Raw genomic sequence first — 57671 nt, forward strand, 5'->3', positions numbered from 1 at the left:
TTTGGGATAGGAAGTTCTTTGGCGCATGGCAATCCTGAAGATAAGGGCGATGGTGTCCACGTATTTTTAAGTGGAGAACATCGCCCTTATCGCAGGGATCGGGTAGGTGACTTCGCCAGACGCTTACGGTAGCTCTCCCCGCTAGAGCCCTCATCCCTCGGCCGACAGAGATGCCCCAGCCCTGACGCTGCCGGGTACGACTTGGCTCCTTGGGGATACTAGATTACCTTCGTGCAGGCTGCCCGTTACGCAGACACTTGAGAAATCCGCCTGATGGGCCAGAAATGGTGTGCACCTAAATTAGGTGGACAACACCATGCCCTTCGGCGGTTGAGTCGGGAAGGTGTATTGGCCGGACGGATACGTTGATGAGGCATCTACGCCCGCTCCTAACGTCTGACCTCAACCTTGTAGAACAGATTTTCTATCATCAAACGACGTCGATCGGACATCACCGCTCCCTGAATTTGACTCGACAATCGCACATAAAATTTGCACTCTCGCTGATTGGCCAAGTCGGAAATTGGGCGTGCTGCCTGAAGAAAATCCTCGTATGTCCGAGTGGTATTTGCCATCAGTGCAGCGAAATTTGGAAGCGCTTCGGCATCAGCCTTACGAGTCGGGGGCCAGGCTGGCTCAAAACTCACTGAGTCCTCCTTCAGATATACCGTGAGGAACATCTCTGCCTTGCCTGCCTCATTTGCCCAGCACGGCGGTAGATCACCCCCTTTGCCCTTGTTGAGCCTGTTCTGCAGAAACTGAACCTGCCCTTTCAAATCACTGTTGGTTTTTTGCAGTGTTGCCGGATTAGTACCTTGCTTCTCGGCTTGTGCATAGGCTTCAGCATTCTTGACGATTTCCGATATCTGTTCAGATGTGGGAATACCGTCTTGCCCTAACGCGGTTTTTAGCGCCTGCTCGGTTGCTTGGAGAGCGCCGATTCGCCTGATAACGTCCGTTGGTTGAGCATCCTTTGCCTGGTCGGGATCGACCACCAGCTTTTTGAGCTGGTCATAGGACATCATCGTTTCCAAGATCAGTCGCTTAGCGTCCTCCCCCTTATTTTTACTACCAGCCTCCTGCAAAGCCTTATCGATAGCGGCTAGCGCCGTGAGTTGTTCATCTTTCTGAGTCAGAAGCACCTTGAGTCGTCCGGTTTCCTCTTTCGCTTTAGAGGCGTCGACGAGCTTCGAAATGATTTCGTCCGGATTTTTCACACCAAGGGAAGCCATGCGGGTTTTGAGTTCATCACTCGCAGACTTGATAGCTTGCTCGCGCTCATCGAAATTTTGGAAAGTAGCAATCCTATCCGCCATCTCCTTATTTTTATGCGTGAGCTCCCAAACCTTGTAACCCATCAGGAGCAGCAGAATGAAGCATAAGATGATCCAGATTTCCGTAAGCGACAGCTGAAACACCTGATCATTTTTGGAACTCATCAGGCAGTTCTCACATCAGCTACTTCATCGAGTGCTGGCGCCGCATCGGGTAAAGGTTCGGTTTCTGGCAGTACGATGGCTTCGTTAACGGCAGATGGAAGCACATTGAGATTGTTTATGTGTTCGATCTTGTCTATCAGCTGGTCTAGCTGCGAGTGGGCAATCTCGATGGTTCGGTCGCTCTGATCCACACGTGCCACGAGAGATTTGTGCGTGTCATTGTTGGCCACGACCGCTTCGACTAGAGGCGTCAGCGTCGAACGGATACTTTCAGCAAGGGCCTCATTATTTTTAATACCTGCATCGTTGATGGCATTCAGCGCGCGGCCCACCTCATGAGTGATACGGTCATTAGAGCTGTCGTCTCTCACGATCGTACTCAACTCTTCTAGTTTCTCGACGATCTTGGCGATTACCTGGTGGTTAGCTTTCATGTCTTCCATGAAGTCTTCCCGCTGATCATCTAGAGACTCTAGGAACTCTTTCTGAGTACGTTCCACGCCTTCCATCGCGTCTTTGGTCTGCGACTTCATCGCGCCTACAAGTTGCTCTTGGCTCTCCACTATGGAGCCCACCGCAGCAACGGCTTCCCCTATTGACTCAGTTTTGGTGTTTAAGCCACGAATCGCGGTACCCACCATGCGAGCAGCTGTCTTAACATCGGTAGCCAGTGTCGAGACGCCTTCATTGAGGCTGTCTGTGGTACCAGATAGCGTTTCAATTGCCGGCTTGAGTTTTTGTGCAAAAAGGTCATCCGGGAACAAGGTCTGCTCCAGCCGCTCCTGCGCTTTTTTGCCGAAGTCGAGGGCATGATTTTCCATAAGATCGAGCGTTTGCTTACTCTTATCAGAAAGCCCATTGATGGTAGTGAGTAAGTCCGCGCTTGCGTCGCTGGCTTCCTTAAGGATGCGCTCGAAAGCTAGATTGCTTTGAGTAGTTGCGTTGGCAAAAAAAGCATCCATCGCATTGGTACTGTGCTTTGAGATGGCAGTTATCTGCTCATGTACGCTTTGCACCGCTTCCTTGGAAGCAGCCATGACTTGATCTCGGAAAACCTCAAGCTGTTGGCTGGCGGCATCGAAAGACATAGCAAGGTTTTCGGCAGACTGAATCGCGCGCTCCTCGACACTCTTGACTGCATCATTGGTGTCTACTCTGAAACCAGTGTGCAGCACCCTGGCCAGCATGCCTATTGCGGTACTCACCATCGCGGCCCCGAACCGTATGGCCATACCATTAAGACTGTCGCCAATAGAGTTAATGTCGAGCAGGCAGATGATGATGCTGGCAACAGTGAACAAAAAGCCTAGGTAGTACACCGAGTCCGCAAACTTGGCGAGGGTAAGCTGTATATTCCATTTGTCTCGGACGCGAAAACCGATAGCCCAGTAAGTAAGCATTACCAGTAATGGCAGCACAAAGCCAAGCAAGAAAGGATCGGCCGCTTTCAGGCTCGCCGCCGCGAGCACGATCTTCAGAGCTACCGCGATTATGAAGTAAGTCTTAACCTTCTTGAATAACGACTGCAGATCCACTTAGAGCCCCTCCATAGGTTCGATAGCTTCGAGCGAAGCTCCATTGGCTTCGAAATACTCGGCCCAGAACTGGGTAAGCTTAGGGTAGGGAACCGTTTTCTGGTCGGCTGCCAACAGGTTGATCGTTACACTTGCGCCTTCAAGGCCAGGAGCGACGGAAAGGTGGCCATAGGGTGTTTTTCGGAATTCGGCATAGGTCGGCAACGCACCTTTGTACATGCTGAATTGGGGCATGTTGGCCATCATGTCGGAATAGACAATCAACTTTTTGTCGCCTTGGACGTTGCCGTGTTGGAATCCGTGAATGCCCGCTAACTGAAGGATTTCGAAGACTGGCGAGTTCTTACTCCGCTCCTCCAGTGAGATCTGGTGCACGACCGCATCGAGCGGTTTGGCGAACTTTTCATTGAAATCACGAGTAACGAAATTTTTGGATGACGTGTACTGGTTCTTGTCGCCCCACTGACCAGGATTACATTTCTCGAAAATTGGGCTTTCGTTGTTTTTGTAGTCCTCATCAAGTAAGAAGACGGTCAGCAGATAGCCTTCCGGTATTTCGTTCAGCACCATATTTTTTAGTCGCTGCCCCATGGCGGCTTTCTGCGTGAAGGGAAACGGCGAAGTGTTGTCGATCAACACAACATACTGCCCCCGAGGGCCCTTACTCGGGCACAGAGTGGCCTTATCGAAGGTCTCTTTGGTAAAGGCGGCATAGCCGAACCACGCTGCCGCACCTGCAGCCAGGATGATAAGGAGAATTGCCAACAGGCGCTTCCCGGTGCTCCGTTCTTCTTCGTAAATCGACATGACGATCCTTACATCGAGCTTTGCAGAGGTTGCAGCTGATCAAATTTCGAATTGAATGACGACTGAACTCGCGCGCGAATGGGCTCGAGGTTTTCAACCATGTCGCTCAAAAGCCTTTCCTGCACAATCAAGCGGGCCTCGTCGCGATCAATGGCGAAGTCAGGCATTTCCAAGCCTGGAAACTCGATAGGCTGGTCGAAGTAGTCCGGTCTAGGGGCGCTCTGGGGACGCTTCAACCGGTTCTCGTATCGGTAATATTGGGTAAGTGCCTTCAAAGTTTCGTCCGCCATCACCAATGTCTCAGTCACCTTCTTCTTGATGATCGACTTCTGCCCCATGTTGTATTTGAAGACCTTAACGTCACCTTCAGCTTTTTTGACGTTCTCATCTATGAGCTGCAGGGTTCGAGTCTTCTGATCTTCGAGGCTTTTACGAAGGTTTGCGACCAAAGCCACATATTTGCGGTGCGAATTGGCATAAGCGGAATAGACTTTGGCATAGCCAGGGTAAAGGTCGGTGAAGATATAACCCTCGAATATCGCGAATACGCCGCAAATGATAGTCACCGCAAACAGAGCGCAAGATTCGAAATCCTGAAACGGGATAACGTGTGTCTGGATGCTATGCACTATGAGCGCGATAGGACTCTGAGCTTCGTCCTCCATCAAAGGCAGAGCGTACCGGCAGTAGGCCACGAAGACACCTAGCCCGAAGGTAAAGCAAAGTCCGACCAACCCCGAAAGGTAACCGCGCAGAACACGACCACCTTTCACGTGATTCTTGTTTGTGTAAAGACGGCCAGCAAGAAAGCACACTGCGATGTTGGCAAATGACAGCGTGAAGGCTAAAAGGAATCCGTCTACGAGACCTCCCGCCATCCCGGAGGCAAAAAAATTGGCATTGACGAATCCTTCCGCCACACAACAAGCAGCCAATACAGCGATCTTCAGAAGCTTCCCATCTGAATTGATCCTTTCGGCTGGTATATCTGGCAGTCCATTCTCAATACGGAACGCGTCAAGAAGGTCTTTTTTCGACTTGGCTTCTCGTTCAGCCTCTTTTCGGCGCCCATCATGTGCCGAGAGAATCTGGTCAGCGGTGCGCTCAAACTCATCGCCCTGCTGAATAGTGCGATTTATTTCACGAGTGATGTCAATCGAATCCATCCGATGCTGAATTTGCCGGATAACCTGCTGGCCATACTTAACCGTGGCTTCACGTTTCTTTCCTAGGGTGCCTCTAATCTGGTGTTCCACATCCGTCAATTGAGTGTCGTTGGAGGCAGGAATGCCTGCGGCGCCATGGGCTTGAGCGATCTCTAAAATCTTGAGCTCTTTTTTAAGCTTTTCAGGATCAATTTTCGGCAGCAGTGGTTCACTGTGCTCAGATTCCTGGCTGGAGAATAGTGCCTTGATACCCGCAATGATGCTCTTCAGGAACGACATCAAAATATCCATAACTTTTGTTTTTAAGGGGTTCCTGACATTCCGCGAGCATACCGAGGGTGCCGGCTCATCAATCCACTTCGCAGACTAGATGAGTCCGGTTCAAGGTGGGCTTTGTCAGTAAAGCGTGGCTGAAATCAAATGGCCAAAAATGGTGGCAAAATGATGACTTTATCGCCCCCTAGAAGCAAGTGGCTATCAGTGTCACTCATCGTTTAATACTCATCTGTCCTCCATCGCACCGAAGCGTAGAGCGAAGGGCAAATGAAGAGAGCTTGAATGAGTTGGCCAAAGTAGCCCTGAATAGTCCAACACTGCGTATGCCAAGCCTTGGGTGCTGACCTTCAACCGCAAGCGTTTGAGGTATGAGCACTAGACGGGTTTCCATAAATAGACGTGGAGCCCATGCGTATAATGCATGCCCCAAAACTGCTAATGTTTTCCAATGAAAAAGCTGTTTACCGTAGTAGCGCTCGCCCTCTCAGTAATTTCCCCCGCCTTCTCGAGCCCTCCATCGACCTTTTCCGAAGCCAAGGTCATAGCAAAGCAGAAAATCTACTTTGACCAGGCTAACAGTGCCTTTGGTGAATTGTATTGCGGTTGCAAATGGACATGGGTTGGTAAATCGGGTGGCCGGATCGATGCTGAATCTTGCGGCTATCAAACCAGGAAACAGCAGAACCGTGCTGAACGGACTGAGTGGGAACACATTGTCCCTGCCTGGACATTCGGCAATCAACGCCAATGCTGGAAGAACGGTGGTCGGGAGAACTGCGTGGACGACGACCCCGTTTTTCGAGCTATGGAAGCAGACCTGTTCAACCTCTACCCATCTGTTGGGGAGGTGAACGGCGACCGTAGTAATTTCAACTACGGCATGGCCACCGGGGTAGCGCCGCAGTATGGGCAATGCAAGACGCGGGTTGATTTCGATCAACGTGCTGCCGAACCACGTGATGAGGTCAAAGGGTTAGTAGCTAGGACAACCTTCTACATGTTCGACAGATACAATCTGAGCATGTCCCGTCAGCAACAACAGCTACTGATGGCCTGGGACAAGCAGTACCCGGTTTCGGCGTGGGAGAAAGAACGGGATAGTCGCATTGCGGCAATCATGGGGCACTCCAATCCATTCGTAACTGGGGAGCGTCGATGGTCTCAAGGATACAAGGCAGTTGGTGACGGGGTAGTTAGTGCCCTTCCTGATAGGCCTACGCGAGTAGCAGCCCAAACCACTCTAGCAAGTGCGGCCGGTGTAGGGACGATCATAGGCAATAGGAAAAGCCAAGTGTATCACCTCGCCTTGGGATGCCCTGGCTATGGTCAGGTGTCTGAAAAAAATCAGGTCTCCTTCACGTCAGAATCTGAGGCCCAGGCGGCAGGATATCGAAAGGCAGGCAACTGCAAGTAGTTGCTGCTTCTTGAAAGCCGGCCTCGCGAAGCCGAGGCCAATGCCCAACATTAGGCTGAGACAAGCGTCCTGTATTTGCTATTTTCATAATTGATAACGTCATTCACCACAGGCGGTTGCTGCTAAGGCTTGGTAGGCTCACCATGCTTGTTTGGCTGTAAACCCATTATTGCAATTCAACAATTTGTATCGATGATCCGTCTCTCACCCTCCAGCCAATGAGCCAATCGAACACTCAGTTCCTGACTGCCAACTAGGAGTATCAAATTGCTTAACCGTCCCGACAAAGACGCGCTACGTGCGATGCTGGAATCACAAGTTCAAAAAAAACTACAGAACGACCCAGACGCGGTAACGACTTATGCAGCCAAGCCTGAACCAGAGCGCAAACCGTACACGAGCAAGCCCACGGTTCAGGACAAGGCATTTCACAGAGAGCTCGAGCAGATGCGTGCAGATGCTGAAGCTGGAGTGGTACATACGCCCAAGCGCGAGCCGGAGGACGCGGGTACCCCCAGTCTTAAGCTTGATGATTATCCGGATTTGTAAACGTGCCACTGAAAAGTTAGGGGCGTTTAACGGCTTGCACAATCAACAAATTCAGCGTCGAGAACGCGCGAACGTCTTTCATTCTCGACTATTCGTACGATAGATGAGAGTCCAACAATGATGAGCGAAAGCAAGCGCTGGACATCCCTATGTCAAGATCCAAGAGATGGAAGTGGAGACCTCATCGTCGATTTGCCTCCCAAGCTACTTGAGGAAATGGGTCTTGCAGCTGGAGACGAGCTGGATATCGAGGTAGTGGATGGCCTGATAATTCTGTCTCCCAAAAAATCCCCATCGTCTGGATGCGACGGAGGTAACACTTGAGGACATCCATGTCATGAGCATCGAAGCAAAACTCCTTCATCTCCAAGCAATCCAAAACCTCCTCGCGCCATACCGCTACCTCTATTGCGTAGATCTCGAGGCAACCTGTGATGAGGTTGGTGAGTCGGAATCATCAAGGCCGCTTGCAGTCGTCCCAGCTCAGATGGAAACGATCGAAATTGGCTTGGTGGTGATCGATCTGGAAACGCTTGAGATCGTCGATGAGTTCCAGCGTTTCGTTCGACCGCAGATCAATCCTATCCTCACCGACTTCTGCAAAAAGCTCACATCCATTCAACAAGCAGATGTGGACAGTGCAGGAACCTATGTGGAGGTCGGCCAGGAGCTAGGAGCGTTCATAACTCATTATCCAAACGCGACTTGGGCGTCGTGGGGTGACTATGATGCAAGGTAGCTTGAGCGAGACGCAGAGCTTGCTACGTGCCCTTCCCTACTCGAAGGCTTGCCTCATTTCAACGCCAGGAAATGGCATGCAGGGTTATATGACAATCGACCGAAAGGACTTAAGCAAACGGTAGAGTCGTTGGGCTTGGTTTGGCTGGGTACCTATCATCGAGGGATCGACGATGCCAAGAATGTCGCGTCCTTCATTCAGGAGATTCTCGGCTGATTACGTGAGCCGGGCCCATTGGCCCGAAGGAGCGACCTCCCCACCAGCAGCAACGCTTAGAGCCAATAGGCTTGGTTTGGCGAGGGTACCCATAACCGAGGGATAGGCGCTAGAAGTGTTGCGTGCGTCGTTTATCGAAATCGGCTGAACTCTAGGCGCAATGGCATTGTGGCTTACCTAGCGTATAGGCCTAGAGTTACCTACTCAGGGAAGCTGTGTCCAGCCTGCCGCAACCCAATCCAAATTCTCAGGTATTAGGTAGCGATTACTGGCATCTGCAAGTCTCTGGTTAGCCATTTCCGCTGCTACCCCGAACAGCAATTTAGAGGCATCTTCACCTGTACTCTGGGCACTGTGCTCAGCTGGTGTCAGCAGCCATTGAGTCGCTTTTGTAGGGTTCATTGTGGCTTTGCCATCGTTTACCTGAATGGCTACAAACTCCTGCCGCATGCGTTTGCCCTGTGGGCCTTGCCACAGCAACATTGCGCCGATTAGTGCCCCCTCGCCCAGCTCAGGAGCTTTGAGCATTGCGGCCAAGCCACCAAAGTCATACTCACAGGCTTTACCCAGCAGGTACTGCATTAGCTTGGAGTTGAGGTCGAGCATGTGGGTGCCGGGACGGTTGGCGGCCAACATGCGATCTAAGGTGACATCCATGCGTTGTGGGGCTTTGCGCGAAAGGCCCATTTCCCGCATCACCTGATCAGAAAGGCGAATACGCAGTAGCCGCTCTTTATGGCTCCGCTCTGCGATTTCGATGCCGAGCTGATCGAACATTCCCAAGACAAAGCTATAGAGGTGATCAGTGGTGATTTCTAGCTCGTCACGCAGTTCACTTGGGTCACTGGTAGCGGCGTGGGCAAACAACTCCCGCTGTTTGGCGGCAGCGGTACGTGCCTGATTTAAGGCTTCGTCGATACGCTCTCGGGTTCGGTCGATGCCGAGCTTTGTGGCTTCTTGGAGGATGCTTTCAACATCAATAAGCTCCGCGAGCTGACCAAGAATCTCGTCTTTCAGACCGTCATTGAACTCATGCTTTTGAACTCCGGCTAAGTCGGTCACCACACTGTCGATACGCTCGTACATCAAATCGACGATGCTCTGATCCAAGCTATCGGATTGCTGAATGTTGAACACAACAACCTTCTTTTTTTGCCCATAGCGGTACAAGCGACCGATGCGTTGTACCAAGCGCATGGGGTTCCAAGGTAGGTCATAGTTGACCATGACGTGGCACTTGCTTTGAAGGTTGATGCCTTCCCCACCTGCCTCAGTCGAGATCAGGAAACGCCCTTGCTCCTCAAAACGCTTGATGGCTTCACGCCTGTCCGCATGCTGCATAGAGCCGTTGATAAGATCGACCCGGTCGCTACCATAGTGGTCAGCCAAGGCGTCCCTGAGATAGCTTTGGGTCGTGCGGTATTCGGTAAATATCAGTACCTTCTCGTCAGAATTGGCAGCGTTGATTTTGCCGATAATATCTTCGATGAACAACTTCAGTTTTAGGTCGTTGGCCTTCAGTGCTGCGGCCTCAGCAATAAGATCCTTGAGCAGTTGCATCTCGCCGGCAAAGAACTCGCGAGCATCACTGGTGAATTGCTCCTCCCACTCACCTAGATAGCGCTCATCGCTTGCCTCATCTTCAGCAGTAATGTTTTCTTGATCGTCTAGGAGACGCTGAAGTCGATTACAGAGCGCCCGGTGAATGGCTGCCGCGCTGGACGCCGCCAGTTTGCGATATACCGTCATTACGAACCCGATGGCGTTGCCCGTACGGCCGAGCGACTCGCCGGCGTCATATCCTTTGCGCAGATAAGCCTGAAGCGTTTTATCGAAGTCTATCGATTCACGACTGCTTGGTACCTGCAACGCGCTAGTGATCTTGCCTTGAAAAATAAAGTTTCCTTCCGCATCGGTCACATCCGCCTTGTGGTTGCGGAATACCATGTCGTGCAGGATTTCAGGCTTCAGATTGAGCGCCAGGAGCTCGGTACGCCGCTCTGGTCGCAGGAGCTCAAGCAGCGCCACAAATTTGTCCTGCATACCCTGGTGCGGGGTGGCGCTAAGCAACAGCATGTGTTTGGTGTGGTTGCGCAGGTTTTTCGCCAAATCATACCGTTCAGAGCTGTCCAGCTTTAGCCCATATTGGCGGCGACTAAGTCGATGACCTTCGTCAAATATCACCAAATCCCAAGGTTCGGCCTGAAGCAGGATTTCCAAGTGATCTGCTTGCTTGAGCCGATCCATCGACCCGATGACGCAATCGTGCATCTTCCATTGGCGGGACTCATTGATGAAAAAGTCCTCGCCATAAATCTCGAAGTCTTCGATCTTGAACTTGTGATACAGCTCTTCTTGCCACTGCTTGGTCAGGCCAGCGGGTGTGATCAGCAGGATGCGTTTAGCAAGGTCTCGTTGCCGCAGTGCATGCAGTAGCATTCCGGTCTCGATAGTTTTACCCAACCCAACATCGTCGGCTATCAACCAGTTGAAGTTGCCGGAAGCTAAAATGTGGTGCACCAAGTGAATCTGGTGGGGCAGCGGCTCAATCTCAAGGTGGGAAAGGGCCCCGGTATTTTCATTCCACACCTTGATGGCGTAGGCCAACATCCGCAGACGCATGCGTTCTGCATCGCGCGCGTCGCCTTTCTGGGCGGTGCAAAAGCGATGCTTAACGCCCTTCACTTGCCTCAAATATTGATAGGGCAGCCAATGGCGCTCACCACGTTCAGGGAAATCAACCAACACTTGCTCGCTGCCTGCGAGGATGCGCTGTTGCATGACAACGCCCTGCCCCAGTGAGCGAACTCCGCTGGATGGGTTTTGATCGACCACGTCCATGCCGTTCCTAAATCCCGAGCGCACAGCTGATGCATCTACATAGGCCAGCTTCCTCTCGGGGCTAAACCAGTGAACCTGAAGCTGGTCACCAGACTCCTTAGTAATGGCCATTTTGACGATGCCCCGGCGTTCGCTCTCGCCACCGGGTAAGGTTTGGCTGACCCAGCAGCCTGGAACGTGGGTAAGTCTAAGGGGCTTCATGCGCGGATCCTTTTCCTAACAGTTCAATGCCTGGGGTGGATTGGTCGATAGTCAGTGCGTAGACAGACGCTGTCGCTAGTGAAGCGCTTAAGGATTCAGGTGCAGTGCAATCATCATCTTCGTCAGTGATCTCATCCTCAGACTCAATCTCTTCAGGGTATTCAGTTCCATCAAGCTTCTGTTTCTTTTTGCTCTTCTTGGCATTGAGCGGTGGCGCCTCTACCACGAGGGGCGGCTTGTCACTGAAATAGCAACTCGGCTCTTGCGGGTGCTTGGTTACAAACACGCCGTAGCTGCGCAGAATTTCGGTCTTCTCGATTTCGAGTACATCGCACAGCCCCAAGTCGCTGTACTCTTCAGCAGGCAGACTTCGAGGGTCGCAGAAGTCAAAATGCTGGTTGGCGGGTAAACAGCCGTGCAAATTGGAGAACCTGAACCACAGGTATCTTGCGAATGCCCTAAATGCCCGGCGCAAGATGTTGTTCTCGTACCAGGCAGCGAAAAGACCTTCCAAGAAAACCTCAAGCTCTTCCACCTGTGGCAACAATTCGAATGAGCGTACGATCAGTAAGGCCGTAGGCCACGAAAGCACTTGGTGAGACAGGCGGCTACTGCCTGTTTTGTCAAAAGCGATCCAGTAAATATCGTTCTCGGCCCAGATAACCTTGATATGTGATGCGAGGATCAACTCCTGGGGGGCGAGTCCTCGGTAGATCTCTCTCTCCAGCGCAAGACGAGTTGCACCCCAGCCGCTCATAACAAATATCTGCTGAACTAATGGAAGAGTGCTGAGCGGCCAATTGGCGTTCCCGATCAACTCGGCAGCTTTTTGGAGCGCCCGGTCTTCGCGTGAGAGCCGCTCAGCGAAGCCATCCTTATCTTCGTAATCTACTTCGTCTTCGTCGTCAAAAACTTCATCCGGGTCAAATGCATAAGCTGCATAGTCATCGTCAACGTCACGAAAATCATCGACGACACTCAGATTTTCTGGTTCGTACTCCGTCTCAAGCTCGATGATCGACAGGCCGTGCAAACCATGATCAATGTCATAGTCATCCTCCGGCTCCCCTAGCTCGAAGGTCACCGGGGCGATCGAAGTGACCAGATCTAGGCCAGACGATTCGTGGCAATCGTCTTCGTCCTCGTCTTCCTCAAGGTAGTCTGGGATCTGAAACGTCGGAGGGCTAACGCTGGGCGCTATCGTATGAGTTGATTCTAATGATGATGCGTCCGCTGGTTCTGAGGGCGTCGATTCCGGTGGTTGGATAACGCGTCCTGAACGTGCAGATCTGTTAACCATCTTGACGGTCGTGAGTCCACTACTCGGCTCCGCAGTGTTCCTGGGACGGGCGAGTTTGAGAACGTTTTTGGGAGTGGCGGGAGTAGTTGCCTCGTCCTTTTCCACTACATCTCCGGGTACCCCTTCGGCAGCATCTGAGGAGGTGTTCGTCCCATCACCGGGAATACTGTTATCGACGCACCCCGCGTGCTCGGAGAATGTTGATTGAGACGGTTTTTCCCATGAAGGGTGGTCAGTAAATGGCAAATACTGAGAGGACGGCGGCTCAATGAGGTTAAGCGAATCTTTGACTGCCCCCGTCAATGTGTTTCCGGGAGAAGCTGTCGACCCGTCCAATGCGGCCAGAAGACTGGCGGAGCCATCGAGAAACGCCAGGTCACTCGGGGTAGGAAGGTCGTCGTTTATCGATTCCGCAGAGATTGTTTCAACGAACGCCTGTTTTTGGCGCTTCAGCATCAGGCCCCGCTGCTCGGCCTTGGCGCTTTCTGTGGCGCGCCCTTGGAGCCTATAAACGCGGCTGAGTAGAACTAGATCGTCAGGCTCCTCAAACCTATTGATTGATTCCTGAAGAAGTGACTCGGCCGCGTTCAGCTCGCCAGAGGCAACCAAGCTGTTAACGTCTTTAAGCAAGACCTCATTACTTCCCTGCTTGCCCTTGCTCGATAGCCGGTCTGTTACCAGATGTGCTTGAGAATCCAGAATCCTTTCAAGCCTACGCTGGATATCGTCTGCGGCTTGATGGTTTCGCAGGAATTCGCTGAGGAGTCGCCTGGCCGCTTCTTTCTGCCCTTGGGTCACCAAAAGAGAAATAGCTTCGAGCAGGCCTTCCGAAGAGTGGCCTTCCAGGCAGGAACGGATCTTTGTGCTCAGAACCTGTGGATCCGAGGAGGCATAACCCCAAAGATGGTCTAAGAGCGACTCCCATTCCATTTTCATTGAAACTCCGTGATGACACTGCCTCAGCCTCTGAAAATCTGAAACACAGGGGCCACGTCGTGACTTTTATCGTCTTTATGCCGTTCACAGTATCCAGATCGAACCGCTGGGTAAAGGCAAACAGCCATCATTCCGTCGGCTTTTTTATGTGTCGTACAACGGTGGCTGGTTGTGGCCGTGGCCAAGGCCCAGGCAGCGCATGCATCTCAGCAGCCGTACAGTGAGATGACCGCGCTCAAGCTTAAGCACCTCTAAAGCATCCATTGCGAGCCCACTGTGAGCCAAGGTGACCCAGGCGACTTGCAGAGCAACATCCAGACCGTGGTCATGGCCCTGCTGAGGGTCAATAGTTGCTTGGGTCATAGCATCGCGGGTTAGCGATCGCAGAGCCTTACTGCGCAGTTGAGCATCGTGAACGCCGTCATCCCACTCCTCAGCAAAATCAATCGAACGTTGCGCGGCTATCTCTTCGATAGATTGAAAGGCCCCCTTTGTGCATTTCGCCAGATCATTGCAGGTCGTACGCCAACAATGGATCGCTGCAGTGGATCCTGACCGACCATCGATCCCATCAGACAACAAATGGACTGGCCGGCCAGAGACCAATCGAGCTCTTTGATACCCCTGAAATTCTTTACGGCTAAACGCTCGATTCGCATCCTGCACCTAGTTAATGGCCCGATGCGATCGAGGGTAGTCTTTCTATCCAGTGTTGCAAATCATGCCCTCGAATATCGGTAACCTGACGAGACAGAGGACGTTACCATTGCCGACTCAGAAGCAATGGAGCCCACACGTGAGAAAGCCACCTATGCAAATCATCATCGAAGAATGGGATGGTGACGGTGCGATTCGGAATCCTGACGAGGCGTTGCAGGAATTGGAGCTGGATGTCGGCGACGCCGTGTATCTGATTGAAGCATTTGTCGGCAACACGCGATGCCTAGTCCTATCAAAAACACCTCAAATCGCGGATCGAATAGACGAACTCACTGAAGCATGGAATGGCGAACAGCATGGTAACGCCGAGGACAAATGAGGAATTTCCTCCACATCAAACCGAGGGCCCGCGATGAAACTCGTAAGGTTGATCCGCCATGCTGAGAGTGCCGCAAATGCGGGTCTCGCCACGACAGCACCGGACTCAATACCGCTGACTGAAAAAGGCCAGCTTCAAGCTCGAGCGATTGCTGACTCCATCACGTCCGCGCCCGACCTGATCATCTCGTCCCCCTTTGAACGCGCCATCGCAACCGCACTACCAACCACAGAGCGCTTCTCTCACGTTCCATTCGAAATGTGGCCCGTCGAAGAATTTACGTATTTGAGTCCAAACCGCTTCGTCGGCACTACACCGGCCGACCGTAAACCATATGCGGAAAGCTATTGGAAAATTGGTGATGCGGAGTTCACTGGTGGGCCTGGCGCTGAGTCGTTCGATCATCTGCTCGAGCGCGCAGATGCGATGCTGGCCAAGCTTGCGGATCACGATGCTCAGAACATCCTGGTCTTTAGCCATGGGCAATTCATCAGAGCTGCCGCTTTGCTGATCAAGTATGGTAACCACGCTCGTTCATACGAACTCATGCGTGAATTTCGAGCTCACGATGTGAGAGAGCCGTTTAGAAATTGCTCGAGTTATCAGCTTGTGTTTAGCGACGGCCGCTGGACAGTTGAATGCCAGATCGACTCTTCTGATCAAGAGAGATTTAGCGACACGTTCTGCACAAGCGAGCGTTCTCGGTGACACCGTTTCAGCCAAGCTTCGCTGTCTCGCTAGCAAGCCCGGAAGCTTCGGTGTAACGTAATTTTGTGCATCGTAACAATCGCAACGTTACACATAGAAAATTGCGTTACAAGCCAACAATTTCAGAGTCAAGAGCTCAAAACCATCATTCAAATTCGACTGCGTAGCTGGCTCAATCGCACCTCAATGTTGCTCTCTCCCCTCCCGGAAAATCTAAGCAAAGTCTGGCCCTGCCCAAATGAGCGATAAAACGACCAGCGTCTCTTTTGAATGAAGCGAATGACGAAACTCAAATGACGACTCATCTCTCCAGTTGACCGATAAAGTCGAAGACAGCATTCGTTTCCGACCTCGGCTTTCCAGCTTGATGATGCGTTACGTCGAGCCGGGCCTCTTCGGCCCGAAGGTGCGATAGTAACAATCAGCCTCAGCTTCCACTGCCAAGTGCAGCGCGATGGAGCTCAAACACCTCCCCCTCTCTAGTCGACCGATCAGATAGAGGACTGCTTCTGTCTCTACTCTCGTGCCCAGCATTTCCAAGGGACACCTCGAACCCAGTCCTTGCACGGGTGACTTCATACTCGCTCATGACCTGAGCCAGATAACCACCTCCAACTCACGGTTTTTGAGATTTCCACATTACGGGCAATCGTAAGCATAGGTATTCATTAGTTTTTTTTGATTTCGCGCTTGACGCCTCAGCCGTAAAAAACGTTTAATTCCGCCGCGGCCCAGATAGCTCAGTCGGTAGAGCAGGGGATTGAAAATCCCCGTGTCGGCGGTTCGATTCCGTCTCTGGGCACCATTACTTCTAAACCCCCTGATTCCTTATGGCTTCAGGGGGTTTCTATTTGTGGGCACCGCAAACGACGATTCGAACACAACATTACTCGAACACCACCTCTCCTCTCTTCGCCCCGCAAGCGCCACTAGGTAATGGGAGGCGGGACGCTCGGCATCCGCGAAATCTATGGTGCCTGCAGTCAGTCATGGAGCGAGAGCTGACTCGATCAAGCGCGCGTTAGGTACGGCTCGACGTACGTTTTCTATAGCAATCTCAATTGCGTCATGTGCAAAGGTTGCTTCACGGACAAACTCCAACGCCAGGCGGCCTGCCTGTCCAACTCCGACCAACGCATCATCACAGCCCTCTTCCGCCATGCTAAGCAAATGAAGGAGAGAAACACCTTTTCGAGCCGCCTGACTTTCAGGGAAAGGTCGCTCATTGAGTCCTTTTGCTGCTTTCTCCCTAAAGACGGTGCAAAGTACCTCCCATTTTTTCCTTTCCAAAGGAGCCCGCTATGCCCTTGGGTAAACGTGAACTTGCGCGGATCGAGCGCCGTTTAGTTACAACGCTTACCGATGCCTGCGAAACCGCAAAAGGTGAAATCAAAGGCTTTACCTGGCTCACCCACACAACTGACTTGAACGCCCTTGCTCAAACGCTGAAGGTGACTTGGGTGTTCGAAACGTTGACCGACAAAAAGCTCGCCCAAGCTAGCGCGAAAGCGCGGGTTTTCGAGCTGACGGCTATCGCGCTGCTCGAGGCAAACATCGATGTGAAGCTTTCAGATCAGACTGTCCGGTTCGACTCTGAGGAGGAGTGCCAACGCACTCATGGTGGCGATTGGCAGAAGCGCCTTGCACAGTCACGCGTGACCCAGAGTTATTGACAATGGCTAAAGAAATCGAAAATCCATGCATTTCGGTTTGCCAGTTGAGCGGCGATCTGTGTGTGAGTTGCGGGCGCAGCAAGGAAGACATCAGGAAGTGGAAACGCATGAAGCGGCCTGAAAAAATGGCCGCTGTGCAAAGGGCGAATGTGCGTTTGAAAAGTCTAAAGAAAGCACACTGATAGTCATCTGTCCTAGATAACCGCTTTGGCTCGGTAACTGTCTTTCCGATAACCAAGCGCGGAGCTATCGACCCTGAAGTTCTCGATCCGAGGGGATGCCTAAACTGGATAGCGCTCGGTACTCAGGTGATCGGTATCAAATTCAGCTCACGATCTCTGTAAGCTGGATTGGCGCCTTATTGCTTGCACGGCGTAGAAGCTGGATCTCGGGTCGCCCAGAAGCAATTCACTCATCAGGTATCCCACTCACATCACCGACTTTCACTTGGGCCAGATCCTTCCGGAGCGAAGCCACGTTTTCAGTGCCATTCAATTGCTCAAACTGACGCTGGGCTTCTTGCCAGAGTGGAGCGGTTCTTTTGAACAAGCTCCTGCCCTCCTCGGTTAATGCTGCGAGGCGACTTCTACCGTCGGAGGGTGAGGGGCTGATCGAGATCAATCCTCCTTTCTCCAGGAAACCCGCCATTTTTCCCATCGCCGTGCGCTCGATGTCGAGGCGCTCAGCAAGCGTATTGATCGCAGCAGTCTCCATTTCATAGAGCGCTGCCAATGTAAGGTACTGGGTGATTCGAAGACCCGATGGCTCAAGCTGCGCATCGTAAAAGCGAGTGATCTGCCGGCTCGCCTTCCTTATTGCGGAACAATTGCACTGGTCGATCCCTAACGGTTGGCTAACCGGCAGCATCTGCATATTTCCTCGTTACTACTGATGATTATTTCAAGAACCCAACGGGTTGGTTACACATAGACATCCCGGTACTTTTCGATGAACGCCTGCACAGTCAACGCAGCCGTACCGGTGATTTCCTCCACGATGTCATTCACACCAGCAAAGACTCCCTGTTGGTAGTCCTGAGCGACTTCAACCAGATGCTGTGTCAAGGCGGCTGGGAACTTGTACTCGTGCGTCATTTTACGCTCGAACTCTTCGATCGATGTCGGGGCGTACTCGATTTTCGCACCAAGCACCTCGCTCATGGCAGCCGCGATTTCGGTGTGATTCATCTCGATAGGGCCGTGAAGGCTGTAAATCTTACCCTCGTGCCCCGTCGGATTGGCCAGGATGTGGGCGATCACGCGTCCTTGGTCGTCGGTAGCGATGGGCGCATGACGACCATTCTCAAAGGGGAATTCGATTTTTTTCTTGGCCCAAATCTCCTTGGCGAAGTGAGGGTAAGCGAGCCAGTCTGCAAAAAACGTGGGACGCAGGTGCGTTGTCGGTACGCCCGACCAGTCGAATACACGCTCAGAGATCCAGTGATCCTGTGCCAGATGACTCTTGGACTCACGCCGCGCGGAAATCTGCGACATGTTCACGATAGCCTCTACGCCCGCCTCTTTTGCGGCCTGGGCAAAATACGCTGCACCTTCGATGATTCCCGATGCCAGCGGATACAGGAAATAGGCCGAACGGATGCCTTCCATCGCCGCACGAATGTCATCGATGTTGGTGAAGTCGCCGATGGCAATTTCAACGCCACGAGCCCTTAGGGCTGCGGCTCGCTCATCGTCCGTGCGCACATAAGCGCGGACACGTTTACCCAATTTGAGCAGCTCATCGATGGTAGCCCCACCGGTACGCCCCGTTGCACCACTTACAAGAATTTCAGCTGCGCTCATGATCTTGGCTCTCTCGATTAGCTGGAGCAAATGCTCCTGGAAAACTCATATAAGAGCATATACCCCTATGTGATTTAATTTAAGAGCATGTGCTCCTACTGTCAACGCGTGAGAATGACCGTTCAGCGGATGGAGGGAAGTTCATTTGCCAATCAAGGGTGACTTCTGCCGATATATTTTTCCTGTCTCCGGATACGCGGACGCACTTCCAATGGCTAAAGCCCACGAAACCAGTCGCCCCGCCTGCAGATGCCAGGCAGAAGCGGGTTATCGAAACCACCGGACTGGAAGATGGCAGTAAGCGATACAGGGAACTTTGATCTCGTATTAGGAGGCTCAGCTAGCAAGCATGGTGTGTTCAAGGTCAGGGCGGAGGCAGACGCTGTTTGTTCGCTGCTGAATGCCGAGCATCCGCGTCAGAGCGCTGTTGGTCGTACGTCCCTGAGCCTATGATCAACTCGTTTCGGAACGCCAAGCGCCGATGGCTTTGTTGGACTGCTGGATGCCTATAGCGCAGTCATGGATTCCCGCTCCGAAAGTACAGTTTGAAGGCGACTAAGGTTAAGTCGTCGACACTCAACCTCGACGTCTTCTCGGGCCTCATATGTAGTCTTCAGACGTAGTTTCTCTTCGTTGTCATAGATGTTGAAACCTATGGGCGCAGTCTCGCAGTAGAAGCGCGCTCCGTTACGCATTGATCCCGTTTCCATTGGGATTCGGCATCGTCCGGAACTCCAAGCTTGCGACGTCTCGATCATCTGGCGAGCACCCGGAAGTAACGCCGACCCGCCGGCTACACTGATTCGATACATTTCTGCACAGAGACTTCGACCATGGCGACCAAAACCGCAATCGTATTCGCTGGCGGCGGCAGCTTGGGTGCTGTCCAAGTGGGTATGTTGCGGGCCTTGGTCGAGGCCAACATTCGATTCGACATGGTGGTGGGCGCTTCGGTGGGTGCCATCAACGGTGCCTATTTTGCCGCAAGACCCGATTCCGAAGGCGTCGAGGCGCTCGCCAATTTCTGGCGGGGCCTACGTAAAACAGACATCGTTCCCCTGTCCTGGCTCGATACCTGTAGAGGACTGATCAAACGGCGTAGCTTTCTGTTGCAGCCGGCGGCTTTGAACCAACTGTTGGATCAGGCACTGCCTATACACCGCATTGAGGATGCGGCGTTGCCCCTGCACATCGTCACCACTGACCTGCTGAGCGGTGCTGAGACCGTTCTGTCCAGTGGCGAACTCCGACAGGCATTACTGGCCAGCGCTGCCATCCCGCTGGTATTCCCCTGCGTAAAAATTGCCGATCAATTCCTGATTGACGGTGGCGTGGCAAGCAATACACCTATTTCAACTGCCGTAGCCCTGGGCGCCACCAACGTAGTGGTGGTTCCTACAGGAGTAAGTTGCGCCCTACCACAACCACCCCGAGGCTTGATCGCTTTAGCCCTACATACCGTCAACCTGATGAGCATGCGCCAGTTGGTGAGTGACATCGAACACTTCCGCACTCTCACCAGCCTGCACATCGTCCCGCCCTTGTGCCCTGTGGATGTCTCGGTGTTCAACTTTGACCAGACCGAGTCTTTGCTGGAGCGCGCCTATACGCAGACCCTCCGGTGGCTGGAGCGTGGGGGGCTCGAACGCACCAAGGTACCCGGTGCCCTGACCATCCATTCACATGCCCAATGAGCATTGAGTAATGTGAATTACCTATAAAAGAGGCCCTCAACACTCTGTGCAATGTTGCGAGAGTACCTGGAGAGGTTGAGCATGCCCCGCTTCGATGCTGACCTATGCCAAGTGTCCCGCGAGCACTACATCACTGGGAAAGCCGCGATCAGTTTCCAGCTAGTGGGGTAACGCGGACTCAAGATTGTGTTCCGCCCTTCTGAAAGCGTCACACCTCATTTTTCCTCCTGCTACGCTGACCTCTTCCACGGAGGAATCACAATGTCGAACGCAGACCTACTCCCTTCCCTGCTATTCAAGATCAATCAGAACCAGCAAGCCCTTGAGGCTGCTGTCATGGAGCTGACACTCTGGGTCGAGCAGCGTGGATCGGGTGAGGTTGGAGGCAACGTGCGCGGTGCGCTGGAAACAATTACCAGGAATGAGGAGTTCATCAAAATGACGCTCGCGGTGTTAATGACACCGGAGTGATCCCTCTCGGTGAATAGCTGGATGTTACGCCCCCGGGCATCTCTCGCAAGATTTGACTTGAGATTGGAGAGAGGAAATCTACGCTGGTATCGGAACGCCAAGCGCCGGGTACCTATATGTACAAGATCGTAAACTTCACTCCCAGCGAGCTGTTCGACAAGGCTTGGGAAACACCTGTCTTGAAGCTGGCCCAAGAAATAGGCATATCAGACGTCGCGCTGTCCAAGGCCTGTCGGAAAGCTGGCGTAGCCCTGCCCCCTCGAGGGCATTGGGCAAAACCAGTTTCAAAACGCCCAGGCAAACCTAAGCCTCCCGTCGGCGGACAGCCCATCAGCTTCAGAGTATTGGATCGAAGCACACTTCCAGTGCAAAGCGCTGCGCCTATAAAACCGAAAGCAATCCGTTCAACCATCGAAGTACCTCACACCCTCCTTGCGCCTCACCCACTGGTGATCAAGTGGTTGAAATGCGTTAAAGCGGCCAAGACTCATGAAGGCCATCTCGTGACCACAGGCAAACATGTGCTCGACGCGAGAATCTCCTCCGAACTCATTGATCGCTGCGCAGTGATTTTCGACACCCTAATCAAAGAGAGCGAGGTACTCGGCTACATATGGAGGGTCACATCGGACGACAAAACGTTGGTCGAGGTCGACGGCGAGTCCCTGGCAATCAAACTTGCTGAGCGCTTGAGTAAGCAAATTATCCCGCCTCCACCACCAACGCCACGACGGCGTACTGCTCGATGGGAACCTGATTTCTCGTTGCTGCGCGCGCCTCAGTTTGAATGGTCTTCCACTGGCGAATTAAGCCTGCAGATTGACGCACGCACTGATTACGGGAAGCGGAAAAACTGGTCGGATACTAAGACCGGGAAAATCGAGGAAAAGCTTACGAGCATCCTTGACGGTTTCGGGGCGATTGCTGAATCCGTGAAAGCGCTGCGCTTGAAGAATGAAGAGGATCGTCGGGAGCGAATGGCTCAAGAAGCTGTGCGACTTGAGCGCGTCAAGAGTGAAGAAACTCATAGACGCCTGCGCCATAAACTCGTCAAAAATACAAAACGTTGGGAGCAGGCTCAGCGACTGAGAGCATTCATCCAGGCGACCTGCAATGTCAGTGCTACTACCTCAGAGCACAGCCAGCAACAAACTGCACTATGGGCAGCTTGGGCTACATCGCAAGCGAACCTACTTGACCCTCTTCACCCAAACACTTCATCCGTCACTTCGCTCACCGTCGATATCGAAAGCTGGTTCAACGGCTATGGAATGACACGTGCAGAAAAGGACTGGTGGTCAGAATGAAAGAAAGCTCCGGAATGAGCCGAATATCCGAGGTTTTCACTACCTAAGCCTCCGTCATGCACATTGCTTTTCGAATCTACCCAACGCCCATTTTTCCACCCTCTAACGCTGGCCAACGTGGTGCCTACCAGCTGCTACTGTGGCCTTATCTGCTTCTGAGCAGTCTTGGCCCAGTACCTGATCGATGGTTTTACTGGAAGCGTGGGGTCATGCGCGAGCCTCTCAATGAATGAGAGCACGAGGTCGAAGGTATCCATCTCTCTGGATCGCGCGGCGACTTCCTCAGGATTTCTGAAAAATGGGATTCCTGTGATATTTGTAGGAGCGATCTGTCCACTCGCTGTCCATAGGATGTGGGCCGCATGAGCTGAAGCATATCGCTCCTTGTCCTTTGGTTTCGTGTCTCTGGATCCACGCTCAATCCCAAGCACGGTCTCGTCGAACAAGCCTTGGAGGGTGTCGGATGTAGCCATCAGCTCCGTCGTTCGATTTTTTGAGAATTATCAAACCAAGGTTAAAGAAGGCGATCTCCTTGCTCAGGCAGAGGTCAGTGATGTCCGAAAACTTTGCGACGCCCTATTCGCCTCAAGAAGCCTGCATGACTGAGTCCGACCAAACTGTTGTCGTGGTGCATACTGCTTGGGCGCAGATTAAGCCAACTGAATCGCAGCAAGGGCACTTGGCATAAGTATTGCGTTTGAAGCCTATGTCATCCATAGGTACTTTTTGCATTCGAGGTTGCCATGCACTCACTTAACTCGATCGCTGGTATCAGGAGATATCGTATCCAGGATGAAATGCGTAACGGCTTTGGGGGCGGCATGATCGGCATCAGCCCTGTTTCGATAGATATAAGTCTGGAAAAGCAGCAGGTGCTAACTGAAAAACCTGAAGGCACAATGTCGTGGGCTTGCAATTCATTAGGGCGAATTGCATCCCGCATTTTTAGTCGGTGGCGCTGACCGCAGATAGATTGAAATGTGTAGAGCAGAAGCAGAACGTGCAGGTGTGCTGGACGGCCGTTACCTTCAAGCACACACCGTACACAGGGAAAAGTTCGGAAGGTATAAAGACGCTCCATTTGACTGCTATACGCAGCTCATGCGTGGAGAAATTTGAGACTTCTCGCAATGACTAGAAAGCCGACGAGGCATGGTCTGAATGTTTGATCAGTACCCCTGAATGCTCACTGTTGAGTCATTGTTTCCGACCACCCTTTTCTTCGATACCTGCTCACTCCCCTTCCCTTCAACGCGTCAGTGCTTTCTTCGAAGCGTTTCGGCAAGCTCCATTTGTAGCGCTCAAGCAATTCCGTCTGAATACTATTGGGGAGCGAAAATGAATCTCCGTTCTCGTGAGTTTCCCCTCGGCCAACATTCGATAGATGCCTCAAAGCGTATTTCGTGAAAGTGACTGGGACTGCTAGACACACTTATCAACGCTCCACACCTTGAAAGCACGGGCCTAGCTACCTGTATAAGTTCTTTGAGCGAGGAGGCCTGCATGACACGCCGCACAGAACGCGCCCGATACAATTTCCAGCCTTGCTCAGTCGCCTTGACTCGATAGGTTTGCATCAGCCTGCCATCTTAAGCGGAGTAAAATTGGTTGCCTCAATGCTCTTTGACCTTCTTGATACGGAGCACAATCAACGTAAGGATGGCAATGGCGAGAGGTGTTGCGACCACCAAGGCCTCTCGCTGAGACAACGGCACGCCGAGTAGGTGCAAACCCGAGTAACCAAGCTTCAGCAAACTGAGTAAGTAATAGGTGATGGCGATAATCGACAGTCCTTCTACCGCATGCTGAATCTTGATTTGGGCATCCGCACGGGCATTCAAGTTTTTAAGAATTTCCGAGTTTTGCTCCTCCATTTCCACCTGGACTCGTGCCTGCAGCAGATCGCCTAGGTTTGCCACGCTTTTAGCCAAGTGCTCCAGTCGCTGTTCAGTCGCCGAGCAGTACCTGACCGTTGGTTTGAACCGACGCTCGATAAACACCCCGAGGCGCTGACAATCCCCTACGTGACTTTCACGCAACTCACTCAGTCGCTCGGAAACCAGTTGTGCATAGGCCTGAGTAGCGCTAAAGCGGTGACGGGTCTTCGCACTACTGCTGACCACTTGGGCCGAAAGGTTGGAAATATCAGCGAGAAGAGCTTTCGCATTGTCTCCATCGACAACGGCGTTACGCTCAGAGAGGGTCACCAACGTCTTCTCATAAATATCAAGCTGCGGACTCAAGGTCTTGACCGTGGTCAAGGATAACGAGGCCATCATCCGGTAAGTCTCGATTTCCAAAAGGCGGCGTATCATCCGCCCCTGACGGTAGGCATTCAGGTGGCGATTGATGAACAACATATGGTTGTTGCCATCCTTACTGAGACGAAAATCGCTCCAGACCACTGCATCACCACCACCTACGCACGAGCCACACGGATCCTTGAAACCATAACGGGACAGATCCAGGTCGATCTCACCACGTACTACGATCTGCATTGAGTTGATAAGCACTGGCAAAAGTACTTCGACCTTTTGCGCCAATGCCTCAGGCAAAGTTGTCCAAGTCAGGTCACCCCGGGATGAAGTGACCACCATAGTCAGAGTAAAAAACTCAGCGTGGCGTTCCCATTTCAATGCGTGGCCATCGAGTTGGGTAATGCCTTGGGTGGCATTCAGATCGAGGTTGTCAGGGAAGCACCTCAGCAGAAACGTATTGCACTCTTGATCACTACCGAGGAACGCCAGATGAAACACATGAGCTGGCTCATCGAAGTACAGTGACGGGCGTGCGTGCAGCTCGTTGTGAAGGTTTTTACGTAGCGGATGCATTCTGGAATGACCACGCTTTAGTTGAATTAGCATTCGCGATCAGTGGTTACCCATTGCTCGTGAACGTAGCCAAACGCTGATCGGCCTACGGAATACCAAAGCATGCCGCCATTTAATTGCACCGGCCTAAGGACTTTTACAGCCTTAATTCAGCGACCAACACTATATAAATAAAACATAGCCATCAGCAGAGCTAATTTTTAGCTGTGAATGTTCAGAGCACAAACTTATAACCGTCAACACTTATGAAAAACTGAACTGCAGTAAAGCACACTTAAACCAACACGCCAACCACTAAATAATCAAACCGACAAACGAAACAATACTGAAAACTTAAACTTTTCACACCTCATAAAAAAATACGATCTCAGCCACTATTGATGCCGTTAATCAGCACTGCCACCCTGACACAGCCTGCCGAAACAGATCCAACCAACAAAAAAAGAGACTTTCATAATGATCAGAGTAGGAATACTCGGCTGCGGTCGAATTGGAAATGTACATGCTGCAAGCTTGCTTCAAATCCCGTCCGCTAAACTCGTTGCGGTAGCAGATGCAGTGCCAGAAGCCGCGTCGACTTGTGCAAAACGATTTAATGTTGAGGCACGCTCTGTTGAGGACATCATTTACGGAGCTGACATCGATGCAGTAATCATCGCCTCACCATCACCCACTCACTTCGATCTGATTCACGCTGTCGCAGACGCCAAAAAGCCAATTTTCTGTGAAAAGCCGATAGACATGTCGTCTGAACGGGTGCGGCTGTGCATTGCAAAAGTTGAGGCAGAAGGCGTGCCATTCATGACCGCGTTTAACCAGCGCTTCGATCCTCATTTCGGTGCCCTACAGCAACGCCTGGCGTCTGGTGAAATCGGTAACGTGGAAACAGTCACCATCACATCCCGAGACCCTGCCCCACCACCGATCGAGTACCTCAAAGGGTCTGGTGGGATTTTCCGCGACATGATGATTCATGACTTCGATCTCGCTCGCTTTCTGTTAGGCGAAAATCCCACTCGGGTCTTTGCGACCGGTTCAGCGCTAGTCGATCCTGCCGTTCGAGAGGTGGGTGACGTCGATACTGCAGTTGCAGTGCTGATGACCAAGTCGGGAAAAATATGCCAGATATCCAACTCTCGTCGGGCTACCTATGGTTACGACCAAAGACTTGAGGTGCATGGATCTGAGGGGATGTTACGTGTCTCAAACGTGCATGAATCACTGGTAGAGAGTGCGACCAATACGGGCTTCTCGATGCCTGTCGCCAAACCATTTTTCCTTGAACGCTTCGGCCCCGCATATTTGGCTGAGATGCAGCACTTCATCAACTGCATCACTAACGGCATTGCCCCCACCCCTAACGCCAACGACGGCTTATGCGCACAACTGATTGCTGATGCGGCAACAGAATCCCTAGCGCGCGGTGAACCCGTCGACATCAACTACTGATTGCAACAGAACAGGGGGAAACAGAATGAAAGTAGGAATTCTTGGGCTCGGTAACGTAGCCGAACTCCACGTTACTGCCCTGCAGGAAATTGATCCCGCAGCCTACGTCGGAGGCTGGGGTAGGACACCTGCGAAAACCGCTGCGTTTAAGGAGAGGTTTGGCGGAGAGGTTTACGCTTCTCCTCAAGCACTCCTGGCAGATGAAAGCATCGATGCAGTGTTCGTGTGCACAAATGCCGAAACTCATTTCTCTTTAGCAAAGGAAGCTTTACTGGCTAAAAAACACGTCCTTCTAGAGAAGCCAATATGTGACACCCCAGAGCAAATTCGAGAGCTAGCTAGCATTGCGCAAGTAGTGAACCGGGTCTGCATGCCGTCGCACAACTATATCTATGCAGAAACAATGCGGCGAGTTAAAGCCCATATAGACAAGGGGCATTTGGGTGAAATTGTAAATTTTTGGGCGATTTACAATAAGCGTCACCCCGCTGAAATGGGGAAGCCCGATTTAACAATGCACGAATTGATGATCCATCATACCTACAGCATGCTTTACTTCCTGGGCCGCCCACAGCGGGTCTTTGCTACAGGATCAAATGTGCATTTCAATGATCCTCAAGCACATGACCAGTTAATGATCGTCGCTGAATATGAGAACGGTACCATTGCCAACCTATGGGGCAGCTTCTCAGCAGACGACCGCAGTCGTGAACCATGGTCGGTGTACTTCAAACTCATTGGTAAAGCTGGTTCGACCGTCGTTCCCTGGGACACCATGAGGTTTGGAGAGGCAAGACTGCCGTTCTGGGACGATGGGACTTACTGGGACAGTTTTTACCAAGCCCAGAAATTCTTCCTTGGAGAATGCTTGGCGGAAGGCAAAGCACCGTTGTCAACAATGAATGATGCCTACGATGCGGCAGTGGTAATGGACGCCGCCCGTCAATCCATTCTTCAAAGACGCTCAATCGAAATCAACTACGACTAGAGCTCTGGGTGAATCGCCACCATCGGTGCGTTCAGCACCAAGGGGTACATGTCTTTCTGTACCCCTTTGTCTTTAACCCTCCGAGGGTATGATCAAGTCAGTCCTCATGACTGCCAGACAGACATCGATAAATATACGAGCACCGCTTCATTTAATGCAGCTTAAGCCGAGGCCGCGTCTTACGCTGTAACCACTCGGCAAACGCCTTAAGTAGCATCCGCGGGGCCCCGTAGAGTGATGCCTGGTGCAACCGATAAAGCGACATGTAGAGGGTTCGTGCGACAAGCCCTTCTGTGACCTTCTTGTATCCAAGCAAGCCGGTCAGCGTACCTACAGCATTGAATGACGCCATCGAAACGAGAGTACCGCGATCTTCATAATTGAATTTCAAAGGCGATCCGCCGGCAATCAACCGAGACAAGCTCCTGCTAAGCATTTCCGCCTGCTGGTGAGCTGCTTGTGCTCGAGGTGGAACAAATCCGCCCCCCTCGTCCGAAATTGGGCATGACGCACAGTCGCCGATGGCAAAGATTGATTCATCTAGAGTCGTCTGCAATGTACGGCGTACCAGGAGCTGGTTGATCCGGTTTGTCTCAAGCCCAGCTAGTTCCTTGAGGAATGCCGGTGCTTTGATACCAGCAGCCCAAATCGTCATATCTGCACTGACGATGCTGCTGTCAGCTAAACGTACGCCCTCAGCAGTGACTTCCTTCACAGCCGTGCTTACGCGGACATCGATACCAAGATCAGTGAGTCCGGAATGGACAGTTTCGCTTACGTCTTGATTGAGAACAGGTAGAACGCGCGGCCCGGCCTCCACCAAAGTTATCTTTAGGGTTGACGGCGAAGCGTGACGAACACCATATCCCTCGATAATACGAATGGCATGCTGAAGCTCTGCACACAGCTCAACACCGGTCGCTCCCGCTCCCACAATTGAAATTCGCAGAGGGGTAGATTTGTCCGTGGCATGTGCACGCATGTAACGAGAAAGAAGCAGCTTGTGAAGCTTCTCAGCCTGGGCGCGACTATCCAAGAAATGGCAAAACTCCTGAACACCTAGAGTCCCAAAATCGTTGCACTGACTGCCAACCGCCATAACCAAGGTATCGTATTGAATCTCACGCACCTCGGAGTTCGAGGACTTAAACGTTATGGTTTTCTGGTCACGATCCAAGTCAACCATACGACCATATTGGAACGAAAAGTGATTCCATTTTGCTTGAGCGAAGTAGTTGAGCTCATCAATGCTTGGATCCAGTGATCCAGCAGCCACCTCATGAAGTAATGGCTTCCAAATATGTGTCAGATTTGCATCAACCAACGTGATCTCGGCGTTTTTGCGCTTTCCGAGTGTTCTCCCAAGTTTAGTCGCCAGCTCAAGTCCACCTGCTCCACCACCAACAATTACAACCTTATGTTTCATCATCTCACCTAAGACTAATACAAGCACTGATGCTCACAAAAAAGCCAGCCGCAGTAATTCAGCTAAAAATGGCAGATAGCGACAAAATAAAACATTGGGATCTTATTTATTTTTTGTACAAAACAATCGATTCAACACTAAATCAACCGCAGACGTTTTTATTTAGTAAAAGCTCGACAGCATAAAACCTCATCCTGAAAACAGGATAAGGTTTACGGCCAAACACAAATCCAAGGACAGCTGAGTTTCCGTTTGTGAGATGGCTCACCCAATCTCAGGTTACGAGATGAAGTGGCCATCCAACTGATTACTAATCACTTTTATCTCAAGCCTTCCACACCTGACTGATTTTTTGACAGCACACTCAACTGATGAGATTCCAGTTTCACGGATTTTAGGAAGTTCTGATTTCCTTCAGCACACCCAGTGCAGATAGCTTGCTGACTTGCCGACGGATCCCTGTCCATTTCAATGGCACTGTAAGAGCGATCGCAGACGTGGCACTCAATGTGCTGGCGCCACACATCCTGCACTTCCTCACGAAGCTCAGCCAAACGCACAAGCGGTCGACTTTCCGCTAATTTATTGATAATCCAATAGCTCGAAGCTGCGAGAATCGCAATCAGTATTGGCGCGATCTCCACATACCAGGCGCCCTTATCTCCTAACTCGATCAACGATATTCCGACAGCGGTTGATAATAGAATTGCCCACGCACCAGGCATGATTGCCTTCACTCTGCCAGGGCGGAATTCGTCACTTTTGGGGTCTGGATATAGAGCGTAATGAGTCAGGAGAATCGCGACCCAAGATGTAACTGCAACACCCTGCCATGCCAACGCTTTGAGCAAATAGCTGAAGACATTTGTCAGCATCAGTAGGTAAACACATGCACCGACGAACAGTACCCATACGCCTCGAGACCATCGCAGTCCGAGTCCTCGCGCTGCAAACCCTGCCATATTTAAAGATGCCATATAGTAATTGGCGGTGTTGATACGAGTTTGGCTGATCAGGATGAATAACAAACCCACCAAGCCTGAAGACTTCAGTACGGCTTCAGCTATCCCTTGCTCACTGGCCTTCAGACCAGGAAAGACTGTGTCCATAATGAAGATGCCAGCCAGTCCGTTTACAGCATAGAGCGCAAAGTAGAATACTGGCCCGAAAGTGATAACTCCATGGAATTTCGCATCCTCAGGCTTGCCAAATCGAGAGAACTCCGCGGTCACCATCATGTTAACGCAGATTCCCATGTAGACGATGAACGCCCACAACCACCCGGGCATACTGGTATCCAACGAAGGCTGTATAGAGAGAAAGTCTGTCGAAAACCCAAAGCGGTTGCCCGCCATGACAATAATCAACAGCAAGCCTCCAACATACAGCGGCAATAAAGCTCCGTTGAGTTTGTCCATCCACACTTGTACCCCACCCATAACGAGCGGCATAGCATAGAGAACCACCAACAAATACCACCATCGAATGTCACTGTCTGGTGCAAAATACTGTTGAAATGCAACAGCGATGATAGAGCCTTCAAAAACTGCGTAATAAATTGCAGTGACAGCAAACAGCAGCGACGAAATGATTGCGCCTGCGTTACCGAAAATGCCTCTGGAGAGCAGGGCTACCGAAAGTCCATTTTTTATAGAACGCTGACAGATAATGTAGTTTATCAATCCGTAGAACAAAATCGACAATCCAATGCCAATCAATGCACTACGAGTTCCAACTGCCTGCGCTACAGCCACGCTAATATAAAGATAGAACAAAGCACTGAGCACCGACCAAGATGCCATTGCCAGACTCCAACGGCCAGATCGCGCGGCGAGAGGAACTACATGCCGAGAATAGTCTTCTGCCGATTGCTCGGCCAACACTCGCGGGTCATCATGATAACTCACCTTTATCTGGCTGACATTCGTCATTATTTTATCCCCTATTAGATATATCCAACTTACCAAAAGCTTCGCAATAAAATCCCGCGCTAATTACTTCCACGTACTCTGAGATTTTTACGTGAGGTGCGCCCATATCTCGCCGAGGAGTCTAAAGCGCTGCACGAGATTGTTTCTGGATCATTTTGGGACACAAAAAAAAGCGACTCACAGCGGCAGCCGCGTGAGAAGACAATTAATCAGATAAAAAGGCTAGGAGCCGCAGCAAGACGAACTCCTAGCAAAGCCATGTAAAGCGTAGAATGTCCCTGTGAAAAGCCTGCAGCAGTCTCACCACTGGCACGTTAACGACTGACCTTTCCCCAAGCCGCTAACGTTCAGTAGACATCCTCTTGCTCAGTGCAGCCCCCGCAAGGCGTCACAGATCAGAGAAGTACTTCACCAGTTCGTTGACCAGCTGCTCAGGCTGCTCTTCTGGGATGTAGTGACCGCTGCGCACCATGGTGCCGGTGACATTAGTTGCGATTTTTTGCAGCTCACCTACCAAATCAGGCATCGAGCCTTGGTCGGCACGCACCGCGAGGATCGGGACTTGCAACTTGCCTTTCTTGGTCAGCTCCCGGTTCTGGTCGGCGGACACGGACATGGCGCGGTAGTAAGCCAACCCGCCCTTGAGTCCATTGAGCTTGAACACACGCAGGTATTCTTCAAAGTCGTCTTGAGTGAAAATCTGCGGGATTGCAGCTTTGCGCTGCAGATACCATTGCAGATAAATGTGCTCACGCCCTTCCAACAAGGCTTCTGGCAAATCTACAAGGTTATGGAATCCGCAATGCCAGGTGCGCCAGGCGACATTGGCGGCCCAAGGAAGGTTGTCAGGCAAACTGATTCCTGGAATACCACAGTCCAAAATAGCCCAACCGGTGACCTTGTCACCGTAGTTTGCGCAATAGGGGTAGCTAACCCAAGCACCAAGATCGTGCGATACTAATGAATGCTTATCTACCCCGATCTTGTCCATCAGACCGCGCAGAAGGCGAGCGATATTGGCGGTGTCACAGTTGGCAGGACGATCCGAATCACCCTGACCAGGGAGGTCTGGTGCAATAACGCGGTAGTGTTTACCCAATTCAGGTAGTACTTTACGCCAAGCATACCAACTCTGCGGGAAGCCACAGACCAGCACCATCACTTCGCCATCTTCAACGCCGCCACTGACGTAGTGCATACGCACGCCATCTACGGTTTCAAAACCGCGTTTGAAACCTTCGACGCCGCAATCCGGCCATTCACGCTTGCTAAACATCATGTTCACCCTTGCAAGTTTTAAGATAGGAACCGCTATTATTTAGAACGGGTCACGGGCAGCAGCTAGCCAACCACCATCCATGACATACTCACTACCGTGAACAAAGTCGGCTTCATCCCCACCTAAAAACGCGGCCAACTTGGCAATTTCGCTTGGCTGACACCAGCGGCGTGCAGGGAATTTTTGAAGAGCTGCGGCCATATCAGGAGAGTTCACCGTGACAGGATCAGCCATGGCCAAAGGTGTAGCGGTAGCACCAGGGCAAATGGTATTGACTCTGATGCCACGAGCACCATATTCGAAGGTTAGCTGCCTAGTGAGGCCAATCACGCCATGTTTCGAAGCCGTATAAGCGGTGCCACCACCAGCTGCACTGAAACCTGACGTTGAAGACGTATTAATTATCGCGCCTTTCTTTTGCTTGAGCATTTGGGGAATTACAGCGCGGGCCATAAGGAAAGGCCCAGTCAAATTCACTGCAATGACTTTATTCCACTCCTCTAGCGACACTTCGTGCGCAGTGGCATGACCATCGAGAATCCCAGCGTTATTACAAAGCAGATCGATACGGCCCCACTTCTTAATTACAGCATCGATCGCTTCTTTTACACTTTCAGGGTCACTAACATCCACACGATGCGCAAAAGCAAACTCAGGATTTGTCAGTTGAGCGACAGATTCTTCTGCAGCCTTCAGATTTATATCTAATACAGCAACATATGCTTGGCGAGAAACAAACTCGGCAACCATTGCCCGCCCCATTCCTGACCCTGCTCCAGTAACAACAACCACACGATCTTTATAATTGTTCATAGTGCGCTCTCAGTCGGAAATTAGTTCATTCGAACAGCTACTAAAAAATCCCTTACATCATCCACAAGGCTCGTTTGATATTCAGCGATCCAATCGACGTAGTCCAATCTCCATTTGCGATATTCGGCGATAAGCTATTGTTATCAGCGAGCGGGGCTCGGACTGATGGGCTCAGTGAACTACGCAACCGCCTTGACCATATCCTCAATAGTCTTTTTCGCGTCGCCGAACACCATCATGGTCTTGTCCAGATAGAAGAGTTCGTTGTCCAGGCCGGCGTAGCCGCTTGCCATCGAGCGCTTGTTGACGATGATGGTCTTGGCCTTGAACGCTTCGAGAATCGGCATGCCGGCAATCGGTGATTTCGGATCGTTCTTCGCCGCCGGGTTGACCACGTCGTTGGCGCCGAGCACCAGCACCACATCGGCCTGGCCGAACTCGGAGTTGATGTCTTCCATCTCGAATACCTGGTCATAAGGTACTTCGGCCTCGGCCAGCAGGACGTTCATGTGGCCCGGCATACGACCGGCAACCGGGTGGATCGCGTACTTCACGGTCACGCCGCGATGGGTCAGCTTCTCGGTCAGTTCCTTCAGCGCGTGCTGTGCCCGTGCGACCGCCAGGCCGTAGCCCGGAACGATGATCACGGTGTCGGCATTGGTCAGCAGGAAGGTCGCGTCGTCAGCCGAACCGGATTTCACCGGACGGGCTTCTTTCGCGCCTGCCGGGCCGCCTGCGTCAGCTGTATTGCCGAAGCCGCCGAGCAGTACATTAAAGAAGGAACGGTTCATCGCCTTGCACATGATGTACGACAGGATCGCACCGGACGAGCCCACCAGCGAGCCGGCGATGATCAGCATCGAGTTGTTCAGCGAGAAGCCGATACCCGCCGCTGCCCAGCCGGAGTAGCTGTTGAGCATCGACACGACGACCGGCATGTCGGCACCGCCAATCGGGATGATGATCAGCACGCCAAGCACGAAGGCCAGCGCCAGCATCACGCCGAACGCGGTGTAGTCGCCGGTGAGCATGAAGGTCACGCCCAGTGCCAGTGTGGCCAGGCCCAGCAGAAGGTTCAGCTTGTGCTGACCGCCAAACTGTACCGGTGCGCCCTGGAACAGACGGAACTTGTACTTGCCCGCCAGTTTGCCGAACGCAATGACCGAGCCGGAGAAGGTGATTGCACCAATGGCGGCACCGAGGAACAGTTCCAGACGATTACCGGCCGGGATTGCATCACCGAATTGCTGAACGATGCCCAGCGACTGGGGCTCGACCACGGCAGCCACGGCGATGAATGCCGCGGCCAGGCCGATCATGCTGTGCATGAAGGCGACCAGCTCGGGCATCTTGGTCATTTCAACACGCGTGGCCATGATCGTACCGACAGTGCCGCCGATCAGCAGGCCGACGATCACGTAGACGATGCCGTCATGGGCCAGTTCGGCACCGAGCTTGTAGATCAGACCCACCGTGGTGAGGATCGCCAGGCCCATGCCGAGCATGCCGAACAGGTTGCCGCGACGCGAAGTGGTGGGATGCGAAAGACCCTTGAGCGCCTGGATGAAGCAGACCGAGGCGATCAAATACAGGGAAGTAACCAGGTTCATGCTCATGCTTGCTGCACCTCAGCCTTCTTGACTGCTTCGGCCTTGGCTGCCGGAGCTTTTGCTGGAGCCCCTTTCTTCTTGAACATTTCCAGCATGCGCCGGGTGACCAGGAAGCCACCGAACACGTTGACCGCGGCCAGGGCCACGGCCAGGGTGCCCATGGTCTTGCCCAGCGGGGTGACGGTGAGAGCAGCGGCGAGCATGGCGCCGACGATCACGATGGCGGAGATGGCGTTGGTCACCGCCATCAGCGGGGTGTGCAGCGCAGGGGTCACGTTCCAGACCACGTGGTAGCCGACATAGATCGCCAGCACGAAGATGATCAGGTTGTAGATACCGTGAGAGATCAGCATGTCTTCCATTGTTTTTATCCTCAGCTGTTCTTGCGCACGATCTGGCCGTCGCGGCACATCAGGCACGCGGCGACGATATCGTCTTCAAGGTTGATCACCAATTGTCCGTCTTTGTCGAACAACAGTTTCATGAAGTCCAGCAGGTTGCGTGCATACAGAGCCGAGGCATCGGCGGCGACTGCGGCTGCCAGATTGGTCGGGCCGACGATGGTTACGCCATGTTCGACGACCACTTGATCGGCGACAGTCAGTGGGCAGTTGCCGCCTTGGGCCGCAGCCAGGTCGATGACCACTGAACCCGGCTTCATCTGTGCCACGGTTTCCGCGCTCAACAGCGTCGGCGCCTTGCGGCCCGGAATCAGTGCGGTGGTGATGACGATGTCGGCCTGCTTGGCGCGTTCGTGCACGGCCACGGCCTGACGCTGCATCCAGCTGGCCGGCATCGGGCGAGCGTAACCGCCAACACCGACGGCGCATTCACGCTCTTCATCGGTTTCGTAAGGCACGTCGACGAACTTGGCGCCGAGGGATTCGATCTGCTCCTTGACCGCGGGACGTACGTCTGAGGCTTCGATCACCGCTCCCAAACGCTTCGCTGTAGCGATGGCCTGCAGGCCAGCCACGCCGGCGCCGAGAATCAGCACGCGCGCCGCTTTCACGGTGCCCGCAGCGGTCATCAGCATCGGAATGAAGCGCGGATAGTGGTGGGCGGCCAGCAGCACAGCTTTATAGCCCGCGATGTTGGCCTGGGAAGACAGTACGTCCAGGCTCTGGGCGCGGGAGGTACGTGGCGCCGCTTCCAGGGCAAACGCAGTGATACCGCTCGCGGCCAATTTGGCGATGGTTTCATTGCTAAACGGGTTGAGCATCCCCACTACAACGGCGCCACGCTTGAACAGCATGAGCTCATCGTCGTTAGGTGCGACCACTTTGAGGACAAGGTCAGCGCCAAAGGCATCGCTAGCCTCCCCCACACTGGCACCAACGGCCTCATAAGAGCTGTCCGAGATACTGGCGGACAAACCGCAACCTCTCTGAACAACAACTTGATGGCCAGAAGCGACAAGTTTTTTGATCGCTTCAGGTGTCGCAGCAACACGCGTTTCGCCAGCTGCAGTCTCTAATGGCACTCCGATATACAAAAAAAATACTCCCAATAATTTACTTTTCTAGACAGGTTTTTTTAGCCCAGACGTCAGTGGCTAACACCTTTTTCAATCATCCGAAGTGTGCCTTTTGATGGCCCAACACGAGGAGACTTCGGATATAGTCGCTGCGGAACTCCAGAAGCAGCCGCGCGCTCAATAGCAAACAAGACCTCAAGATCAGCAAGGCCTTCTTCACCATTTGGGCTCGGCTCTACCCCTACCTGAATACACTCAGAAAAATATGAAATCTGGCCAGCGAAATGATCGAAATGCGGAAAGCTAACAAATTCACTTTCATGTGCGTTCTTGAGTTTCATCGCCATTGATGTCTCAAATCGAAACCCTGGATCCATGCATAGAGTGCCGTGTGTTCCGACGACTCTATAGGTATCAACAGAGTAGGCTCCAAAACTACAATAAAACTGGGCCATCCGATTATCTGGAAACTTCAAAGTAACAGCTATTGAGTCATCCAAGCTTGAGAAGCGAGGATCATCTGCGCGGCGAGTACTCATCGCCGATACTTCAATAGGCTCTGCATTGAATATATGCCGCGCGGCATTCACACAATAAATACCAATATCTTGTAATGGCCCGCCCCAATGCTCGACATTCAGCCGATGATTTTCCGGATCACTTTGGAAACTAAATACTGCCGAAAAAAACAAGGGATCCCCAATGCGTCCATCGCGGACTGCATCAAGTGCTGTAATCGTACCGATATCGTGATGAAGCCGGTAACTGGTCATTAAAAATACACCTGATCTCTTTGCAGTAGAGATCATCGCATCCGCATCGGGCAGCGATGTTGCTATCGGCTTCTCAACAATGACGTGCTTTCCAGCATTCGCAGCTTGAATTGCAAAAGATGCATGAAGAGGATTTGGCAGAGCGATGTAAACTGCATCAATCAGATCGCTTTCGACCAACTCTTCGTATCCCTCATAATCGAATACGTGAGGAATATCATATTTTCGAGCCAACTCGCTTGCACGTTCAGGGCTACCTGAAACCAACGCCGTTATCTTCGAATTACCAGTAAGATTTACAGCGGGAATAAAAGCAGTTTGCGAAATCCAACCTGCCCCTACGACGGCGTATCGAATCACCTTGACCACCTCTAACTAATTATTGTCTTATGGTCAGACATGGCTAATTAAAGCCAACAAAATTGATGTGCTTCTTCGACTAAATCAAGAATAGAACTCAGGCCGCTCAGCAACGCTCAGCTTAATAGTCTCGTCAGCACTTACCGACGCAACAATCCGTTCAGCTACAGCAGTAGTTACATAACCATCCCATGCGGATGCGCCATGATTTTTTCTACCCGATATCACGGTATCCACCCAGGCTCGCGACTGTGCTTTGTAAGCTGCCCTGAACCTTGGAATCCAATTACTCGGTACAAATGAAGATTGGGTTCCCATTTTATTAAGCAACGTCGATGCAAATGGTGGAAGAGCTAACGTCCCTTCACTCCCTACTAACTCGGCCTGTACCTGGTAGCCGAATTTGCAGTTCATGAATAACTCCGTTGACACGATAGATCCGTTAGCCATACGGGCTACAATCATCATCGGATCCCCCTTGTCAGAGGACACGACCCTCACCGAGTCAAGCTCACTTCCCAGCACCCAGCGAGCAACATCTATTTCGTGAACGAACGCGTTTGTCACGAGCATCTCGCCCGTCATCCACTCAGGCGCCACTGGATTGCGGTGAATGTTGTGAAGGATCTCTGGTGCGCCAATCACGCCTTCATCAAAGTTGGTTTTCAAATCCATATACCCTGGATCGAAACGGCGCATATAACCCACCTGCACCAGGCTTTTGCCTTTCTTAATTTCGGCGTCGACAATTATTAGCGCCTCTGCGCTTTTCATTGCCAAGGGCTTTTCACAAAGAACAGGTTTCCCTGCTTCGATACAAGCCAATACGAGTTCAAAATGCGTGGAATCAGGAGATGCGATCACAACAGCATCGACATCATACGAGTGAATTAACTCCAATGGGTCTTTGAAGACACGTCCTTTTCCCACGATATTTCGTGCCCGAGCCTCATCGTAATCGCAAACAGCAGTCAGAGTGCTGCGCGGTGTGTCCAGCGATAGAATTCTACCGTGCTCGGAGCCCATGACTCCTGCACCAATCAAACCTATAGAAACGCTCATCTCCTAGTCCCCCAGAAACATCAACATGGATATTTTTCGGATGACAGCAAGCAGGCGCGGTTTACGCGCCCACCTCGGAATGCGTCGAAGGTTACTTAGACGGCTGCTCGATGTTTTCCCACTCACCACTCACGCCGGAGTTCAAAATCGCGTCAGCAATACGCTCAATTTGAAGCCCATCGTTGAAGTTTGGCGATGCCGGGGTCTTTTCAGCGATTGCCTTCAAGAAGTTGTACCATTCGATCGATTTAATATCGATGTAACCTTGCCCCATACCAGCAACAGGCCAAAGTTTGTCACCGAACGGCTGATGAGGGCCGGAGTAGATGGTACGGAAGCCAAATGTATCTTTAGGATCATCGGCGAACGCAACACGAAGCTCGTTCAGACGCTGGTAATCGAATGCAATCGAACCCTTGGTACCGTAGATTTCGAAGCCAAGCTGGTTGTGATGACCCCAAGCATTACGAGTTACCTCTATAGTGCCATACACACCATTGGTGAACTTGATCATGGTAAGTGCGGCGTCATCCACATCGACCTTGCCACGCTCAGAGGAAGCTTGTCCTGCTGGGCCAAAGAAACGACCCTCGGGCAGCGGACGCTCGTTAATAAAGGTCTTCACAATGGAGTTCACCGAGGAGAACTCACCTACCAACAGACGCGCGGCATCAATAACGTGAGTACCGATATCACCCAGCGTACCTGAGCCAGCTTTGGCCTTGTTGAAACGCCAGGACAGTGGGAGCTCTGGATCAGCGCCCCAGTCTTGCAGATAGTAGCCACGGAAATTCAGGATGTCGCCGATACGACCTTCATCAATCAGACGCTTGGCCATCTGAACTGCCGGGGTATGACGATAGTTGTAGGATACCATGGTGATTACGCCGGTTTTTTCGGCAGCTGCCTGCATTTTCTCGGCATCTTCGACAGTCATGGCCATTGGTTTTTCGCACATGACATGCTTGCCCGCCAGCGCTGCGGCGATGGCGATCTCGGCGTGAGAGTCGTTCGGGGTACAGATATCGATGATATCGATATCCGGGCGATTAACTACATCGCGCCAGTCCGTAGCGTATTCAGAGAATCCATATCGCTTTGCTGCGTTTTGTGCCAGCTCCTCATCGATATCTACAATCACCTTTCGTTCAATTTCTACCGGCGCACCGAAAAGAATTGGAACGACTGCAGTAGCAATGGAGTGGGCTTTGCCCATGAAGCCAGTCCCGATCAGCGCGACATTGTATTTTTTCACGATCCATACTCCGTTGGGCCGACGTGTGCGTCGTAGCCCTGCTTCAGATTAAACAACTCCAGAATTCAGGAAGCCCAAATACTGGTTCTCCAGCGTAGGGACGCATCAATGAAACACGCCCCTCTGAAACTGAGCTCAGGCATCAAGCGGGGTAATCTTTGCGATTTCCTGCCCTAGCGATACCAGTGCGCCCACACTTGCGGACAATTTGATTGTTCCGCTGAGTCGAGCAACTACTTTGGTCTCCATTTTCATTGCTTCAACCAATGCAACTGCGTCACCCGCCTGCACGATTGCCCCCTCCTCCACCAGCCATTGCTGCAGTGTTCCGGGAATAGGCGCCTCTATTGAGGCAGAGTCACCCACCTCTTGCGAACCTTGGACAGACTGTTGAGGCGAATTACCCGCAAACAATCCGGGAGGTAGACCAAGCTCATGCCGCTTACCGTCGATCTCGATGAAACAGCGAATAAGGTTACTTTCCGCTGGCTCCACCCGACTTGCAGGTGTGACACCCTTGAACTCGGTTTCGATCCACGTTGTATAAACGCCGAATTTTTCGGTGCCATTGAACGCTGGCTCATCAATCACCGCACGGTGGAACGGCAATACCGAGGCGACACCGGCAATCTCAAACTCCGCCAGTGCACGGCGTGCCCGATTGATTGCCTCCTCACGCGTATCACCTGAAACGATCAGCTTAGCCATCAAGGAGTCGTAGAGACCTGGAATCATTGACCCTGATTCCACACCAGTGTCGAGTCGAACACCGGGGCCGGAGGGTGCACGGAATTTCTCTATGCGACCTGGCGTAGGTAGGAAGCCACGACCTGGATCTTCAGCATTGATTCGGAACTCGAAAGCATGCCCACGGACAATGGGTGTTTGAGTGAATGAGAGCGCAAGCCCATCTGCTATTCGCAACTGCTCTACAACAATATCCACCCCAGTAGTGACCTCAGTCACAGGATGTTCTACTTGGAGCCGTGTATTGACTTCCAGGAAGGAGATTGTCCCGTTCTGCGAGAGTAGAAACTCTACGGTGCCAGCTCCGACATATCCCGCATGAGCACAAATAGCTCGTGCGGAATCATGAATCGACTGGCGTTGCTCTGAAGTGATAAACGGGGCAGGTGCCTCTTCGACTAGCTTTTGATTGCGCCGTTGTAGAGAACAGTCTCGAGTTCCCAAAACAACCGTATTGCCGTGGGTATCGGCGAGCACCTGGGCCTCAATATGCCTCGGCTGATCTAGGAACTGCTCGGCATAACACTCACCTCGACCAAAAGCCTCAGTGGCTTCTCGCACAGCTGAGTCAAAGAGTTGGCCTACCTCTTCGAGGTTTCGCGCGACCTTCATCCCGCGACCACCGCCACCAAAAGCGGCTTTGATCGCAAGCGGGAGTCCAACTTCTTTGGCGAACTCTACCGCCTCGCGAGCGTTGGCCAGTGGGCCTGGTGTGCCCTTAACCAACGGAGCACCAACAGCTTGAGCAATCCGGCGAGCTTCAACCTTATCCCCCAAAGCATTGATAACGTCAGGCGATGGCCCTACCCAAGCGATGCCGGCATCTATAACTGCCTGAGCAAACTCTGCTCGTTCGGAAAGGAATCCGTATCCAGGGTGGATAGCATCAGCGCCGGCCTTGATGGCGATATCTACAATTTTCTGAATATTGAGATATGTGTCTGCGGGACGCCCGGGGCCAAGGCCATATGCCTCATCTGCAAGCTCCACATGGAGCGACTCGGCATCAACGTCGGAGTAAATCGCAACAGATTTGACTCCGTAATCACGTGCGGCTCGGATGACTCGAATGGCGATCTCGCCACGATTAGCAATGAGTAGCTTCTTCATCGATCAAATTCCTTAACCTGCGGATCGAAATTGGCAATCAGGTTGAAACGGACTCGCACACCGATTGGAAGCTGTGCTGCCAGGGACAAATGATGATTAGCGACGACCGCAATTACTGGATATCCACCAGTGATCGGGTGATCTGCCAAGAACAGTACGGGTTGACCATTGCGTGGTACCTGAATCGAGCCTCGAGATGTCCCCTCAGATGGCAGCTCTTCTACGTTATCGCGTTCGAGCCCAGTCAACCCATGAAGCCGAACACCTACCCGGCTGGATTCGGGCGTAACTGTCCATGACTGCTCGACAAATGTACGAATCGCTTCCGGTGTGAACCAATCCGTCCGCGGCCCCAAAATCACATCCAGTACAACCGTATCTGAGCCCTTTGGGAGTAATGGAGTGGCGAGGGGATGAGCATTAACAGCAGAGCATGAACCGTGACGGGGAACTATCACATCACCGGTTTTGATCGGCGCCGGGCCAATCTTTGCCAGCGTGTCCGTAGACGATGAACCCAAGACCTCGGGGACTTCATAGCCACCGCGCAATGCGAGATAGGTGCGCACACCAGTAGGAGGTGCTCCCAAGTTAAGGGATTCACCTGCATCCAACGCGAAAGGCATTTCATTGGATATCAGTAGACTGCGTCCATCTACAGTAAGGATCGTAATTGGGGCTGGTGCACCTGCAATAGCAAGCGTAATTGGCACATCAGTCCGAAGTGAGAAACCTCCGTATGTAACCTCAATCGCAGCTGTAGCAGGAGGGTTGCCTACCAAGCTATTGGCATCTCGCAACGCCTCTTGGTCTGCAGCACCTGACTGGGACACACCCTGGTGGGCATTGCCTGGCCGTCCAAGATCTTGAAAAAGCGCTGGGCGATCGGAAGCCAGAACCTTGAGTCCCAACCTGTCCGTGTTTTTTGCCACGTCGCATGTTTCATTCGACAGTACGGGGGAACCCTCAGCCTCCGTTATTGCTCTGAACCTAACACGATCCCCAGGACTGAACAGAGCGGCTCGCTCGCGGTTTACATCCCACATTGGGACGTTGGTAGTACCGAGCAGTTGCCATCCACCAGGAGTATCCGAGGGGTAGATGCCACAGAACCGACCCGCCAGTGCGACAGATCCTGCTGGAATTCGTGTACGTGGACTATCGCGGCGAGGGACTTCAAACGCCGGATCGTCACAAGTCATGTAGGCGAAACCAGGAGCGAAGCCTGTGAACGCCACAGTGAAGGTGGCCTCGGAGTGCCGCTGAATAACTTTGTCTACCGTCCATCCCAAGTATTCGGCAACGTATGAGAGATCCTCTCCGTCATATCGCACAGGGATTTCGACTAGCGCACCAGACCGCTCAACCAAGTCTTTCAGAGTGACGGTAGAAATGGCCTCGTAAAGATCCCGTGGTAATGCGACCAGCGGGTCGTAAGTCACTAACAACGTACGAGCGCCAGGTACAATCTCGACGATCCCTGGAATAAGGGCGCTCGCAAGAGCCTCGAACAATTGGATCGTAGTATCGAGATCATCCAAATCAATGATGAATCGATTACTTCCCGCAGGCAGGAACTGAAGTGTCTTAGCCATTGTTCGCCACCTCTTTGCACTGAGTGAAGCTGCGGAGCTGAACGCTGTTGGAAACAAAAATATCCTTCAGGACTCGAGCAGTTTCGACCGCTGCCGGGTTATCGCCATGAACACAGATTGAGCTTGCTTCTACTGGCACGAGACTCCCGTCGATAGCTTCAATCAAACCCTCACGAACCCAGCGGAGCATTCGCTGTGCAATGAGTGTTGGATCGTGCAGCACGGCTCCTGCACGGCGTCGATTAACCAATGAACCATCAGGGTTGTAAGCCCTATCTGCAAATGCCTCACAAACGACATGGAGCCCCTCCTCGCGTGCCTGCTTTACAATAGGGGCTCCAGCCAGCGCGAGAAGGGTTAACTGAGGGTCGACCGCCTTGATCGCCGCAATGACATCAGCGCCCTGCCTGTGATCCTTGGCAATGGTGTTATACAAAGCACCATGCGGTTTTACATAGCTGATGCGAGTACCTGCAGCCACAGCTAACCCTTGAAGCGCACCGATCTGATAGATGACATCACCAATCAACTCTGCGCTTGAAGGTTCCATTGACCTTCGACCAAACCCCACCAGATCTCGATAGCCAACGTGAGCGCCAATCGCCACACCTCGAGCAACTGCCTCTTTCAACACCGCGAAGATCCCCGCGGGGTCTCCCGCATGGAAGCCACACGCAATATTGGCGCTGGTGACGATGTCCAACATCGAAGCGTCGTCACCCATTTTCCATGCGCCGAAGCTTTCACCGAGGTCGCTATTGAGGTCGATACTTACCATAACCCAACACACTCATTGTTGATCACGTTGACGAACTTTCTGAGCTACTTACAAAAGCTTGTACTTCGCCATGGTCGTAGACTTCACGAGATGACCGTATTTCTCACCGAATGCCTTCATGTTGTCAGTGCTGCCATGCAGCTCAAGCGACTTTTCATCGTCCCAAATTTCGTAGAACAAAAATTCTCCTGAGTTCTCTTCCGAGACATGCAAATCGTACTTAACGAAGCCAGGCTCAGTCTTTGCGTAACTAACCAGCTCCAACAAGGCCTTCTGGAGCTCTGCTTCCTTACCTGGCTGAGCATGAGTCACCGCAACAACAAACAGTTTATTTTTCATTTACTTCACCTTCTCGTTGACGTTTGTAAATCAAGCAATCTCAATAGCGACTTCAGTTTTAATTGAGTTTGCAATAAAGCAGCCTTTATGAGCGCGATGATGCAGTCGCTGAAGCGTTTGGTGATCTGGCTGTTTGGTTGATGAAAATTCCACTCTCGGGCGTAATACTATTTGAGAGATCCAAAATCCACCTTCCCCACGTTTGGTAACGAAACCTTTCGCAGAGTCGCTATAGCGACTAACTGTGTAACCTTGCCCTTCACAAATCGCCAAAAAATAAAGCATATGGCAGCTAGCAAGTGCACTCACCAACAACTGCTCTGGATCTGCTTTCTCAGGCGACCCCATATAGTCCGCGGCGGCAGAAGCAGGAATGGTGATCTCATCACCGATATGCACCTCTAAGTCGCGACTGTAGGTATCCGCCTTATCGCGATGCTCCGCGGTGACCCATACAACCTCAGCATTATGCTCTGACATATATCACCGCTTTAAAAAATTACTGATTAAGCAACAGAAAGATTAGGCACATCCGCAGGAAGATCCGTCACAAGCATGTAACCTGGCTCATGAGTAATCGCGATATCAACTCCTGCTTGCTTAATCGCCATTTGAGGTGTGACTCCACATGCCCAGAATCCAAAGATGTCCCCATCTCGGTAGACAGGTTCGTCGCCAAAGTTAGGCTTGTCTATGTTTTCGATGCCGATCTGAGCAGGGTCACCGATATGAACAGGAGCACCATGAGCAAGTGGAAACTGATTGGACAACACAATCGCGTCAATTGCATCCTTTGGCCGGAACGCCCTCATCGATACGACCATGGAGCCCTTGAATGGGCCAAACTCCTTGGTTGGCAGATTAGTGACATACATGGGAACATTGCGATTAGCAGTAATGTGCTGAATTTCAATACCCGCGTTCAGAATAGCGTTCTCAAATGAGAATGAGCATCCCAAAGCAAACGTTACAAAATCGTCGCGCCAGACATCAAGCAAGCTATCTACAGTTTCGGTGTGGACACCATTCCGATAGATTCGATAACGAGCTACATCAGTTCGTATATCAATTTGTCCAGCTAGTGGTAGACCTGGGTCACCTGGTTTTCCCATAGCAACGAGCGGGCAACTTTTTGGATTCAGGTCGCAGAAGATTTTGAAATCATCAGCAAATCGCTTCGGCAGAATCATAAGGTTAGCCTGCATGAAACCGTCAGCAAATCCGCTGGTCGGTACACGCAAGCTTCCATTGCGAATCATCTGCCTTACTTCGGCAGCAGATTTCGCTTGCATTTCTTTGATCGGATCCATGATGGGATTCCTACCGTTATATTATGAAGTGCTTACTTCGTTTGAAGTACGGCAACCATGGCAGTCGCAATGGCCACATCAGCTTCTTCTGGCCCACCTGAAACGCCAACGCCGCCTACTACATTGCCATCTACTGTCACTGGAAGACCGCCACCAAAAACCACAAATGGCCGCGCACATGAGCGCTCAATACCGTACAGTTCTTGCCCTGGCTGAGAGAGCGACATCCAAGTGCCGGATGGCTGTCGCAAAGCGGCCGCGGTATACGCCTTGTTATTGGCGATCTCAATCGTCCCGAACGCAGCATCGTCTACACGAACGAAGCCAATCAGATGACCACCAACATCAACGATTGAAAGCGATGACCGTTGATCCAACTCTTTAGCTTTCTGAACCCCTGCTTGAAGAGCGGCCATGGCCACTTCATGAGTAATCAGTGCAGTCATTTCAAAGCTCCAGTGTCAGTTGTAAACGCCACCGCAAACGTTAATTGCTTGTGCGGTCACGTAAGAAGACTCGTCCGATGCCAGGTATACAAAAAGCGGCGCAACTTCATCAGGCGTAGCTTCGCGCCCTAGCGGAATCGAGGATTTGACCAGTGACTCCTGCTTCTCCTTACCACCAATAAAGTCAATGACCGGATCATTGAAAGGTGTGTTGATCCACCCCGGGCATACGGCGTTAACACGCACGCCATCCTTTGCAAGCTCAATGGCTAACGTATTGGTGAGTCCGATCACTGCGGATTTGGATGAGGAATAGCAAGAAAGTCCAGGTGCTCCTCGTTTGCCGGCAAGCGAAGACATCAAAACAACGGAGGACTTCTTAGCTTCCCGAAGGTATTTTAGTGCCTCCCGAATAAAGATAAAGTTGGCTCTAACGTTAATGGAGTAGACTTTATCCCACGCCTCAGTTGTGAACTCTTCAAGGCGCCCAGAAAGTTGAATTCCCGCATTCAGACAGAGAGTATTTATCCCACCCATCCATCCAGACACTTCATTGACCACATCACGAATTTGGGACTCGTTGCTCAGATCTGCGCGAAAAAACTTAACTACTCCATGGAAGCGCTTTTCCACCTGCGCACCGCGCTCAGCGTCAATATCGATCACCGCCACCTTGGCGCCTTCTTCAACAAAAGCCTCCAAGATAGATAACCCGATATTAGCTACGCCACCCGTTAAAAGAACGAGTTTACCCGTCAAGCGATTGGCCATAACAACCTCGCAAACTTCAAAATCTTCTGGTATTCATCAGCATGCAAGTTACATGCTGATGACCACATATAACTAAAGAGACTTACTGATATTATCCAAAACAATGGAGTTAACTTCTGAAGAAGCCTCCATTTGTGGCATATGACCAGCATCTTCAATTACGCTAAACTTCGCATTGGAAGGAATTTGCGAACCATCTGGCAGTGGAACGATCTTGTCTTTACCACCCCAAATCAATGCAACTGGGCCAGCGAAGTTCGCGAGAGTTTCCGTAATCGAATGTCGCTGCCCGTCGCCGTCAACAATTGTATCCCTGATCGCTGCAAGCGCTTCCGGCACACCCTCAAGCCGCTTGAAGCGGAGGGTGCCCTCAATCATGTCGTTGCTTATTTTCGAAGGATCGGCCAGCAGACGCTCCAACACATCCTTCAACGGCTTACGACGCTCTGCAGTGATGAAGTCATCCAAGAACTCCTTATTGATGACCTTGCCGAGGCCAACAGGAGCGATCAGTGTTATCGAGGCAACCCGTTCAGGCTGATGCGCAGCGATTGCTGCAGCTACAGCGCCGCCAAATGAATGAGCTACCAAATGCAACTTGCCAGGAGCGGAAATCTCAAGTGCCCGCTCAATCGAGGCCACCAGGCTTGGGAATACATCGCTCCCCTGAGTCGGCGAAGAGGCGCCATGACCTGGTAGGTCTACCGCGACAACTCGATGCTTTTGGGCGAAGGCGTCCTGGTTAAAGAGCCAGGTCGAGACATCCCCACCAAAACCGTGCAGCAATACCACATTGCTATCCGACTCAGCCCCTAGCGTGAGGACATTAACCACTGCCCCATTACCCACATCGACCGTTTTGATCGATGCTGCATTTGAATCCTCTTCCTCTTCTGCGCCACTCGCACCAGCGAAAGAAGCAATAAATGCATCAATGTCCTCATCGCTCGCGGACGCATCCGCGATTACGCCAACCAGAGCTCCAACCGGTGCAGTCTCACCGGCCTCTACGACGATACGGCGTAGAATGCCACTCGCCGCCGACTCAACCGCATTGGTAGTCTTGGTAGATTCAACTTCGATGATTTCCTGGCCACGCGAGACCTCGTCACCTTCGGCAACCAGCCAATCGCTAACGATCCCCTCGGTCATAGTCATCCCCCATTTGGGGATCGTTACAGCTTCAATCGACATACCTCTTACCTCTCAATGATCGACTTGACCGCCTTGATGACCGCGTCCGCATTCGGCACATAAAGGTCTTCAAGATTGGGTGCGTAGGGAACTGGCGTATGTGGCGCAGTAACCATTTTGATAGGCGCACGAAGCGAGTCGAAGCATTTATCAGCGAGCATTGCGGAAATGTCAGCTGCCATACCACAGCGGGGAGTGGCTTCGTCAACAATGACGACTCGACCGATCTCCTCTGCGAACTCGATCAGCGTGTCTTCATCGAGAGGCGAAGTGGTACGAGGATCAATCACACACGCAGAAATGCCATCCGACTGAAGTTTCCGAGCAGCTTCTTCAGCAATTTTAACCATTCGACCGATGGCAACGATCATCACATCCTTACCATCGCGTACGACCTTGGCTTCACCGAACGGCACAGTGTACGAACCGTCGGGTACTTCACCCATGGTGTCGTACAGCATCTTGTTCTCCAGGAAAATGACAGGGTCATCATCACGCATAGCCTGAAGCAACAAGCCTTTAGCGTCGTAAGGGTTCGACGGTATAACAACTTTCAGCCCTGGGAAGTGCGTGAAAATCGGGTAGAACGCCTGGGTATGCTGTGCTGCAGAGCGAGTACCAGCGCCGTAGGTAGCACGGATCACCAACGGAGTTCGGGCGCGACCGCCGAACATATATCGGAACTTCGCGATCTGGTTGACGATTTGGTCTAGACAAACGCCAGCGAAGTCCACAAACATCAGTTCCGCGACGGGGCGCATACCTGTCAGAGCGGCGCCTGCCGCAGCGCCGATGAAAGCAGTTTCACTGATCGGGGTATCGCGAATTCGTTCGGGGCCGAACTCACCAAGCAGACCACGCGTCACGCCGAAGGCGCCACCCCAGGCATCCTTGACACCATTGCCACCAGCACCACCAGTCAGGTCTTCACCCATCATGATCACACGCGGGTCGCGAGCCATTTCCAGGCGGAGAGCATCGTTCAACGCCTGACGGAAAGAAATTTTAGCCATTGAAGCGCTCCTTACTGATACTTCACGTAGACGTCAGTGGTGAGTGCAGATGCCGGTGGGAATTCGGAGTTACGAGCGAATTTCACAGCCTCATCGACAGCAGCGATTACCTCAGCATCAATTGCCTCAAGCGCAGAACCTTTAACAAGATCCTCAACAGAAACTTTGTTGCGGAACTTGATTAAGCAATCTTGTTCCTGACGCATGATTTTCTTTTCTTCAGGAGTGCGGTAAGTATCCGGATCTCCACTGTAGTGGCCGTAGTATCGAGGAACATGGACATGAAGTAGCGACGGCCCGCCACCTGCACGTGCTCGCTCGATGGCTTCACCGGCGGCGGTATAGACCTTGAACACGTCTGTTCCATCAACCTCTGCAGATGGAATGTCGTACCCCTCAGCACGGCGCACGAAGCTACCGGCCGAGACGAACTCGTTCGCTGTAGCCTCACCAAATCCGTTGTCTTCAATAACGAAAATGATGGGAAGCATCCAGATCTTAGCCAGGTTGAGACTTTCGGCCATCGCGCCTTCGTTCATGGCCCCGTCACCAGCAAAAGCGATAGCTACGCGGTCGGTCTTCCTCAGTTTCGCGCTGAGTGCCGCTCCGCAGGTAATTGGCGCACCGCCAGCAACAATACCGTTAGCACCCAACATTCCCTTGCGCAGATCGGCAATATGCTGAGAACCGCCCTTACCACCACAAGTACCGGTCACACGGCCAAATAACTCGGCCATCATCGCGTTGATATCACATCCTTTGGCAATACAGTGACCATGACCACGGTGAGTAGAGGAGATATAATCCTCATCCGAAAGATGCATGCAGACACCTACAGCGCTTGCCTCCTGGCCAGCATAGAGATGAGTACTGCCAGGGATATCCCCCGTACCCATCTCAGTCGCAATACGCTCTTCGAAACAACGGATGGTTTGCATAGTTCTGTATGCTTCGAGCAGTCGCTCGTGGGGCAAATGCAGCGAGAACATTCCACTTCTCCTCATTTGAATACTTGGTTACTTATATTTCTTCTAGTTTGGCAGCTGCCGGAAATGTCCTTGAAACGCTCCTCAATCAGACGCATGAGGATTGATACGAGCAAGCTTCCGGCCACCTGCCTGTTGATATCAATCGTCGCTCGGATGACTGATAACGTCCAATTGCGATTATGGATTGCCTCAGATAACGTGCACCTATCACACGCCCCTCAAGGGCAAAGCGTGCTAGAAGCTCCGCATAGGTAGACACTCCCCTGTCATTTTGCTGTAACGTGTCTACCCCGGCACCTGCAGGCCAGCCGATAGGCGCGCGAGCAGACCAGGCGACTCAGCAAACAAGAGGCCAGCCATGATTGATCTAAGAAGCCTACAAACCTTCCATGCAGTCGCACTGCTTGGCGGTTTCCACAAGGCAGCAGAGAAATTGCACACCTCACAGCCAGCCGTCTCAGCTCGTATTGCACAGCTGGAACAGCAGCTGAAGGGGCGCCTATTTGAACGAGATAAACGCGGTTGCTACCTGACGACGCAAGGGCGTGAGCTACTCAACTATGCGGAACGCATGCTTGCTCTTGAGACAGAGATGGTAGAAGCGGTCGCTGGGAGGAAGGGCTTAAGTGGCACCGTGAGCCTGGGCGCATCAGATACGATCGTCCACACTTGGCTATCTGACCTTCTAAAGCTACTTAATCAAGAGTACCCAGAAATCACATTAGATGTTGTGGTAGACAGTACCGCCAACATGACTGCTGGACTGACAGATTGCACACTGGATATTGCACTGCTCATGGGGCCGGTTAATGCCGGCAATGCGGAAAACCTCCCACTCTGCAGCTATCCGATAAGCTGGATAAAATCTCCTGATCTAGAAATTACCAGCGACCCTCCAAGTCTGCTCGAGTTGGCCGCATATCCGATCATCACGTTTGCGAGGAATACTCGCCCCTATTGGCAGCTCAAAGAGATGTTTGCACGCGAAGGAGTCCATAAAGCGAGGCTATTCTCGAACTCCTCTCTTTCTTCGATCGTCCGTATGGCCGTTGATGGCATAGGCATCGCTGCGATCCCTGAACATGTTGTGCTTGAAGAAATTGCTAGCGGAAAGCTGCACGTTATTGAGACCCCCTACGAGATGCCTGTGATGTCCTTCACAGCGAGTTTCACCGAACGCGCCGACATGCCCCTGAACCGGATCGTTGCCCAGCTTGCACAAAAGGTGGCAGCTGCTTACTGGCGGGTATAAAGGCTCATCACGAGCTGCCGATAAAGACGCTCTTGATCCGCATGAAAAAGAAGTCGCTATACCGGTAACAGTACGCCATAAGCTTGATGGCGTTTATCCGACCGTTATTACCTTCCAGCCATCCGTGTGGATCGGCCAGCGAACCCGACTGCCAATGTCCCCCCAGCAGTCCTTTAGCCATTTGGCAAATTGAATCCGGGCAGGTATTCACCTTCATGAGCGGGGCGCAGCCATTGCAACCCGACCTCAAAAGGTGTTCGGTGTCCACTGCGTCTTGAGCTCGATTTTCATCAAGTACGCTGTCATCAACGAGTGGTTGGCTGACAGCAAACTCTCAAGGGAAACTGATGCTTTTGTATTCTAGGAGCTTTGAATTGTGCAGCAACAAGCATCGCGCCCGCTTGACGACTCTTCGAATGGGCCTGTCATGACGTAGTAATGGGCCTTCGGCGGAATGCTCATCACTAGCCGTAGGGCTCGCCGTATTAGTCACCAAATGGCCAAACAAACCGGCCGACTCACTTGCATGCAAGCCATAACGAAAAATGCTCCGCATCTTTCGATACGGAGCATTTTCTTAGGGCACCGCGCAGCTCGCTAAGTTTTCACACAGGCTGCTGAGGCTCCGTTTTTACTACTATCAAGGGTGACTACGACCCAATCTTTCATAAACTGCTGGCCGATTGCGCTTGAAGTATTGAGCAAGCGCCATCCCCGCAAATAGAACACCAACCAAGCAATACAACAACCAGGTGCGCTCCCCAGGCTCCCCTCCTACCAACAGTTCGAAGTGATAGGCAACTAGACCCACTAGACCGATGAAAAATACCGAAGAGATTGCTGGTGCCAAAAACGCTTTTGCGAAACTGATACCTTCGTACCGACCTTTACGCAGGTACCAAGTCAGGGAGGACAGGTTGACCACTGTCATCAAAATGATGACACCCGACGTTCCCACACCAGAAAGTTGGCCATAGAGCAGCTCGGGCTTTGCTCCAATCACGATGAATGGAAACAGTACCAGGAGCACCATAGTGGAGACTGCCATTGAAGAAGCGAACGGCGATCCGTGCTTAACGTGGATGCGGCTTAGCGGTTTAGGCAGCGCACCATCCGTCCCCAGGTTGAAGAGATATCGAGCCAGAACGTTGTGAGTCGACAGAGCAGAAGCGAAAGCCGATGAGAGAACAAGGACAGTGATGATCATCTGAAGCCGAGGGTCGATGAATCTACCAAAGGCATTTGAAAACATCGTGGCCGGGGAGTCGGTTGCAACAGCCTGAGCGCTTGGGCCATAGGCCATAATCAATGCATAAACGCAGATGGTATACATGGCTCCGATGAACAGGATGGAACCATAGGTTGCACGAGGGATCGTTGTATCAGGATCCTTAAGCTCGTCACGATAAAGAGCTGTCGCCTCAAAGCCCATGAAGAACGAAACAACAAATAGCATGGAAAATGGAATATTGACGCCTTCCTTCGTAAGTTCACTTGGTGAGAATGGAGTCATTGCAGCCAGTGTAGTATCACCGCCTACCTGCAGCACACCAAATGAGAACCCCAAACACACTACAATTTCTGCCAACATCACCCACAACAACACCTTGGCTGATAACTCAACATGGAAATAGCCAAGAATACCGACCACCGCCCAACAACTTAACGCGTACGCATACCAAGGGAATGCTGAGCCCGTCAGACTCGTCTGAAGTTCAGCACATGAAACGCCAAAGTAGGAAGTGACGCCAGCGAGCAACACAAAATATGATACTGCCGCAGTCAAACCGGCACCAAGCCCTGCCGACTTACCCAGACCATAACTAATAAATGAATAAAAATCTCCAGATCTCTTCACAGCATTATTCAACGTGACGTAGCCAATACCAAACAGCAACATCATCACCGAAACAAAAACGAAAAGTAGTGGACTACCCACTCCGCCAAACATTAAAGATACAGGGATATATCCAGCCACTGTAGTCAGTGGCGCCGAGAACGCCAAGACCGTCATCGCCAGGCTTAACGAACCCATATTCCCTGATAATTTTTTTTGGGAGGTAGCAGGCTCGCTGATGCTCTCAGCAGCCCCGATATTTATAGCCATTTCCTTTCTCCTGCGAAATAGTGGGCGAACAACCTTCGTAATAGACAGTAAAAAAGTTATTACTAGCGGCCATACGCCACAGCCTTTTGTTATTTTGGGATACTCGGCTTAGTGCACACAACTCGTTATTGGCCACAGCAAATTCGTAAAAAATTTTGTGATCCAATCAACATTCAACCTCCTGTTGAGCGTGCTCATCGCGCTGTGGTTCATCGTCGCGCTGCCTAACGATAACGTCCAATTTTCATTAACGATTTCGACTGATAAGCAGATTTTATCAGCCAACAGGAATGTAGCTATCAACCTTAGGTGAGCATGCCATTTTCGCTCTTAACTCAGCGATCATAAATGTTCGCCACATCCTCGTCACAGGTGCCTCCAGCCATGTTGGCGGCGACCTCTGAAGCTAGGCCTACCATCCTAAGCGTGGCAGGAGAGGCGTTTTTCATGTGCCAGCTGTACACGACCATGGGTGGAGGCGGTGTGACTGGCAGGATCTCAAGTTCGCCGCGCCCAAGCTCCTCGGCAACCAACAATGCTGGGATAACCCCGATTCCGATGCCATTGCGGATTAGCGCGATCAAGGCGGATATGGAGGGCGTGCTGGAAAGCTGAATTTCTGTTGGATTGATCCCGTACTTAAATGCCATACGCTGGACGGTGCGAGTGGCTTCATCGTGCGGAGCGGTGTTACTCATGGGCGTCAAGATTTGGTAGGAAAATATCGACGACTCGTCCCTCATCTCTTTAATCAGTCCAGTCTTCGCCACCCAGTGCGTGCCTAGCGAGATCATTTTTTCTGAGATTGCATGGGGATTTTGTGGCTGACGATCCAGGGAGAACACTAGATCAATCTCTCCCCTATTGAGCTGCTCCAACAAATCGACTGTAAGCCCAACTACCCAGCTGACCGAGATTTTTTTGAATTCGGACTCAATACGCTTTACTAGCCCTGGCAGCAACGTATAAACCGCTGCTTCAATCAGTCCGATTCTAACTACCCCTCCAACCTCGTTTGCTTCTAACGCCGCAGCTCTAAACTCATTCAGTGCTGAAATAGCTGCTTCTGCATAAGGAAGTAGACGTCGACCTACATCCGTCAAAACCAACACCTTGTGATCAGAAGTGAATAGTTCTACACCAAGTTGTTCCTCAAGACTCTTAACGCGCATAGACAAAGCTGAAGGGGTTGCATGCAAACGATCCGCCAGTTTCCTCAAATGCGGCATATGAGCAAGCTCAACAAAAGTCTCTAACAGCTTAATGTTCACTTTCCCGCCTCCAGCACTTGTTCAATTTTGCTTAACAGGAACACTTAGTATTTCTGAGTTTACAGAATTATTAGCCTGTTCATACACTCGATGCAGAGTTAACGGAAATGCCATCAACACTTGGAAACCAATATGTCCAATATCGAAAAAGGCACACGACCAGTCCCTCCTACACTCAAAGACATCCAGGAGGCAGCTCATCGCATCAAGGACTTCGCAATCCGCACCCCGCTCATGGAAAACCAGGAGCTCAACGAGATTGTTGGTGGCCGTCTGATTTTCAAACCTGAAGTTTTGCAACGAACGGCATCCTTTAAGTTTCGTGGTGCTTGCAATCGACTGCTTCAGCTGTCTCCAGAACAAAAACGCGCTGGAGTCGTAGCCTTTTCGTCAGGGAATCACGCGCTTGCAACTTCTGCAGTAGCTCGGATTCTGGGAATACCCGCCACCATCATCATGCCGGCAGACGCCCCTCAAGCCAAGGTAAAGGGTGCAAGAGCCAACGGCGCGAAAGTCATTCTCTACGATCGTCAGAAAGACGACCGTGAGGCAATCGGTGCAGAAATCGCTAATCGTACCGGAGCAACGATGGTTCCTCCTTACGATGATCCCTACGTCATCGCTGGGCAAGGTACCGTCGGCTTGGAGATCATGGAAGACCTCTCCGCAATGGGAGTCGAAGCCGACAGCCTCATTGCCGCCTGTAGCGGTGGGGGCCTTATTGCCGGTCTAGCAACTGCAGTTCGCGCGAAGAGTGAGCGGACTCAGGTCTATGCGGTTGAACCTCAAGGCTTCGATGAACTCGCTCGTTCTCTTGCGAGCGGAAAGCGCGAGCGTAACGCCCCTGAGGCCAAATCCATCTGTGATGCATTGCAGGTAGTTACACCAGGTGAGCTGACGTTTGACATCAACCACCGACTTCTGGCTGGCAGCCTCGTTGTTAGTGACGACGAGGTTCGCAAAGCAATGCGGGTCGCCTACGACAGACTGAAATTGGTGCTAGAGCCAGGCGGTGCTGTTGGCTTGGCAGCAGTGCTTGAGCAACGCATTCAAACACGCGATCGGACGACTGTGATTGTCCTGAGTGGCGGCAATGTCGATCCCGAGCTCTACGCCGAAATCCTGACCGCCCAGTAATGCCAATGTCCTCTCTAACCGCGAAAGGGATTAGAAGAAATGTTAAAGCCTGAAAGTGCACGCTATCAGCGAGTGTCACAGACCATCGATGAATTCATGAAGATCGACTTCACAGGCGTCGGTCTGATTTCGAACCTGTATGCCGCGCTGCAGAAAAACCAACCTGGTTATTGCTGCATGGGTGCTGCAGAACGCTTGGTGGAGGCTGCACGCTCTAAGCCAAATCAGCCGATCGTTATTGCTACGGGCTTCCCCGAAGGTGGCGGTGTTCCCGAGACTGATGGCCCCATTGGCGCAGCTCTCCTTGCCCGAGCGTTGTTTCTGGGTCTCGGTGTAATGACCGTGATTGTGATCGACGAAGATTGGGTCGAGATGATGGAGGCCACATGTCGAGGCGCGGGGCTGGCCCCACGACTGCTGCCGGCCTCCGGAAAGGCCGAGGCTATTGAGTATCTACGCCCGATCTATATCAAACCGGTTTCGAAGGAGAAAAACGCCTGCCATCGAGCTGCGGATGACCTGCTAGACATTACGCAACCTTCCCTGCTGCTTTCGATCGAGCGTCCTGGCTGTAACTCGAACGGCCTTTACCACGGCCTCGGTGGCCGACCATTGGATGGCATGGTTGGTGACCTTGATTACTTGTTCAACAAGGCGAAATCTCGCGGAATCATGACGCTTGGCATTGGAGACGGTGGCAATGAACTGGGCATGGGCGTAATCGCCAAGGAACTCCCGACCTTCTCACCAAAAGCTGTGGATTGCGGAACCCCGGGACGTGGCGGTGTAGGCGCTGTCACAGCAGCAGACTGGCTCGTGATCTCGAACATCTCCAACTGGGGCGCTACGGGTATCGTGGCAGCGCTTTCGGCTCTTCTCGAGAACCCATTTGTTTTCCATGAGCCAGAGATTGAAACGCGAAGCACCGAACTTTGCATTGCTCACGGTGGCGTCGATGGAATGTTCATGGGGCCTGAGCCGGCACACGACGGCATCGCCATGCGTGAGTACGAAGGAATGGTGAGATCTCTGCGCGGTAGCGTCATGCGTGCGATGGGGCACTCAATTAACTGGAAAGGCGATCAAGGCGACTGGAGGCAGATCAAATGAGTTACCGCACTTTTACCGAAGCACTTAATGAGCTGAATCTGGAATTGCCGCCTTGCAACGCTCCCCGCGGCAGTTACGTCCCAGCGGTCAAGGCCGGCGACTTACTGTTCGTTGCTGGGCAGGCGCCACGCGTAAATGGTGAGCTCAAGTTTTCCGGGCGGGTTGGTCGAGATCTGACCGTGGAGCAGGGTCGTGAAGCAGCGCAGCTTTGCGCGCTTAACATTCTGGGCCACCTAGCCCAAGCCACTGGCGACGACCCATCCAAAGTGGTGACGGCCGTGAGGTTGGCAGGCGTGGTCAATTGCGCTAAGGACTTCACCGCGCATTCTCAGGTACTCGATGCTGCCTCTGATCTCATAGCAAAAGTACTGGGAGCCTCGGGACAACACGCCCGGATTGCAACTGGTGCCTCTTCCCTACCATCGGGTATGGCCGTTGAGATCGAAGCTATCTTCCAGCTGAAGTGACAATCTGGGGCGGCTAATCACCGCCCCTTTTCACGCTGAGCTGCGCCATCACAGCCAGTAATCAGGATGCTGATAAACACCCTTCAAGTAGTCTATAAAATGCCTGACCTTCGCCGGCAGAAATCTCTGCTGAGGGTAAACCGCCTGGATGTCGTAGTCATTCAAGGCGAACTCATCCAATACCGTAACAAGCTCGCCACTCTCCAGTTCTCTGCGAATCTCCCAGATTGAACGCCAGCCAATTCCCAGCCCCTGCCTCATCCAAGAAAAAAGTAACTCACCATCGTTGCATGCCAGGTTCCCATTCACTCGCATAGCAATTTGTTTTCCATCCCTTTGGAACGTCCATCCCCGCGGCTGACCGCCCTGTAATGTGAAGGCCAGGCAGTTGTGATTTGAGAGCTCCTCCAAGGTTGTCGGCCGACCATGTTTAGCAAAATACTCAGGCGTACCGCACACCACTCTTCGGTTGGTAAATAGCTTTACGGCGACATAGTTGGGGTCGGTTACCCAGCCAATTCGAATGCTGAGGTCGTAGCCCTCCCCGACCAAATCAACAAGGCTATCCGTGAGGTTGAAAGACAGTTTTAGATTTGGAAATTTCTCATGGAAACCCAGCGCATGAGGAGCTACGTGCAGCCTTCCAAATGCAGCAGGCGCAGAGACTA

General features: G+C 52.1%; 51 protein-coding genes and 1 tRNA gene (1 of these 52 running past the window's edge). 18 read left to right on the plus strand and 34 right to left on the minus strand.

Features of this window, described 5'->3' with window-relative positions; genetic code table 11:
* Nucleotides 1-389: 389 nt before the first annotated feature.
* From KGA81_RS07165 to KGA81_RS07180, 4 genes are read right to left on the minus strand one after another with little or no spacing between them, the layout of a single operon-like run.
* Nucleotides 390-1439 (minus strand): hypothetical protein, encoded by a 1050-nt coding sequence (locus KGA81_RS07165; RefSeq protein ID WP_223545206.1) that lies wholly within the window; start codon nucleotides 1437-1439, stop codon nucleotides 390-392.
* A complete protein-coding gene (locus KGA81_RS07170; protein WP_223545207.1) occupies nucleotides 1439-2974 on the minus strand; it encodes a hypothetical protein in 1536 nt (511 codons plus the stop codon). The genes KGA81_RS07165 and KGA81_RS07170 overlap by 1 nt, the downstream gene beginning before the upstream one ends.
* On the minus strand, nucleotides 2975-3781 hold the full coding sequence (locus KGA81_RS07175) for a hypothetical protein (protein ID WP_223545208.1): 807 nt from the start codon (nucleotides 3779-3781) through the stop codon (nucleotides 2975-2977).
* A gap of 8 nt (nucleotides 3782-3789) precedes the next feature.
* The gene (locus KGA81_RS07180; protein WP_223545209.1) at nucleotides 3790-5226 is read right to left on the minus strand and encodes a hypothetical protein; all 1437 of its coding nucleotides are present in this window, start codon (nucleotides 5224-5226) and stop codon (nucleotides 3790-3792) included.
* A 445-nt stretch (nucleotides 5227-5671) separates the two neighbouring features.
* Between KGA81_RS07180 and KGA81_RS07185 the strand changes: the two genes are divergently transcribed.
* The 4 genes from KGA81_RS07185 (at nucleotide 5672) to KGA81_RS07200 (ending at nucleotide 7925) form a co-directional block, all read left to right on the plus strand.
* Complete coding sequence (locus KGA81_RS07185; RefSeq protein WP_223545210.1) at nucleotides 5672-6637, plus strand: endonuclease; 966 nt, start codon at nucleotides 5672-5674, stop codon at nucleotides 6635-6637.
* Nucleotides 6638-6904: 267 nt separating this feature from the next.
* Nucleotides 6905-7186, plus strand: coding sequence for a hypothetical protein (locus KGA81_RS07190; protein WP_223545211.1), 282 nt, complete (start codon nucleotides 6905-6907; stop codon nucleotides 7184-7186).
* Nucleotides 7187-7306: 120 nt separating this feature from the next.
* Entirely contained in the window at nucleotides 7307-7510 is a 204-nt protein-coding gene (locus KGA81_RS07195; RefSeq protein ID WP_223545428.1) for an AbrB/MazE/SpoVT family DNA-binding domain-containing protein, read from the plus strand.
* Nucleotides 7511-7523: 13 nt separating this feature from the next.
* Nucleotides 7524-7925, plus strand: coding sequence for a 3'-5' exonuclease (locus KGA81_RS07200; RefSeq protein ID WP_223545212.1), 402 nt, complete (start codon nucleotides 7524-7526; stop codon nucleotides 7923-7925).
* A 420-nt stretch (nucleotides 7926-8345) separates the two neighbouring features.
* Here KGA81_RS07200 and KGA81_RS07205 read toward each other — a convergent pair whose 3' ends face one another.
* Entirely contained in the window at nucleotides 8346-10763 is a 2418-nt protein-coding gene (locus tag KGA81_RS07205) for a helicase-related protein (protein ID WP_223545429.1), read from the minus strand.
* 406 nt (nucleotides 10764-11169) lie between these two features.
* On the minus strand, nucleotides 11170-13419 hold the full coding sequence (locus KGA81_RS07210) for a hypothetical protein (RefSeq protein ID WP_223545213.1): 2250 nt from the start codon (nucleotides 13417-13419) through the stop codon (nucleotides 11170-11172).
* Between the two features lie 796 nt (nucleotides 13420-14215).
* Here KGA81_RS07210 and KGA81_RS07215 point away from each other — a divergent pair.
* From KGA81_RS07215 to KGA81_RS07240, 5 genes are all read left to right on the plus strand, one after another.
* Nucleotides 14216-14458, plus strand: a complete 243-nt coding sequence (locus KGA81_RS07215; protein WP_223545214.1) for an AbrB/MazE/SpoVT family DNA-binding domain-containing protein — start codon at nucleotides 14216-14218, stop codon at nucleotides 14456-14458.
* Between the two features lie 33 nt (nucleotides 14459-14491).
* Nucleotides 14492-15166 carry a histidine phosphatase family protein gene (locus tag KGA81_RS07220; protein ID WP_223545215.1) on the plus strand — a complete coding sequence of 225 codons (675 nt, stop codon included), beginning with the start codon at nucleotides 14492-14494 and terminating at the stop codon, nucleotides 15164-15166.
* Between the two features lie 729 nt (nucleotides 15167-15895).
* Nucleotides 15896-15971 (plus strand) — tRNA-Phe (locus KGA81_RS07230).
* Between the two features lie 496 nt (nucleotides 15972-16467).
* Nucleotides 16468-16839 carry a hypothetical protein gene (locus tag KGA81_RS07235; RefSeq protein WP_223545217.1) on the plus strand — a complete coding sequence of 124 codons (372 nt, stop codon included), beginning with the start codon at nucleotides 16468-16470 and terminating at the stop codon, nucleotides 16837-16839.
* A 2-nt stretch (nucleotides 16840-16841) separates the two neighbouring features.
* Nucleotides 16842-17021, plus strand: a complete 180-nt coding sequence (locus KGA81_RS07240; protein ID WP_081013822.1) for a DUF1289 domain-containing protein — start codon at nucleotides 16842-16844, stop codon at nucleotides 17019-17021.
* A 226-nt stretch (nucleotides 17022-17247) separates the two neighbouring features.
* On the opposite strand, the gene KGA81_RS07245 is transcribed toward KGA81_RS07240, so the two are convergent.
* Both KGA81_RS07245 and KGA81_RS07250 read right to left on the minus strand, forming a co-directional pair.
* On the minus strand, nucleotides 17248-17712 hold the full coding sequence (locus KGA81_RS07245) for a MarR family winged helix-turn-helix transcriptional regulator (protein WP_223545218.1): 465 nt from the start codon (nucleotides 17710-17712) through the stop codon (nucleotides 17248-17250).
* A gap of 47 nt (nucleotides 17713-17759) precedes the next feature.
* Nucleotides 17760-18641, minus strand: a complete 882-nt coding sequence (locus KGA81_RS07250) for an NmrA family NAD(P)-binding protein (RefSeq protein WP_223545219.1) — start codon at nucleotides 18639-18641, stop codon at nucleotides 17760-17762.
* 833 nt (nucleotides 18642-19474) lie between these two features.
* On the opposite strand from KGA81_RS07250, the gene KGA81_RS07255 reads away from it, so the two are divergent.
* The 3 genes from KGA81_RS07255 to KGA81_RS07265 all read left to right on the plus strand — a co-directional run bounded on the left by KGA81_RS07255 (nucleotide 19475) and on the right by KGA81_RS07265 (nucleotide 22113).
* Nucleotides 19475-20335, plus strand: coding sequence for a patatin-like phospholipase family protein (locus tag KGA81_RS07255; RefSeq protein WP_223545220.1), 861 nt, complete (start codon nucleotides 19475-19477; stop codon nucleotides 20333-20335).
* A gap of 261 nt (nucleotides 20336-20596) precedes the next feature.
* A complete protein-coding gene (locus tag KGA81_RS07260; RefSeq protein ID WP_218432298.1) occupies nucleotides 20597-20806 on the plus strand; it encodes a hypothetical protein in 210 nt (69 codons plus the stop codon).
* A 116-nt stretch (nucleotides 20807-20922) separates the two neighbouring features.
* Nucleotides 20923-22113 (plus strand): hypothetical protein, encoded by a 1191-nt coding sequence (locus tag KGA81_RS07265; protein WP_223545221.1) that lies wholly within the window; start codon nucleotides 20923-20925, stop codon nucleotides 22111-22113.
* A gap of 134 nt (nucleotides 22114-22247) precedes the next feature.
* On the opposite strand, the gene KGA81_RS07270 is transcribed toward KGA81_RS07265, so the two are convergent.
* Together KGA81_RS07270 and KGA81_RS07275 are read right to left on the minus strand one after the other, a co-directional pair.
* On the minus strand, nucleotides 22248-22586 hold the full coding sequence (locus KGA81_RS07270; RefSeq protein WP_223507688.1) for a hypothetical protein: 339 nt from the start codon (nucleotides 22584-22586) through the stop codon (nucleotides 22248-22250).
* 1140 nt (nucleotides 22587-23726) lie between these two features.
* Nucleotides 23727-24944 carry a DUF3422 domain-containing protein gene (locus tag KGA81_RS07275; protein ID WP_223507687.1) on the minus strand — a complete coding sequence of 406 codons (1218 nt, stop codon included), beginning with the start codon at nucleotides 24942-24944 and terminating at the stop codon, nucleotides 23727-23729.
* Between the two features lie 456 nt (nucleotides 24945-25400).
* Between KGA81_RS07275 and iolG the strand changes: the two genes are divergently transcribed.
* On the plus strand, nucleotides 25401-26393 hold the full coding sequence (iolG, locus tag KGA81_RS07280) for an inositol 2-dehydrogenase (RefSeq protein ID WP_223507686.1): 993 nt from the start codon (nucleotides 25401-25403) through the stop codon (nucleotides 26391-26393).
* Between the two features lie 25 nt (nucleotides 26394-26418).
* Nucleotides 26419-27381, plus strand: coding sequence for a Gfo/Idh/MocA family protein (locus tag KGA81_RS07285; RefSeq protein WP_223507685.1), 963 nt, complete (start codon nucleotides 26419-26421; stop codon nucleotides 27379-27381).
* A 151-nt stretch (nucleotides 27382-27532) separates the two neighbouring features.
* Here the strand turns inward: KGA81_RS07285 and KGA81_RS07290 are convergent, their stop codons facing one another.
* The 21 genes from KGA81_RS07290 to KGA81_RS07390 form a co-directional block, all read right to left on the minus strand.
* Nucleotides 27533-28807: an NAD(P)/FAD-dependent oxidoreductase gene (locus tag KGA81_RS07290; protein WP_223507684.1), complete on the minus strand. Its 1275-nt coding sequence runs from the start codon at nucleotides 28805-28807 to the stop codon at nucleotides 27533-27535.
* 320 nt (nucleotides 28808-29127) lie between these two features.
* On the minus strand, nucleotides 29128-30738 hold the full coding sequence (locus tag KGA81_RS07295) for a purine-cytosine permease family protein (protein WP_223545222.1): 1611 nt from the start codon (nucleotides 30736-30738) through the stop codon (nucleotides 29128-29130).
* A gap of 388 nt (nucleotides 30739-31126) precedes the next feature.
* On the minus strand, nucleotides 31127-32014 hold the full coding sequence (locus tag KGA81_RS07300; RefSeq protein ID WP_223507682.1) for an alpha/beta fold hydrolase: 888 nt from the start codon (nucleotides 32012-32014) through the stop codon (nucleotides 31127-31129).
* A 42-nt stretch (nucleotides 32015-32056) separates the two neighbouring features.
* Nucleotides 32057-32830, minus strand: a complete 774-nt coding sequence (locus KGA81_RS07305) for an SDR family NAD(P)-dependent oxidoreductase (RefSeq protein ID WP_223507681.1) — start codon at nucleotides 32828-32830, stop codon at nucleotides 32057-32059.
* Between the two features lie 179 nt (nucleotides 32831-33009).
* A complete protein-coding gene (locus tag KGA81_RS07310) occupies nucleotides 33010-34446 on the minus strand; it encodes an NAD(P)(+) transhydrogenase (Re/Si-specific) subunit beta (RefSeq protein ID WP_223507680.1) in 1437 nt (478 codons plus the stop codon).
* Complete coding sequence (locus KGA81_RS07315; RefSeq protein WP_223507679.1) at nucleotides 34443-34802, minus strand: NAD(P) transhydrogenase subunit alpha; 360 nt, start codon at nucleotides 34800-34802, stop codon at nucleotides 34443-34445. Before KGA81_RS07315 ends, KGA81_RS07310 begins: the two co-directional genes overlap by 4 nt.
* 11 nt (nucleotides 34803-34813) lie before the next feature.
* Nucleotides 34814-35935, minus strand: coding sequence for a Re/Si-specific NAD(P)(+) transhydrogenase subunit alpha (locus KGA81_RS07320; protein ID WP_223507678.1), 1122 nt, complete (start codon nucleotides 35933-35935; stop codon nucleotides 34814-34816).
* A gap of 53 nt (nucleotides 35936-35988) precedes the next feature.
* Entirely contained in the window at nucleotides 35989-37050 is a 1062-nt protein-coding gene (locus KGA81_RS07325) for a Gfo/Idh/MocA family protein (RefSeq protein ID WP_223507677.1), read from the minus strand.
* Between the two features lie 84 nt (nucleotides 37051-37134).
* Nucleotides 37135-38112 (minus strand): Gfo/Idh/MocA family protein, encoded by a 978-nt coding sequence (locus tag KGA81_RS07330; RefSeq protein ID WP_223507676.1) that lies wholly within the window; start codon nucleotides 38110-38112, stop codon nucleotides 37135-37137.
* 91 nt (nucleotides 38113-38203) lie between these two features.
* A complete protein-coding gene (locus tag KGA81_RS07335; RefSeq protein ID WP_223507675.1) occupies nucleotides 38204-39367 on the minus strand; it encodes a Gfo/Idh/MocA family protein in 1164 nt (387 codons plus the stop codon).
* Between the two features lie 135 nt (nucleotides 39368-39502).
* Nucleotides 39503-41224: an acetyl/propionyl/methylcrotonyl-CoA carboxylase subunit alpha gene (locus KGA81_RS07340; RefSeq protein WP_223545223.1), complete on the minus strand. Its 1722-nt coding sequence runs from the start codon at nucleotides 41222-41224 to the stop codon at nucleotides 39503-39505.
* Entirely contained in the window at nucleotides 41221-42819 is a 1599-nt protein-coding gene (locus KGA81_RS07345; protein ID WP_223507673.1) for an urea amidolyase family protein, read from the minus strand. The genes KGA81_RS07340 and KGA81_RS07345 overlap by 4 nt, the downstream gene beginning before the upstream one ends.
* Complete coding sequence (locus KGA81_RS07350) at nucleotides 42812-43597, minus strand: LamB/YcsF family protein (RefSeq protein WP_223507672.1); 786 nt, start codon at nucleotides 43595-43597, stop codon at nucleotides 42812-42814. The genes KGA81_RS07345 and KGA81_RS07350 overlap by 8 nt, the downstream gene beginning before the upstream one ends.
* Nucleotides 43598-43645: 48 nt before the next feature.
* Nucleotides 43646-43936 (minus strand): putative quinol monooxygenase, encoded by a 291-nt coding sequence (locus KGA81_RS07355; RefSeq protein WP_223507671.1) that lies wholly within the window; start codon nucleotides 43934-43936, stop codon nucleotides 43646-43648.
* A gap of 30 nt (nucleotides 43937-43966) precedes the next feature.
* Entirely contained in the window at nucleotides 43967-44416 is a 450-nt protein-coding gene (locus tag KGA81_RS07360) for an OsmC family protein (RefSeq protein WP_223507670.1), read from the minus strand.
* A 26-nt stretch (nucleotides 44417-44442) separates the two neighbouring features.
* A complete protein-coding gene (locus KGA81_RS07365) occupies nucleotides 44443-45246 on the minus strand; it encodes a putative hydro-lyase (protein ID WP_223507669.1) in 804 nt (267 codons plus the stop codon).
* Nucleotides 45247-45278: 32 nt separating this feature from the next.
* The gene (locus KGA81_RS07370) at nucleotides 45279-45692 is read right to left on the minus strand and encodes a GlcG/HbpS family heme-binding protein (RefSeq protein ID WP_223507668.1); all 414 of its coding nucleotides are present in this window, start codon (nucleotides 45690-45692) and stop codon (nucleotides 45279-45281) included.
* A 15-nt stretch (nucleotides 45693-45707) separates the two neighbouring features.
* Nucleotides 45708-46463: an SDR family NAD(P)-dependent oxidoreductase gene (locus KGA81_RS07375; protein ID WP_223507667.1), complete on the minus strand. Its 756-nt coding sequence runs from the start codon at nucleotides 46461-46463 to the stop codon at nucleotides 45708-45710.
* Between the two features lie 72 nt (nucleotides 46464-46535).
* Complete coding sequence (locus tag KGA81_RS07380) at nucleotides 46536-47657, minus strand: acetoin dehydrogenase dihydrolipoyllysine-residue acetyltransferase subunit (RefSeq protein WP_223507666.1); 1122 nt, start codon at nucleotides 47655-47657, stop codon at nucleotides 46536-46538.
* Nucleotides 47658-47662: 5 nt separating this feature from the next.
* Nucleotides 47663-48670: an alpha-ketoacid dehydrogenase subunit beta gene (locus KGA81_RS07385; RefSeq protein WP_223507665.1), complete on the minus strand. Its 1008-nt coding sequence runs from the start codon at nucleotides 48668-48670 to the stop codon at nucleotides 47663-47665.
* A gap of 11 nt (nucleotides 48671-48681) precedes the next feature.
* Entirely contained in the window at nucleotides 48682-49659 is a 978-nt protein-coding gene (locus KGA81_RS07390; RefSeq protein ID WP_223507664.1) for a thiamine pyrophosphate-dependent dehydrogenase E1 component subunit alpha, read from the minus strand.
* A gap of 358 nt (nucleotides 49660-50017) precedes the next feature.
* Between KGA81_RS07390 and KGA81_RS07395 the strand changes: the two genes are divergently transcribed.
* On the plus strand, nucleotides 50018-50911 hold the full coding sequence (locus tag KGA81_RS07395) for a LysR family transcriptional regulator (protein ID WP_223507663.1): 894 nt from the start codon (nucleotides 50018-50020) through the stop codon (nucleotides 50909-50911).
* A 640-nt stretch (nucleotides 50912-51551) separates the two neighbouring features.
* On the opposite strand, the gene KGA81_RS07400 is transcribed toward KGA81_RS07395, so the two are convergent.
* Nucleotides 51552-53018 carry an APC family permease gene (locus tag KGA81_RS07400; protein ID WP_223507662.1) on the minus strand — a complete coding sequence of 489 codons (1467 nt, stop codon included), beginning with the start codon at nucleotides 53016-53018 and terminating at the stop codon, nucleotides 51552-51554.
* Nucleotides 53019-53353: 335 nt separating this feature from the next.
* Nucleotides 53354-54289: a LysR family transcriptional regulator gene (locus KGA81_RS07405; protein ID WP_223507661.1), complete on the minus strand. Its 936-nt coding sequence runs from the start codon at nucleotides 54287-54289 to the stop codon at nucleotides 53354-53356.
* Between the two features lie 132 nt (nucleotides 54290-54421).
* Between KGA81_RS07405 and KGA81_RS07410 the strand changes: the two genes are divergently transcribed.
* From KGA81_RS07410 to KGA81_RS07420, 3 genes are read left to right on the plus strand one after another with little or no spacing between them, the layout of a single operon-like run.
* Nucleotides 54422-55426 (plus strand): threonine/serine dehydratase, encoded by a 1005-nt coding sequence (locus KGA81_RS07410; protein ID WP_223545224.1) that lies wholly within the window; start codon nucleotides 54422-54424, stop codon nucleotides 55424-55426.
* Nucleotides 55427-55465: 39 nt separating this feature from the next.
* Nucleotides 55466-56536, plus strand: a complete 1071-nt coding sequence (locus tag KGA81_RS07415) for a glutamate cyclase domain-containing protein (RefSeq protein WP_223507659.1) — start codon at nucleotides 55466-55468, stop codon at nucleotides 56534-56536.
* Nucleotides 56533-57003, plus strand: coding sequence for a RidA family protein (locus KGA81_RS07420; protein ID WP_223545225.1), 471 nt, complete (start codon nucleotides 56533-56535; stop codon nucleotides 57001-57003). The genes KGA81_RS07415 and KGA81_RS07420 overlap by 4 nt, the downstream gene beginning before the upstream one ends.
* A gap of 48 nt (nucleotides 57004-57051) precedes the next feature.
* Here KGA81_RS07420 and KGA81_RS07425 read toward each other — a convergent pair whose 3' ends face one another.
* Nucleotides 57052-57671, minus strand: the 3' portion of a protein-coding gene (locus KGA81_RS07425; protein ID WP_223545226.1) for a LysR family transcriptional regulator. 283 nt of this gene lie beyond the right edge of the window; 620 of the gene's 903 nt are visible here — the last part of the coding sequence; the start codon falls outside the window, past its right edge; the stop codon is at nucleotides 57052-57054.

The organism is Pseudomonas sp. A-B-19 (genome assembly GCF_019947515.1).
GTDB lineage: Bacteria > Pseudomonadota > Gammaproteobacteria > Pseudomonadales > Pseudomonadaceae > Aquipseudomonas.

Excerpts from the sequence above, each read along its gene's own strand:
- KGA81_RS07175 (WP_223545208.1), bottom strand. The coding sequence starts at position 3,781 with ATGTCGATTTACGAAGAAGAACGGAGCACCGGGAAGCGCCTGTTGGCA.
- KGA81_RS07205 (WP_223545429.1), bottom strand. The coding sequence starts at position 10,763 with ATGCGTCTGCGGATGTTGGCCTACGCCATCAAGGTGTGGAATGAAAAT.
- KGA81_RS07195 (WP_223545428.1), top strand. The coding sequence starts at position 7,307 with ATGAGCGAAAGCAAGCGCTGGACATCCCTATGTCAAGATCCAAGAGAT.
- KGA81_RS07240 (WP_081013822.1), top strand. The coding sequence starts at position 16,842 with ATGGCTAAAGAAATCGAAAATCCATGCATTTCGGTTTGCCAGTTGAGC.
- KGA81_RS07375 (WP_223507667.1), bottom strand. The coding sequence starts at position 46,463 with ATGGCCAATCGCTTGACGGGTAAACTCGTTCTTTTAACGGGTGGCGTA.
- KGA81_RS07365 (WP_223507669.1), bottom strand. The coding sequence starts at position 45,246 with ATGGATCCGATCAAAGAAATGCAAGCGAAATCTGCTGCCGAAGTAAGG.
- KGA81_RS07330 (WP_223507676.1), bottom strand. The coding sequence starts at position 38,112 with ATGAGCGTTTCTATAGGTTTGATTGGTGCAGGAGTCATGGGCTCCGAG.
- KGA81_RS07165 (WP_223545206.1), bottom strand. The coding sequence starts at position 1,439 with ATGAGTTCCAAAAATGATCAGGTGTTTCAGCTGTCGCTTACGGAAATC.
- KGA81_RS07220 (WP_223545215.1), top strand. The coding sequence starts at position 14,492 with ATGAAACTCGTAAGGTTGATCCGCCATGCTGAGAGTGCCGCAAATGCG.
- KGA81_RS07350 (WP_223507672.1), bottom strand. The coding sequence starts at position 43,597 with ATGGTAAGTATCGACCTCAATAGCGACCTCGGTGAAAGCTTCGGCGCA.
- KGA81_RS07200 (WP_223545212.1), top strand. The coding sequence starts at position 7,524 with ATGAGCATCGAAGCAAAACTCCTTCATCTCCAAGCAATCCAAAACCTC.
- KGA81_RS07420 (WP_223545225.1), top strand. The coding sequence starts at position 56,533 with ATGAGTTACCGCACTTTTACCGAAGCACTTAATGAGCTGAATCTGGAA.
- KGA81_RS07395 (WP_223507663.1), top strand. The coding sequence starts at position 50,018 with ATGATTGATCTAAGAAGCCTACAAACCTTCCATGCAGTCGCACTGCTT.
- iolG (WP_223507686.1), top strand. The coding sequence starts at position 25,401 with ATGATCAGAGTAGGAATACTCGGCTGCGGTCGAATTGGAAATGTACAT.
- KGA81_RS07415 (WP_223507659.1), top strand. The coding sequence starts at position 55,466 with ATGTTAAAGCCTGAAAGTGCACGCTATCAGCGAGTGTCACAGACCATC.
- KGA81_RS07390 (WP_223507664.1), bottom strand. The coding sequence starts at position 49,659 with ATGTTCTCGCTGCATTTGCCCCACGAGCGACTGCTCGAAGCATACAGA.
- KGA81_RS07275 (WP_223507687.1), bottom strand. The coding sequence starts at position 24,944 with ATGCATCCGCTACGTAAAAACCTTCACAACGAGCTGCACGCACGCCCG.
- KGA81_RS07285 (WP_223507685.1), top strand. The coding sequence starts at position 26,419 with ATGAAAGTAGGAATTCTTGGGCTCGGTAACGTAGCCGAACTCCACGTT.
- KGA81_RS07340 (WP_223545223.1), bottom strand. The coding sequence starts at position 41,224 with ATGAAGAAGCTACTCATTGCTAATCGTGGCGAGATCGCCATTCGAGTC.
- KGA81_RS07410 (WP_223545224.1), top strand. The coding sequence starts at position 54,422 with ATGTCCAATATCGAAAAAGGCACACGACCAGTCCCTCCTACACTCAAA.
- KGA81_RS07305 (WP_223507681.1), bottom strand. The coding sequence starts at position 32,830 with ATGAACAATTATAAAGATCGTGTGGTTGTTGTTACTGGAGCAGGGTCA.
- KGA81_RS07355 (WP_223507671.1), bottom strand. The coding sequence starts at position 43,936 with ATGAAAAATAAACTGTTTGTTGTTGCGGTGACTCATGCTCAGCCAGGT.
- KGA81_RS07295 (WP_223545222.1), bottom strand. The coding sequence starts at position 30,738 with ATGACGAATGTCAGCCAGATAAAGGTGAGTTATCATGATGACCCGCGA.
- KGA81_RS07185 (WP_223545210.1), top strand. The coding sequence starts at position 5,672 with ATGAAAAAGCTGTTTACCGTAGTAGCGCTCGCCCTCTCAGTAATTTCC.
- KGA81_RS07290 (WP_223507684.1), bottom strand. The coding sequence starts at position 28,807 with ATGAAACATAAGGTTGTAATTGTTGGTGGTGGAGCAGGTGGACTTGAG.
- KGA81_RS07370 (WP_223507668.1), bottom strand. The coding sequence starts at position 45,692 with ATGACTGCACTGATTACTCATGAAGTGGCCATGGCCGCTCTTCAAGCA.
- KGA81_RS07260 (WP_218432298.1), top strand. The coding sequence starts at position 20,597 with ATGTCGAACGCAGACCTACTCCCTTCCCTGCTATTCAAGATCAATCAG.
- KGA81_RS07235 (WP_223545217.1), top strand. The coding sequence starts at position 16,468 with ATGCCCTTGGGTAAACGTGAACTTGCGCGGATCGAGCGCCGTTTAGTT.
- KGA81_RS07360 (WP_223507670.1), bottom strand. The coding sequence starts at position 44,416 with ATGTCAGAGCATAATGCTGAGGTTGTATGGGTCACCGCGGAGCATCGC.
- KGA81_RS07315 (WP_223507679.1), bottom strand. The coding sequence starts at position 34,802 with ATGGAAGACATGCTGATCTCTCACGGTATCTACAACCTGATCATCTTC.
- KGA81_RS07270 (WP_223507688.1), bottom strand. The coding sequence starts at position 22,586 with ATGGCTACATCCGACACCCTCCAAGGCTTGTTCGACGAGACCGTGCTT.
- KGA81_RS07180 (WP_223545209.1), bottom strand. The coding sequence starts at position 5,226 with ATGTCGTTCCTGAAGAGCATCATTGCGGGTATCAAGGCACTATTCTCC.
- KGA81_RS07255 (WP_223545220.1), top strand. The coding sequence starts at position 19,475 with ATGGCGACCAAAACCGCAATCGTATTCGCTGGCGGCGGCAGCTTGGGT.
- KGA81_RS07300 (WP_223507682.1), bottom strand. The coding sequence starts at position 32,014 with ATGTTTAGCAAGCGTGAATGGCCGGATTGCGGCGTCGAAGGTTTCAAA.
- KGA81_RS07345 (WP_223507673.1), bottom strand. The coding sequence starts at position 42,819 with ATGGCTAAGACACTTCAGTTCCTGCCTGCGGGAAGTAATCGATTCATC.
- KGA81_RS07265 (WP_223545221.1), top strand. The coding sequence starts at position 20,923 with ATGTACAAGATCGTAAACTTCACTCCCAGCGAGCTGTTCGACAAGGCT.
- KGA81_RS07210 (WP_223545213.1), bottom strand. The coding sequence starts at position 13,419 with ATGAAAATGGAATGGGAGTCGCTCTTAGACCATCTTTGGGGTTATGCC.
- KGA81_RS07400 (WP_223507662.1), bottom strand. The coding sequence starts at position 53,018 with ATGGCTATAAATATCGGGGCTGCTGAGAGCATCAGCGAGCCTGCTACC.
- KGA81_RS07245 (WP_223545218.1), bottom strand. The coding sequence starts at position 17,712 with ATGCAGATGCTGCCGGTTAGCCAACCGTTAGGGATCGACCAGTGCAAT.
- KGA81_RS07310 (WP_223507680.1), bottom strand. The coding sequence starts at position 34,446 with ATGAGCATGAACCTGGTTACTTCCCTGTATTTGATCGCCTCGGTCTGC.
- KGA81_RS07380 (WP_223507666.1), bottom strand. The coding sequence starts at position 47,657 with ATGTCGATTGAAGCTGTAACGATCCCCAAATGGGGGATGACTATGACC.
- KGA81_RS07250 (WP_223545219.1), bottom strand. The coding sequence starts at position 18,641 with ATGAGCGCAGCTGAAATTCTTGTAAGTGGTGCAACGGGGCGTACCGGT.
- KGA81_RS07385 (WP_223507665.1), bottom strand. The coding sequence starts at position 48,670 with ATGGCTAAAATTTCTTTCCGTCAGGCGTTGAACGATGCTCTCCGCCTG.